We start from the raw sequence: 54,984 nt of genomic DNA, 5'->3' as shown, positions 1-54,984 counted from the left end.
GTCGAAATATTCCTCGCCCAGTCGGAAGGCTGCCCCGGCATCCTTGTTGATCTCGACCGCCCTCTTCCACTCGGCCAAAGCTTCCGGATAGAAACCACGGCTGTAGAGATCCTGTCCCGAAGCCTCGTTGGGTTGACCTTCGATCGCCGGGTCCGGCCTGGATGGCTCGGCGAGTACGTCTGATGCGTGAACTCTGGTGGTAAATGCAATCGCAGCGAGCAGAACCAGAAAACCAACGGCAACAGACAATATCTGTCGCCTGTCCTTCGCCGCAGTGGAATTGCTGACAGCCTGTCGACGCATTTTTCCCTCCCATGCGGGCATATCCGGAGCAGCCTTCTTGCTCCGGCCTCACGCACAATGATCCGGAGCGGGGTTCAAACACACAAGTTAAAGGTTGGTCACAAACGGCTCTCCGGCAAGTCTGCTGCGCGTCAAAGCGCGTGGACAGCCCCGAAGCCATTGAGAAAGCTGGTCAAATTGGCGCCCAGATCATCGCAGAGATAGCCGCCCTCTTGCACGAGCACCGTTGGCAGCCCCAGGCGTCCGACCGCTTCGCCGATCCGCCCAAATCCATCGGTCGTGATGGCAAATCCGCCCTGCGGGTCATCCTTGTAGGCATCCAGACCCAACGCAACCACCAGGGCACCCGGCGCGAACGCCTCGATGCGGCGCAGTGCTGCCCTTAATGCGGGCATGTATGCCGTATCATCGGTCCCCCGCGGCAGCGGCAGATTGTAGTTATAGCCGAGGCCCGCACCTGCGCCGCGCTCGTCGGCATGGCCCCAGAAGAACGGATAAAAGCGAACGGGGTCGGCATGGATCGAAACCGTGAGGATGTCGGACCGTCTGTAGAACATGCCCTGCGTGCCGTTGCCGTGATGCACATCGACATCAAGGATGGCAACGCGGTGATTCGCGCCACGAAGCACATGTGCCGCAATGCCCGAATTATTGAGATAGCAAAAGCCGCCCGCCATATCGGCAAAGGCATGGTGGCCGGGCGGTCGGCTCAACGCATAGCTCCAGGATTCGCCGTCCCGAACCAGGCGCGCAGCTTCTGTTGCCGTATCGGCACTGCGTTTGATCGCCGCCCAACTGTCCGCCGCGATCGGACAGGCGCCATCAGCCATGTGATAGCCCGCCTGCGCCACAGCTGAGAGGGGATAGGCACCGTCCCGACGGTTCGGATGAATGCCCGGCACGACTTCGTCCGAGCCCCCTTCTATTCGCATCCAGCGTTCGTGAATGCCTGAGAGAAAGGCAACATATTCGGGCGTGTGGACGGCCGAAATGGCATCGAGCCCATGAACCGGCGGCACAAGCTGCGCGAGTCCGGCCTCGCAGGCACCGGCCAGAAGGCGGTCAGCACGCTCGGGCACCTCGGGATTGGCTTCCACAACGCCATTTACCAGAAAATGGCGGGGATAATGACGTTTCTGCTCCGGGTCGAAGACAACCTTCATCGGCACGGCCTCAATGGATGAACAAATGCATGGCGATCCCGGCAGGACTCGAACCTGCAACCGACAGATTAGAAATCTGTTGCTCTATCCGGTTGAGCTACGGGATCGAGACACCGGGCAGGCCTAATGGGTCCAGAGTCCCTGTCGGCCATATTTGAAATTGTCGGCATAGGCCTTGATCGAACGGCGCGGCGCAGCGGGCTCGAAGACCTCATAGTCGAGTCCGAGCCTCTCGGCATAGGCAATTGCCTCATCCTTGCTGTCGAAACGAAGCGTCACCTGGGAATCCATGTCGCCCGAACTGGTCCAGCCCATGAGCGGCTCGACCTTGCGGGCGCTGGCAGGCTCGAATTCAAGCAGCCATTTTCTGGTCTTGGCTCGTCCCGATTGCATGGCCGTTTTTGCCGGTCTGTAGATGCGTGCGCGCGCCAATTTATGCCCCTGAGCCAGATTCCCTCGATCTTATGGGGAACGTCGCGAAACTTTATTCTTATCGCCCTAAAACAGCCGAATTTGCAAGTGATAACAACACCATCCCTCGGGGAGGGCGGCATGCCGCATCAGGGCCTTGAGGCATCCTCAAGATCGAAGGAGCGCCGGAGATGAATCAGTATTTCGATCGCGACACCGCCATCGCGTTTCTCGCCAGCCGCGGATTCAATCAGATGGACATCGAATGCATCCTCGATCTGACGGGATCGGTCTCGAAGAATGGCACAATGCTCTGGCCCGCCCATGCCATACGGAAGCTTGCCGGCCGGGCATGGTGGCTTGATGGTGCCGAAATCAGGGCATCTATGCCCTATGCGGCATAGCAATCGCAACGAGGTTTGGTCGGGGCGGCAAGATTCGAACTTGCGACCCTCTGCTCCCAAAGCAGATGCGCTACCAGGCTGCGCTACGCCCCGACATACGCCCCCACTGGTCGAGGGCCGTTCGGCCTGCAATACACCGCCGATGGGCCTCACGGCAACCGCAAGAAGCGGACTAGTTCTGGGACTTGTGGCGCGCCATGAGCTTGAACACACCGCTGGCCTTCAGAACCGGCCTTGGGCCGACATAGAGGCTGGCTTCGCAAAACGCGACCGACCGGGTTGCCCGCGTCACCTCTGCCGTTCCTTCAAGCCATTCGCCAGGCCGCGCCGCGGAAAGAAAATCGCTGTTCATCCGCACGGTCAACGCAATGGTTTGCGTCGCCCGCCAGACTGCCGTTCCCAGAAGCCCGTCGGCAAATGCCATCAGCATGCCGCCATGTGTGATCCCGCGCGAGTTGCAGTGGCGCTGCCTGACCCGAACGCCGTGCACGAACCCCTTTTCCGTCACCTTGTGGAAGAACGGTCCATTGTGGCTGGTGTAAGGCCCCCTGCCCGATGACAGCACAAAGCCGTCCGGCGGATTGTCGTCGTCGCAATCGGTCATGCTGAAATGGAAATCCGGTTGACGGAAGCGTTCTGCAGACGCCCCTCTTCAGAATAATCGGCGAGGGCCGGGGATCAGTCCCCTGACGGGGTATCGGGCGCGATTTCGGCAACCATGAGCCCCTTCGGCCCCTCACCAAACCGGACCTGCACCTGTTGACCCGGCAGCAAATCGCGAATGCCATGCCGACGCAGGGTCTCCATGTGAATGAAGATGTCCGGCGTTCCTTCGCCTCGCGTGACAAACCCGTACCCACGCGCGCGATTGAACCATTTGACCACCGCCGTCTCGAAGTCCCCTATCGGCACCACCCCCGACAGCGTTCCCCTGTTGGCCGCTCGTGGTGCAGCGCCGGCGGGTCTGATCGCCGTCGTTTCGTCGACATCGATAACACGAACCGCCTGGTTGCCCTTGGGTCGCCGCACAGCCTCGCAAGTCACCGTGGCGCCTTCCTCAAGTGCCTCGAGCCCCATCTGCTTCAGGCAGGACAAATGCACGAGCACATCGTCACGCCCGTCATCGGGAATGATGAAGCCGTATCCCTTGACCGCATCGAACCACTTGACCACGCCGGTGACCTCAAAGGACACACCGACAGAATCCGCCGAGATTTCGAACCGCTCTTCCATCCCCACCACGATCGACGTCCGGACGGTCAAACCTAAATGACCTCAAGTATTGGCCGATCCGGAATTTCTCACTGGTCCGTGGTTCCTCCCCAGGACCCCCCATTTTGAATTGTTGACTATAACAGTCTCGGTTAATCATTGAAAGCGGGGCGAGCCGCCCGATTTTTGGCCGCGCCAAACCGGTCTTTCTTGCCCTGGGCAGCCACCGCATTGCATATTGGCCGCCTCACGAAGGATTCTGGCCCGGCAGCGGATCGATATCCTCCCCATCCGCGTCAAGGAACCGGGCTCTCGATCAACCGGCTGGACGGCCGATGGGGTATCTTTGACCCCGCCTGGTCGGCGAGCAAGGGACAACATGGCAAAGGCGATCGGTTTGTCAGTCGCGTTACTCGCTCTGTGGCTGGCTTTGTCGGGTTTTTTCAAGCCCTTCCTGCTCGCCCTGGGCCTGCTCTCCTGCGCCCTGACGCTCTATCTGGCCTTTCGCATGAAACTGCTGGATGACGAAGCGGTCCCGATTCAGCTCCGGCTGACGCTGCTGCTCTATTGGGGCTGGCTCGGCGGAGAAATATTCAAATCGGCCGTTGCCGTCTCGAAGGTCATTCTGGCCCGCAACATGCCGCTACATCAGCAGTTGATCGCCGTTCCGGCCCCACAGAAAACCGACATGGGCCATGTCATATTTGCAAATTCGATCACCCTGACGCCCGGTACGGTTACGGTCGAGACACGGCCGGGCATCTTTCTCGTTCACGCATTGACCGAGGAAGCGTCCGGGCCGGAAGGTTTTGCCGAAATGGGTCGCCGAGTCGCCCGGATCGAGGCGCGCTGACATGGCCATGCTGCTCGCCGCCACCGCTGCGCTGTTCGTCGCCATGATGCTGGTCTTGATCCGTCTCTTCGCCGGTCCAACGCTCTATGACCGCGTCCTGGCGGTCAACACCTTCGGCACGCTGACCGTGTTGCTGCTCGGCCTGCTGGGGTTCATCACCGAGCGGCCGGATTTTCTCGACATCGCGATGCTGTACGCGCTGATCAATTTTGTCGCGACGATCGCAATTCTGAAATTCTTTCGCTATCGCGCGCTCGGGCGCCGCACGCTGCAAGACGAGGACTGACAATGGACCCGTGGCTCGAACTCGTCATCGATATTGCCAGCGGCATTTCATTTGCGGTTGGTAGTATCTTTCTGCTGATCGGCGCCCTCGGCATGATCCGGCTGCCGGACGTGTGGGCACGCATCCATGCCGCAGGCATCATCGACACGATCGGCGCCGAACTGATTGTCTTCGGAATGATCCTTCAGGCGGGTATGACGCAGGCATCACTCAAGTTGATCCTGATCGGCCTCTTCCTTTTTGTCACAAGCCCGACCGCGACCCACGCAGTCGCCAATGCAGCATACACGGCCGGACTACGCCCCATGGGCCTTCGCAAGAACCAGTCGTCCGAAGTCCTTGGCGAGGAGACCAGATCATGAGCGCCGGACTTGTCGGCATCGCCGTCATCGACATCCTGCTCTTCCTGTTTCTCGTACTGACGGCCGTCGCCATCACGCGGCTGCGTAACTTGTTCGCAGTGGCGATGCTTGCGGGAGTTTTCAGCCTTCTATCGGCCGGCCTCTTCGTCACGCTCGACGCCATGGATGTAGCATTCACCGAAGCAGCGGTCGGCGCCGGAATTTCAACAGTCCTGATGCTCGGCACGTTGGCGCTCACGGTACGTGATGAGAAGCCGGTGACACACTCTGCATTCCTGCCGCTGCTGGTCTGCGCGATCGCCGGCGCCGCCTTGATCTACGGCACGCTCGACATGCCCCCCTTCGGTGCCGCCGACAACCCCGTGCAAACGCATGTGGCGCCGGCCTATCTCGAACGCACACCGGTCGAGATCGGCATTCCCAATACTGTGGCGGCGATCCTGGCCAGCTATCGCGGCTTCGATACGTTGGGCGAAGTCGTCGTCGTCTTTACCGCCGCCATTGCCGTCCTGCTGCTGCTCGGCGGCGGTGGTGGCGCACGCAATCCGAACGCACCGTCGAAACAACGGCGGGAGGATTGACGAAATGGAACATCACTCGATTCTTCGCGTCGTTTCAAAGTTGCTGATCCCGCCAATACTGCTTTACGCGCTCTATGTTCAGTTTCATGGCGAATACGGCCCTGGTGGTGGTTTCCAGGCCGGCGTGATCTTTGCCGTCGCCTTTATCCTCTATGCACTTGTCTTCGGTGTCGAAGCCATGACCGAAATTCTACCGCCGCGCCTGCTTCTCGTTCTCTCCGCAATCGGCGTGCTGATTTTTGCTGGCACCGGCGTCGTGACCATGCTGCTGGGAGACGCCTATCTCGGCTACAACGCGCTCGCGTCCGATCCTGCACATGCTCAGGAGTGGGGTATCATCGTAGTTGAGCTCGGCGTCGGGTTGACAGTCGCCGCGGTCATGATGGCCATCTTCGTCGCTTTTGCCTCGCACAACCCGCAGATCAAGGACGAGGACTGGTAATGCAGGAAATCGTTCTCGATCTCGAGTTTGTCCTGACGCACTACAACTACTGGATGTTTGTCGTCCTGATGATGACGGGCCTCTACATCACGGTAAGCCGCGGCAATCTCGTCAAGAAGATCGTCGGACTGAACATATTCCAGACTGCGGTATTTCTCTTCTACATCTCGACGGGCAAGGTCATAGGCGGCACCGCCCCGATTCTCGTCGATGACCCCGATGCAATCTATTCGAATCCGCTACCGCATGTGCTGATCCTGACGGCCATCGTGGTCGGCATAGCGACAACGGCACTGGCACTTGCCCTTGTCGTTCGCATCCGTGAGACCTACGGCACCGTCGAGGAGGACGAGATCATCGCGGCCGAGCATCTACTGGACACTGAAGCGTCTGCACCGGCCATGAAAGGTCAGCACTGATGTGGTCGATGATCGAAGCGAATCTGCCCGCGTTGCAGGTCGTCTTGCCGATGCTGGCGGCTCCGCTTTGCGCCATCTTGAAAAAGGGACAAGGCGCCTGGGCGCTTGCCTTCGCCACAGTCATTCTGACCTTTGCCGTTTCCGTCAGCCTCTTCTTGATCACTCTTGATGGCGCCGTCATCTCCTACCGAATGGGTAACTGGGCGCCCCCTATCGGCATCGAGTATCGCGTTGATATTCTGAATGCCTTTGTACTGCTGATTGTTTCGGGGGCGGCGCTGTTCGTGTTGCCTTATGCGCGCGCAAGCATTGCCTTCGAGATTGCCGCGCCCCGTCAGCCATTGTTCTACTCCGCCTTCCTGCTCTGCATGACGGGATTGCTCGGCGTTACCATCACCGGCGATGCCTTCAACATTTTCGTTTTCCTCGAAATCTCATCGCTCGCAACCTACGCGTTGATCGCGACCGGTGCAGACCGCAACAAGCGTGCTCTGACGGCGGCATACAACTATCTGATCATGGGCACGATCGGTGCGACCTTCTTCGTGATCGGCATCGGTATGCTTTACATGATCACGGGTACATTGAACCTCGTCGATCTTGCACAGCGCATCGCCGAGCATGGCGACAGCCGTACATTGCGGATGGGGTTCGTATTCATACTGATCGGCATCGGCTTGAAACTGGCGATGTTCCCGCTGCATCTCTGGCTCCCCAACGCCTACAGCTTTGCGCCATCGGCCGTAACGGCCTTCATCGCGGCAACAGCCACCAAGGTGGCGATCTATGTCCTGCTGCGCTTCATGTTCACGGTGTTTGGCTTTGATTACGATTTTCAGGCGGCAACGCTCCGGCATGTCGTGTTGCCGCTGGCGGTCGTCGCCATGTTTGCAGCGTCCATTGTGGCCATATTCCAGGATGACCTGAAACGCATGCTGGCTTATTCAAGCATCGCACAGGTCGGCTACATGCTGCTTGGTTTGACGTTCCTTTCTCATACAGGTCTGATGTCGACCGTCATTCATCTCTTCAACCACGCCGTTACCAAAGGTGCCCTCTTCATGGTCGCCGGCTGCTATATCGTTGCGACCGGCACGAGTTCGATCTCAAGCCTGAGAGGTATCGGCCGCGACATGCCATGGACGACGGCCGCCTTTGTCGTGGCCGGCCTGAGCCTCATCGGCCTGCCGTTGACGGTTGGTTTCATCAGCAAGTGGTACCTGGTACTGGCGGCGCTTGAGATGAACTGGTGGCCCGTCGCCCTGTTGATCATGGCATCATCGCTGCTTGCCATCATTTATGTGTGGCGCGTGGTTGAGGCGGCTTATCTGCAACCGCCTCCCGAAGGCGTTTCGCGCAAGGAGGCTCCGCTCTGGATGTTGCTGCCAACCTGGGGCCTCGTCGCGTTGTCAGTGTTTTTCGGAACCTACGCTGCGCTGACGACAGCCGCGGCCAGCCGTGCGGCATCCGCGCTGATCAGCGCCTCAAACATGCTTTGGCAGTGAGGCGCACATGACGACGAACAGCACAATACTTCTGCTGGCGGTATTCATTCCGGCTGGCGCCACATTCCTGATTGCCGCGTTGGGCAATCGGCCAAACTTGCGCGATGGCATCAGCGTCGCCGCTGCGCTCGCAACCTTTGTTGCGGTGCTTGCGCTTCTCGGACCGGTCATGGAGGGTGCCCGACCCGAGGTGGCCTTGTTCGAGGTGATGCCCGGTTTGCTGCTGGCGTTCTCGATCGAGCCGCTCGGCATGTTGTTCGCCGTCGTGGCGTCCGGCCTCTGGATCGTCACTGCGATCTACTCGATCGGCTATATGCGCGGCGCCGACGAAAAGAAGCAGACGCGATTCTATATCTGCTTTGCCATTGCAATTTCGGGTGCCATTGGCATCGCCTTCTCCGCCAATCTGTTCACACTCTTCATCTTCTATGAAGTACTCACAATTTCGACCTATCCGCTGGTTGCCCACAAGGAGACGCCGGAGGCGCGGGCCGGTGCCCGCACCTACCTTGCCATCCTGATGACGACATCCATCGCATTCCTGCTGGTCGGCATCGTGTGGGTATGGAACATCGCGGGAACGCTGGAATTCCGCGCTGGCGGCATTCTCGACGGAAAGCTCGATCCGGCATTTGCACCATTCCTGCTGGCATTGTTCGCGTTCGGAATCGGCAAGGCGGCATTGATGCCATTCCACCGGTGGCTGCCCGCCGCCATGGTTGCCCCAACGCCGGTCAGCGCCCTCCTCCATGCCGTTGCGGTCGTGAAGGCAGGCGTGTTCACGATGCTGAAGGTTGGAACCTACATATTCGGCGTCGGATTTCTATCGAAGACGGGCGCCGCAGACTGGCTGATCTGGCTGGCGGCCGCCTCGATCCTGATCGCATCGATTGTTGCCCTTACCAAAGACGATCTGAAAGCGCGGCTCGCCTATTCGACCGTAAGCCAACTGTCCTACATCACGCTTGGTGTGGCGTTGGCGAACCAGATGGGCGTCATCGGCGGTTCGATGCATATCGCCACACATGCGGTCGGCAAGATCACGTTGTTCATGTGCGCCGGCGCCATTTATGTCGCCGCCCACAAGACCAAGATCAGCGAACTCGACGGCCTGGGCCGCAAGATGCCCTTCACCTTCATTGCCTTCACGATCGCGGCCCTCAGCATTATCGGCCTGCCGCCAATGGGGGGCGCATGGAGCAAGTGGTACCTGATGCTTGCAGGTGCCGATGCGGGCCAGCTCGCAATCATCGGGGTATTGATGCTGAGTTCGTTGTTGAACGTGGCCTATCTGCTTCCGATACCGGCCCGGGCCTTTTTCGGCACGACATCAAAGGTCACGGGAACACCATCGGCAGCCGATCGCATCGAGGAAGCACCACTCCTTTGCCTGATCCCCATTTGCGTGACGGCCATCGGGTGCATCGTCCTGTTCTTCATGATTGACGGGCTCTACGAGTTCCTGCTCCACATTCCGATATTGCCGGAGGTGGCACCATGAGCGCCCGAAACTGGATTTTGCTGCTCGCTGTTCTGTGCCTCGCACTGGGTATGGCCGACTTTGCCTATGACAAGCACGGTTATTTCGAATTCGAAAGCCTCATCGGATTTCATGGGCTTTTCGCAATGTTGATCGGCGCGGCCGCAGCATTTGTCGCTTTTTTGACGCACAAGCTGCTGACACGCGGTGCAGATTACTATGCGCCACGGTCCGTCGACGCCGAGTCCCATCCCGCCGCTGATCTTGAGCGGGAGCACACCGATGCCTGATCTGCTGACTCCCGCATTGATCTACATTGTTGCCGCCCTGGTGGTTCCACTTGTTCCACAGGGAAGCCCGCGCCAGATCGTCATGTTGCTGGTGCCGCTTGCCGCTGCCGCCGTCTTTTGGGGCCTGCCCCACGGCACCTACGGCAACATCAACCTGATGGGCATGCATGTTGGCTTGATGCGTGTCGATGCCTTGTCCACCATATTCGGCCTGGGCTTCACGTTGGCCGCAATAATGCTGGTGGTCTACGCTTGGCATGTTCGCGATACCGTTCAACAGATCGCGACACTTTTATATGCCGGGTCGGCCATCGGTGCAGTCTTTGCCGCCGACCTGATCACCCTTTTTGTCTTCTGGGAGGGCACGGCCATCGCCTCGGTCTTTCTGATCTGGGCTCGCCGTACCGAAGGTTCCTATGCTGCCGGCATGCGCTATCTGATCGTGCAGATTGGCTCCGGCGTTATCCTGTTGGCCGGTATCTTGCTGTACTATCGTGAAACCGGCTCGATTGCATTTCATGCAATGGATCTCGCGGGTCTCAGCACATGGGCGATCCTGCTGGCCTTCGGCATCAAAAGTGCCTTTCCCCTTCTGCACAACTGGCTGCACGACGCGTATCCGTCTGCAACCGTTACCGGCACCGTTGTTCTTTCGGCATTCACGACAAAGCTTGCCATTTATGCATTGGTACGCGGTTTTCCAGGTACCGAGATCCTGATTTATATTGGCGTCGCCATGGCGCTTTTCCCCATCGCCTATGCGCTCCTCGAAAACGATCTGCGCCGCATTCTGACCTATGCGTTGAACAGCCAGCTCGGTTTCATGGTCGTTGGCATCGGCATCGGCACACCGCTGGCCTTGAATGGCGCCATTGCACATGCATTGTGCAGCATTTTCTATCAGGCCCTGCTCTTCATGAGCGTCGGCGCCGTTCTCTTCCGCACCGGTTCGTCACGTGCAAGTGACCTCGGCGGCATTGCGCGATACATGCCATGGACCACTTTCTTCTGTGTGGTCGGCGGCCTGTCTATTGCCGCTCTGCCTGCGACTACAGGCTTCGTGTCCAAATCGCTGATCCTGAGCGCTGCGGGGTATGGCGGATTCTATCTGGTCTGGCTGGCTCTAATCGCCGCCAATATCGGCGCAGTGATGCATACTTCAGTCCGGCTTCCGCTTGCGGCATTCTTCGGTGCGGATCGCGGCCTCCGTCCGAAAGAAGCGCCGGCGCACATGCTGGTTGCCATGACGCTGGCTGCTGCAGTTTCGATCGGCATCGGCATCTATCCCGATATGCTCTATGCTTACCTGCCCCATGATGTGCCATACGAGCCCTACACGTTCACGCACATCGTGACCCAATTGCAGCTGATCGCCTTTGCCGCTCTCGCATTCGCCCTGATCGCAGGCGTCGGATTATGGCCCGCGTCCCGCGCCGTCATCATTCTCGATACTGACTGGGCCTACCGTCGGCTGGCGGCCGGTCTACTTGGCATGCTCTCGCTGTTCATCGGGACGGCCTGGCGCTGGATGAAGCTGGTGGCAGGCGAACGCCTCGAACGATTTCTCGACGGGATTTACCGCGCCCACGGTCCCCAGGGCATTCTGGCCCGGACATGGCCGACCGGCTCGATGGTCCTCTGGATTGCCATACTGCTTGGCACCACACTGGTACTGACCTACGTATAGAAGCTGCCCCGGCTCCCCCGCCGTGCCAGAAGGAGACGCCCCTATGGAAATGTCCGGCGAATATAAAATCCCCGCCTCGCGCGAGGACGTATGGGCGGCTCTCAACGATGCAGCCGTTCTGCAGCAGTCGATCCCCGGCGCAGAGTCGGTCGAGAAGACGGCCGACGACGAATTTGAGGCCGTTGCCAAAGCCAAAGTCGGCCCGGTCAGCGCCCGCTTCAAAGGCAAGGTGAAACTGACCGACATCGATCCGCCGAATGGCTACACGATCTCCGGCGAAGGCAATGGCGGTGCCGCAGGTTTTGCCAAGGGCTCCGCGAAAGTCACCCTGACGACCGCCGAGGATGGCGGCACCCTCCTGTCCTATTCGGTCAGCGCGCAGGTTGGCGGCAAGCTTGCCCAGATCGGTCAGCGTTTCATCGACTCTACGGCCGCCCGAATGGCCGAGGAATTTTTCGACAATTTCTCGACACTGGCCGGCGGCTCCAAAGTCGCAGCCGCCCCCTCCGACCTGCCGGAAGTGGTTGATGAAATGGCACATGGAATACCGGTCAAATCGCCGGACAGCGATGCCATCTCGCCCACCGGCGTGCCACTGGTGCCCGACGAAGAGGCCGGTATGAGCCTTTCGCCCTGGGTCTGGGGGCCGGCACTGATCCTCGTCATCGTGGTGCTGATCTGGATATTCGGCGCCTGATCCGCCTCGCGCGCGCTTGACCTCGCGCGGCCGAGGGTCGAGACTCCATCAAAAGGCCCCGCGCGGTGGATATCCCCGGCGTTCCGATGAAGAGGCTACACAAGTCACCAAGGGAGGTTGCGCATGCCCGTTGTCGCCATGACGGTCAACGGCAAGCCTGCAAGCGCCGATGTCGAGGCGCGCACGCTGCTTGTCCATTTCATTCGCGAGCAGTTGGGATTGACCGGCACCCATGTCGGCTGCGACACCAGTCAATGCGGTGCCTGTGTGGTGCATGTCGACGGTCGCGCGGTCAAATCCTGCGCGATGCTCGCTGTTCAGGCCGAAGGCTCAGAGATTGTGACCGTCGAAGGGCTCGCAAGGAACGGCGAACTGCATCCGGTACAGCAAGCCTTTCGCGAACATCACGGCCTGCAATGCGGGTTTTGCACGCCCGGCATGATCATGACAGCCGTCGACCTGATCCGCAGAAGGCCGGATCTCGATGAAAAGACCGTCCGCGAAGAACTCGAAGGAAATATCTGCCGCTGCACCGGCTATCACAACATCGTGAAAGCCATCCTCGCTGCATCGCAGGAGATGCGCTGAACGCACAGACGGGGAAACTCAGGGAGGAGTTCCATGTCGAACGCAGCCACGGGCGAAGGAATCGGTCAGCCGGTTCGTCGCAAGGAAGATTTCCGCTTCATCACCGGAAACGGCCACTACACCGACGACATTACAAGGCCTCGTCAGACCTGGGCATACTTCCTGCGCTCGCCGCACGCCCATGCGAAAATCCGGAAAATCGACACTCGGGCGGCTGAAGCCGCGCCCGGGGTCATCGCGATCTTCACCGGCAAGCATGTCGCCGAGGATCAACTCGGCGGGCTGATTTGCGGCTGGACCGTTTCATCGAAGGATGGAACGCCGATGAAAGTCGGCCCGCACCCGATCCTCGCGCTCGATACGGTGCGCTATGTCGGCGACCACGTTGCAATGATTGTCGCCGAAACGCTGGCTGAGGCCCGCTCCGCCGCCGAGATGATTGATGTCGATTATGAATCGCTTCCCGCCGCCGTCGCGCTGGCCTCCTGCCAATCGAAGGACGCACCGCAGGTTCATCCTGAAGCGCCGCATAATACCTGCTTCGAATGGGAACTCGGCAACAAGCCCGAAACGGAAGCCGCCTTCGCCAGGGCGGATAGAATCGTCAAGCTCGACCTGACCAACAACCGCCTGATCCCCAACGCGATGGAGCCCCGCGCCGCCATCGGCGAATATGACAAAGGAAGCGGCGTCTATACGCTCCACACGACCAGCCAGAATCCGCATGTCGCCCGCCTCGTGCTCTCGGCCTTTGTTGGCGTCGCCCCAGAACACAAGCTGCGCGTCATCGCACCGGATGTCGGTGGCGGCTTCGGCTCGAAGATCTTCATCTATGCGGAGGAAACCGCCTGTGTCTGGGCCGCAGCGAAAGTCGGCCGGCCGATCAAATGGACAGCGGATCGCTCCGAGGCCTTCCTTTCGGACGCCCACGGCCGCGACCATCTGAGCCACGCCGAACTGGCGCTCGACAAGAACGGAAAATTCCTCGCCCTGCGCGTCAAGACGATCGCCAATCTAGGCGCCTATCTCTCGACCTTCTCGGCCTCGGTGCCGACCTATCTCTATGGCACCCTGCTCTCGGGCCAGTACGACATCCCGGCAATCTACGTCGAGGTCGACGGTGTCTATACGCACACGGCACCGGTCGACGCCTATCGTGGCGCCGGGCGCCCCGAAGCGACATATCTCGTGGAACGCATCGTTGAAACGGCGGCGCGTGAGACCGGGATCGATCCCGCCGAAATCCGCCGCCGCAATTTCATTCGCACTTTCCCGCACCAGACGCCGGTCATCATGGCCTATGATGCCGGCGATTACGAAGCTTCGCTCGACGCCGCCATGAAGGCTGTCGACCATAAGGGCTTTCCGGCGCGCAAGGCCGAAGCGGCAAAGCGCGGCAAGCTGCGCGGCCTCGGCTTCTCCTCCTATATTGAGGCCTGCGGCATCGCACCGTCTGCCGCCGTTGGATCGCTCGGCGCCGGTGTCGGCCTTTGGGAAAGCGCCGAAGTACGGGTCAACCCGACCGGCAATGTCGAGGTGCTGACCGGCTCCCACAGCCACGGCCAGGGCCACGAAACCACCTTTGCGCAGCTCGTCGCCTCCCGCCTCGGCATTCCGATGGAACAGGTCGAGATCGTCCATGGCGACACCGACAAGGTGCAGTTTGGCATGGGCACCTACGGCTCGCGCTCCGGCGCCGTCGGCATGAGCGCCATCGTCAAGGCGCTCGACAAGGTCGAGACCAAGGCGAAAAAGATCGCCGCCCATCTGATGGAAGCCGCCGTCGAGGACATCGTCTTCGAGAACGGTACCTTCACGGTGCAGGGAACCGACAAGACGCTGCCCTGGGCGCAGCTGGCGCTTTCCGCCTACACTGCGCACGGCTTTCCCTCCGCCGAGATCGAGCCCGGCCTCAAGGAAGGCGCCTTCTACGATCCGACCAACTTCACCTTCCCGGCCGGCTGTCATATCTGCGAAGTCGAGATCGACCCCGACACGGGCGTCACCCGCATCGTCAATTTCGTCGCGGTCGACGATTTCGGTACCATCATCAATCCGATGATCGTCGAGGGTCAGGTGCATGGTGGCATCGCGCAGGGCGTCGGTCAGGCGTTACTGGAGCATGGCATCTACGACCCGGAATCCGGCCAGCTCGTCACCGGTTCCTATATGGATTATTGCATGCCCCGCGCCGACGATCTGCCGAGCTTCAACCTCGGTTTCACGAAAACCGTCTGTCCGTCCAACCCGCTTGGCATGAAAGGCTGCGGCGAAGCAGGCGCCATTGCCTCGCCGCCCGCCATCATCAACGCGATCACCGATGCGCTCGGGATCCGCGACATCGAAATGCCGGCGACGCCGACCCGCGTCTGGGCAGCAATCCAGTCCCGCCCGCGCGCCGCCGCCGAATAAGGAGAAGCCTCATGTACCAGTTCAACTATGCGCGCCCGAAGTCGCTGGCCGAGGCCGAAGCCCTTCTCGCCAAGGCCGATGATCCGAAACTGCTTGCCGGTGGTCAGACATTGATCCCGACGCTGAAGCAGCGCTTGGCCATGCCGAGCGATCTGATCGACATCGGCAGCCTGAAGGAGATCGACTTCATCCGTGCCGAAGGCGATGCCGTGATGATCGGCGCAGCAACCAGACACGCGACCGTCGCGCAATCGGCCGATGTCAAAAAGTACAATCCGGCGCTGGCTTCGCTCGCCGAGGGCATCGGCGACCCCGCCGTACGCCACATGGGCACCATTGGCGGCTCGATCGCCAACAACGATCCGGCGGCCGATTACCCGGCGGCCTGCCTGGCGCTCGACGCGAAGATCCACACCAACAAACGCCTGATCGAAGCCGATCAATTCTTCAAGGGAATGTTCGATACGGCCTTGCAGGATGGTGAAATCATCAAGGAAATCACCTTCCCGCACCCGGAAAAGGCCGCCTATGTGAAGTTTCCCAACCCGGCCTCGCGCTACGCCATGGTCGGGGTCTTTGTCGCCAAAGGACCCTGGGGTATCCGCGTCGCTGTGACCGGCGCCGGTCAGAACGGCGTCTTCCGCGTCAAGGAAATGGAGGAGGCGCTGGCAAGGAACTGGTCGCCCGAAGCCGTCGCCGGCATCAAGGTACCGGCAAAGGGGCTCAATGCCGATCTTCACGGCACGGCCGAATACCGCGCCCATCTGATCACCGTCATGGCAAAGCGCGCCGTCGCGGCGGCCGGTTGATTTTGCGGAACGGCCCGCTGAGGCATAGATTGCATCCATGACCCTGCCCACCACTATCGACGAAACCGTCGAACTTCTGGCGCGCGGCGCCTATGTCGCCGACCGCCCTCTGGCGACCGTGGTCTTCCTCGCGCTCAAGATGGGCCGCCCGCTGCTGCTTGAGGGCGAGGCCGGCGTCGGCAAGACCGAGATCGCCAAGGTGCTGGCGGAAGCACTTGGCCGCCGCCTGATCCGCCTGCAATGCTATGAGGGCCTCGATACGGCCGCCGCTGTCTATGAGTGGAACTATCAGGCCCAGATGATCGAGATTCGTCTGGCCGAGGCCGAAGGCGTCGAGGATCGCACGGAACTCGGTAAGGATGTCTTCTCGGAACGTTTTCTGATCCGCCGCCCCATCCTGCAGGCACTGGAACCTGCCGTCGAAGGGCCACCGGTGCTGCTGATCGACGAACTCGACCGCACCGACGAACCATTCGAGGCCTATCTCCTTGAAGTTCTTTCGGATTTCCAGGTAACAGTGCCCGAAATCGGCACCATCAAGGCCGCCAAACCACCCATCGTCATCGTGACGTCGAACCGTACCCGCGAGATTCATGATGCACTGAAGCGACGCTGCCTGTTCCACTGGGTCGATTACCCGGATGCCGAGCGCGAACTGGCGATCCTGAAGCTGAAAGCACCGAAAACGCCTGAAAACCTTTCGCGCGACATCGTCGCATTCGTGCAGAGACTGCGCAGCCTTGATCTTTACAAGAGCCCCGGCATTGCTGAAACGATCGACTGGGCCGAGGCCCTGACGGCGCTCGATGCGGTCGCCCTCGACAAGCAACTGGTCAACGACACGCTGGGGGCGCTGCTGAAATACCAGGACGACATCGCCCGCGTGGCTGGCAGCGAAGCGGCGCGGCTGCTCGAGGAAATCAGGATGGCGGCGCAGGCCGCCGACTGACATGAGCCACCTTGCCGAAAATATCGTCCACTTCGCCCGCGTGTTGCGCCGCGCGGGGTTACCGGTCGGCCCGCGCCAGGTCCTCGATGCGGTCGAGGCGGTCGAGGCCGCGGGCATCGGCGCCCGGTCCGACTTCTACTGGACCCTCCATGCGACTCTGGTGAAACGCCGTGAGCAGCATCACCTCTTCGATCAGGCCTTCCACGTCTTCTGGCGCGATCCCAAGCTGCTCGACCGGATGATGGCGCTGATGTTGCCTGAACTCGAAGCGCCGCCGGACGCACCGCGGGAAGAGCAAAGCCGGCGGCTGGCGGAAGCCCTGTTCGGCGAAGGCAGGCCGCGCGAAGCCGCCGAACCCGAACTCGAAATCGACCGCAGCGAAACCTTCTCGGCCGAAGAACTGTTGCACGACAAGGACTTCGAGCAGATGTCGGTCGCCGAACTGGCCGAGGCAAAAAACGCCATCGCCCGGCTGCACCTCGTCCATGACGACACCCGCATCCGCCGCACAAGGCCTGCCGCGCATGGACCAATGATCGACATGCGCGCCACCCTGCGGGCGAGCCTGCGCGCCGGCGGCGTCATTCCGCTGAAACGCCGCACCTTCCGCCGCCGTCGCACACCACTGGTGGTGCTCTGCGACATCTCCGGGTCGATGTCGGCTTATAGCCGCGTTTTCCTTCACTTTTTGCATGCGCTGACCAATGATCGCGACCGTGTGCATGTCTTCCTGTTCGGCACGCGCCTGACCAACGTGACGCGCGAGCTGCGCCACCGCGATGTCGACGAGGCGCTGGCCCGCGTCGCTGCGAAGGTCGAGGACTGGGACGGTGGCACCCGCATTGGCGAAACGCTGCGCCGCTTCAACATCGACTGGGCGCGGCGGGTGTTGGGCCAGGGCGCGACGGTTCTGCTGGTGACCGACGGGCTCGACCGGGACGCCGGCGAAGGCGTCGGCCCCGAAATCGCGCGGTTGCATCGGCGCGCGCGGCGACTCATTTGGCTGAACCCCCTCTTGCGCTATCAGCGCTTCGAACCGAAATCATTGGGGATCAAGGCGCTGCTGCCGCATGTCGATGAGTTCCGCCCGGTCCATAACATCGCCTCGCTGACGGCTCTGATCGAGGCGCTGTCCGACACACCGGCCCGCATGCCCGAAAGGAAAGCCGCGTGAACGGCAAAAACATCAGCGATGACAATGTGTTGGAGGAGGCCGCTCAGTGGCGGGCACAAGGCCGTAAGGTCGCAATCGCAACCGTCATCGAAACCTGGGGATCGGCGCCGCGCCCCACCGGCAGCCAGCTGGCGATCCGCGAGGATGGCAGCTTTGTGGGTTCCGTGTCAGGTGGCTGCATCGAAGGCGATGTAGTAACGCGCGCGCTTGAGACGCTGAACACTGGCAAGCCCGAAATCCTCGAATATGGCGTCTCGGACGCCATGGCCTGGGAGGTTGGACTTGCCTGCGGCGGCCGCATCCGCGTCATGGTCGAACCGGTGACGGGCTGAGATGGACGCCGATATCCTCGCGCAACTGGTGAAGGACCGCGCCGCCAAGCGGCCTGTGGTGCTGGCGACAAGGTTGACAGATGGATTCGGGAAACTCGTCTATCCAACTGAAAAACAAGAAGAAAACTGGTTAATTAAAGCATCGTATGAAGTGCTGGCGAGCGACCGCGCGGCCATCGTCGCCGGTCCCGATGGCGACTGGTTCCTCAACCCCTTCAATCCGCCGCTGCGCCTCATCATCGTCGGCGCCGTGCACATCGCACAGCCGCTGGCGCGCATGGCCGCGCTTGCCGGCTACGACGTGACGGTGATCGATCCGCGCACCGCCTTCGCCTCCGAAAACCGCTTTCCGGACATAGACTTGCGTCACGACTGGCCCGACGAGGCGATGGCCGCGCTTGCCCCCGACACGCGCACGGCGGTGGTCACGCTGACCCACGACCCGAAGCTCGACGACCCGGCGCTGCAGGCGGCATTGAAGAGCCCCGCCTTCTATATCGGCGCGCTCGGCTCGCAGAAGACGCATGCCGCCCGCGTCGCACGGCTGAAGGAAGCGGCCTTCGAAGATGTTGATATTGCTCGCATTCACGGGCCCGTCGGCCTCGCGATCGGCGCGAAAAGCCCGACCGAGATCGCCATCTCGATCATGGCCGAGATAACGGGGAGCTTGCGCCAATGATCTTCGGCGAGATGACACCGGATGAAGCCGAAGGCGCGATCCTTGCGCATTCGCGGAAAGTGGGAAGCGAAACCTTCAAGAAAGGCCGGCACTTGAGCGCCGCCGATGTCGCGGCTCTGAAAGCGGCGGGCGTCGCCACCGTCATTGCCGCGCGCCTCGAAGCGGACGACGTGGCGGAGGACGAAGCGGCCGAAGCGCTCGCCAAGGCCTTGGCAGGCAACAGCATTCGCGCCGCCGCCCCCTTCACGGGCCGGGCCAACCTGCATGCCGAAGCGGGCGGCATCGTCGAGATCGACGCCGCGCGCATCGCCGCGATCAACGCCATCGGCGAGGCGATCACGGTGGCGACACTGGCGCCATATGAAAGCGTGACCGCGCGGCAAATGCTTGCCACCATCAAGATAATTCCATTCGCCGCACCGCGCGCCGAACTCGACCGCGCGCTTGAGATCGCACGCGAGGGCGCAAGCGCAATGACGCTGCATGCCTTCAAGCCGCATCGCGCCGGCCTCGTCGCGACGCAACTGCCGGACACCAAGACGAGCGTGATGGACAAGAGCCGCAGCATTCTCGACGCACGCCTTGCCGCGATGGGAAGCACGATCGCGCGCGAAATCCGCTGCGAGCACAATGAGTTGGCGGTGGCCGGCGCTGTGCGCGAACTTCTCGCCGAGGGCCTGTCGCCGGTGCTGATCTTCGGTGCGTCCGCAACCGTCGACCGCCGCGACGTCGTGCCCGCAGGCATCGCGCAGGCAGGCGGCGAGGTCCTGCATTTCGGTATGCCGGTCGACCCCGGAAACCTTATGTTGTTGGCCCGTCACGACAAAACGCCGGTGATCGGCCTGCCCGGCTGCGCCCGCTCGCCGAAACTCAACGGCTTCGACTGGGTGCTGGCACGGCTGCTGGCCGGCCTCGATGTGACGCCGGCCGATGTCGCCGCCATGGGCGTCGGCGGGCTTCTGAAGGAGATCCCCTCGCGCCCGCAGCCGCGCGAAGGCACCCGCCCGTCGCCCGCAAGTCCCCGTGTCGCCGCGATAATTCTGGCCGCCGGCCAGTCGCGCCGCATGGGCGGACCGAACAAGCTGACCATGCCGGTCGACGGCAAACCGATGCTCCGCCATGTTGCCGAAGCCGCATTGGCCTCGTCGGCACAGCCGGTCATCGTCGTTACCGGCGACCGTGCGACAGAGGTGGAGAAGGTACTCGCCCCCCTCTCTGTCACGGTACTGTCAAATAACTGTCACAAACAGGGTCTGAGCACCTCGTTGAGGGTGGGGATAAGCGGCCTGCCGGACGATATCGATGCGGCCCTGATCTGCCTCGGCGACATGCCGGACATCAGAGCCGAACACCTCGACCGCCTGATCGCCGCCTTCGACCCGGAAGAGGGTCGCACCATCTGCGTCCCGACGGTCAACGGCAAGCGTGGCAACCCGGTTCTCTGGGGCCGCGAATGGTTCGCGGCCATCAAGGAGACCAAGGGCGACACCGGAGCGAAGCATCTGATCGGCGAACATGCGGATGCGGTTTGCGAGGTACCGATGCCGGATGATGCGGCGCTCAAGGACATTGACACGATGGAAGAGATGGAACGGCGGCGCGGGAAGTGAACGGATCTCCCCTCAAAACCGGACCCTGTATGTGATCTCGGGTTCATCGAGACGCCAGTAGAGCGTGTCGGAGATATTGAGGATCAGGTCGCCCTTCCGGAATTCGAGGCGGCGGCCGGTGCTGTCGCTGACCCGCTCGACCGCGGAGCGCAACGATGTCGCGAGCGTACCCTTGGAATGAGTGCCGCCGCGCGGCGGTGCCACCTCGGCGCGCGGCGAGAGCGTGATGCCGAGCGCGCGGTGCAGCCGCAGATCGATGGCGTTCTCGTCCGGCAGGCTTGCCGGCGTGCTGAACCAGAAGGTCTCCGGCGCGAGCGGTGACGACGGCGCGGCAAAGGAAAGCGGATTGAAGGCCGGCGCCAGGTCGGAATCGGTATCGGCCGATGCCGGCAGGGCCGACAGCGCGGCGCAGACCGCGACCAGCAGGAAGAGAAGAGAAATCCGGATCCGCTGTCGAAGCGACATCCGGGAAACCGGGGAGTGCTTCATGTCCTCCGGCCCGCGGGTTGGACGCGGGCCCCTCATTCAGGTTGCCCAATCCCCCCGTACAGTCACCAGAATCTGGACCCCGATTCCGGCGGGATAAAGGCCGTATTGAGGCGTTTGATTTTAATCTTAATACGGAGGAAATAGAGGACTGCATTCTGCGTCAGCGTTTGCAGACCACCCGCCTCTTGAGGGAGGGTCGAAAGTTGCGAGCGCCAGCGAGCAAGTTTCGGGGGTTCGGGGTGCTTCGCAAAGCGAACAAAAAGGTCCGCTGGACCTTTTTGAACCACGAACGAAAGCTTGTGGCATTGCCCTGCGCTTCGCTTCGGGCGTTCGAGGCTCGCAAAGGCCCACTGGGCCTTTGCGTTTGCTAACGCAAACCGCCTCTCACCCCCGAAAAATTCTTCGAATTTTATCGACCCGCCCCCCGGGGGCGGGTGGGAACAAGAAGTATCGGTCTACATCTCGAAAATCGTCGCGGCCCTTGCCCCCAGCTTCAGCGTTGCGCCGTCGCGCGCCGCGTCTCCAATCTTGAACACCGCCTCGCCCACCGCCTCCGGCAGCGCAAATTGCGCCGGCTCCGGCTTCTTGCCGAGATTGAAGACGCAGAGGAGTTTTTCGCCCTCGCCTTCGCGCTCGAAAGCCAGCACGGGCTCCTCGGCATCGAGAAAACGGATCGCGCCGCGCGCCAGAGCCGGATGCGCCTTGCGGAGCGCGACGACGGCGCGGGCATGGGCCAGAACCGAATTTTTATCCGCCTGCTGAACATCGACGGCGCGTTCGCGATGATAGTCGGGGATCGGCAGCCATGGCGTGGCGGCCGTGAAGCCGGCCTCATGGGCAGGGCGCTCCCAGGGCATCGGCGTGCGGCAGCCGTCGCGCCCCTTCGACCACGGAAAATAGAGATCGCCGACCGGGTCCTTGATGTGATGGCGTTCGAGATCGACTTCGGGAAGCCCAAGTTCCTCGCCTTCGAACATCAGCACCGTGCCCTTGAGTGCCAGAAGCAGCGTCAGCCCGAGCTTCGCCAGCGCCTCGTCGCCCCTGCCCCCGCCCCAACGCGTCACAGGCCGCACGATATCGTGATTGGAAAAGGTGACGCAGGGAAACAGATCGGGCATCGGCGCCAGCAATTCCTCGTAATAGCGGCGGAAGACCGACGGCGCGAAACTCCAGTCTTCCAGAAAATCGAAGGTGTAGCCGGTATGCAGCCGCTCCGCCCCGCCTGCATAAAGGCCAAACATTTCCGGCCGTTCCGAAAATTCGCCGAAGGCCAGCCGCGCCTCATATTCGTTCATCGTCGCCCGCACGCGCTTCATCGCCCATTCGTTCTCGGGCATGTTGGCGTCGTGGATGTGGCGCTGCAGGCGCGGCGCATGCGCCCAGTCAAGAAATGTGCGCTGGTCGCGCGGCAGCGGCGGGTTGTCGGTCAGCGCCGCGTCGTGCAGATAGGAATTGGCGACATCGAGCCGGAATCCGTCGACGCCCCTGTCGAGCCAGAAGCGCAAAATGTCCATGCAGGCCGCGACGACTTCGGGGTTGTGGAAGTTGAGCTTGGGCTGGCTCTTCAGAAACTTGTGGTGGTAATACTGCCGCCGGACCGGGTTCCACGACCAGGCCGGCCCGCCAAAAGCCGACAGCCAGTTGTTGGGCACCGTGCCGTCTTCCCTGGCGTCGGCCCAGACATACCAGTCCGATTTCGGATTGTCGGTTGAGAGCTGGCTTTCGGCGAACCATTGATGCTGGTCCGACGAATGCGCCAGCACCTGGTCGAGAATGAGCTTCATGCCGCGCTTGTGAACGGCGGCCAGCAGCCGGTCGAAATCCGCCATTGTCCCCATCTCGGGTGCGATGGCGCAATAGTCCGAGACGTCATAGCCGAAATCGCGATTGGGCGAGGGATAGATCGGCGAGAGCCAGATCGCGTCGGCGCCCAGCGAAGCGACATGATCGAGCTTCTCCTCGATGCCGCGAAGATCGCCGATTCCGTCGCCATTCGCATCGCGGAAGCTGCGCGGATAGATCTGATAGACGACCGCGCCCTTCCACCACTCGCCCTTTGTCTGCGTCACGGATCGCGTTTCCCTCTTGTCATGTCATACGTCCGGCCGCCACAGTGTCATGGCCGCACAAGCGCTGACAATCGCGATTTCACGCCGACCGGGGGAGCCTCATGGCACGCAGCATTCTGATCACCGACATCGCTCATTTCGTCGGCGGGCCTTCGGCGCGGGCTCTCCTTGCGGAAGGCGCGGCCGTCTACGGCGTCGATGCCAGCTTCACCGACGCTTCGGCGCGAAGCGATTTCGAGACCAGGCTCCCGGGCGTCAAGGCGCTGGCCGAGCAGGACCCGCATGCCGCCATTGCCGCCGTGCTGAAGGCCGAGAACCGTCTCGACGTCCTCATCAACAACGATGCCTGGCCGGCCGTGCGCGGCGCCGTCGACGAAGCGACCGACGAGGACTTGCACGAGACTTTCGAGGCGCTGGTCTTCAAGTCCTTCGCCATGACCCGGGCCGCCGTGCCGCAGATGAAGAAGCAGAAGGCCGGCAAGGTGCTGTTTCTCTCTTCCGCCGCGCCGCTGAACGGCATTCCGAACTACAGCATCTATGCGGCTGCCCGCGGTGCCGCCAATGCGCTGGCGCTGACGCTGGCCAAGGAGCTTGCCGGCTTCAATATCCAGGTCAACGCGCTGGCCTTCAACTTCATCGAGAGCCCCGATTACTTCCCGGCATCGCTGCTGGAAGACCCCAAATCGCGCGACAAGATCCTGTCGAATATCCCGCTGCGGCGCCTCGGCAAGCCGGAGGAAGCGGCCGCCATTGTCGCCTTTCTCGCCGGCCCGACATCGGATTTCATCACCGGACAGCTGATCCCGGTCGCAGGCGGCTGGGCAACGGCGCGCTGACCCGGCGCCGCTCGATATCTCGGTATTCTGCCACGCGCCCCGAACCGTCAGACGCCGGCCGAAGTGCGACGAATCACGACTACGTGACAGCAAATGTTAACGTTTCCTGACCATCCTCCATCGGGGACCAACAGGAATCGCGTGGCATTCCGCCGTCGAGGGAATGGTGAAGCAGCTTGTCGTTTCGATCGCTCTCCTTCTGACAACCGCCATCCTGAGCGTTGGCGGGGTGTGGGAGGACATTGACCTCTGGACCCTCGACCGGCGCATGGATCTTGTCGACATCGAGCCGACCGGGACCCTTGCGGTCGTGGCCATCGATGTCCGGACATTGCGCGCACTCGACCAGTGGCCGATATCGCGGCGGACACATGCGCGGGTCGTCGACATCCTGATCGAGAACGGCGCCGACCAGATTGCACTCGACATCGACCTCAGCGGCGAGAGCTATCCCGAAGACAGCGCCATTCTGGCAGAAGCCTTCGCCCGGGCATCGGGCCGCATTATCCTGCCGATCTTCTTTCAGCGCGACGGCGACAGAAACACGACCAGCGAAATCGTCGTCACGCGCCCGATGGCGCTGTTCGAACAGCATGCATGGCTCGGCAATGTCAATGTGTCGCCCGAGCGGGACGGCCGCGTGCGGCGCGGGTCCTACGGTGTCGAGATCGATGGACAGTTCTATTTTTCTCTTCCTGCTCTCCTCGCGGGACGCGCCGACAGGGAGAAGCCGTTCTTTCATACCAATTACAGCATCAACACGCATGAGATCCCGAGGATCTCCTATATCGATCTGCTGAACGGCGAAGTCGGCCGGGATCAGATCGAAGGCCGGAAGTTCATCATCGGCGCAACGGCTGTCGAACTCGGCGATCAATTCGCCGTGCCGAAGCATGGCGTGATGTCGGGTCCCGCCATTCAGGCCATGGCCTATGAGACACTTGCCACGGGGACGGTCATTCGGCAGACGGACACGCCTGCCGTGATCGCCGGCCTTGTCGTCATCGTATTTGCCGGTTTCTTCCTGCAAAGGCGGATGTCCTGGCTCCAGCTGCAACTGATCGGCATCGTCGCGCTGGTCACGCTGCAGGCCATCGGGTTTCTCCTGTTCCGGGATCACGCCATCGACCTGAACACGGCCGCATGGTCGGTCGCCATCCTGCTTGTCTGTGCGAACTCCATACTTTCGGAGATTGCCCGGCAGCGCCGGCACATCCGGCGGCAGCGGCTGGAGAATGAATATCGCCGCCTGCTGACCACCAGCGTGGTCAATGACAGTCCCGACGCGATCATCATTGCCGATACCGAGGGGCAGATCGAAATGATCAACCCGGTCGCCAGACAACTGTTCGCCATCGACGGCGAGCGTCACGCGCTGGAAATGCGGCTTTCGGAAGTGCTTCCGGCAACGCTGCTGCAGGCGACCGAGGCCGAGGGGGCGTTTCCACGGGAATATCTGCTCGAAAACTCCTCCGATCCAGAAAAGACCCGCTGCCTGCGCTACACGCTGAGCCATTCGCGCGTCCCGCGAACGCTGTCGGACGATGAAACCACGATGCGCGAACTCGTGACCTATACCTTCCACGACGTGACCGAACGGCACGCGGCGGAGGAAGCGATCCGGACGGCGCATCGTCAGGAGCAGGAAGCCAGCCGGGCCAAGACCGAATTCATTGCCAATATGGGCCATGAGCTCCGGACGCCGTTGAACGCGATCATCGGATTCTCCGAGCTGATGACGACCGAAATTTTCGGTCCGCTGGGTGACGGAAGATACCGCCAATACGCAACGGATATCGCCGACAGCGGCAGACACCTGCTGATGACCGTCAACGACATTCTGGATCTCTCGCGCATCGACTCGCACAAGGTCGAGCTGGTCGACGAGAACATCGATGTCGCCGAAGTCACGGATTCCTGCATCGGTATCGCCCGATCCTGGAAGGAAGCACCGGACAAGTCATTCGTGGCCGATTACGGCCACGGTTCCGCAGCGCTCAACGCGGATGCCAGTCTGTTCAAGCAGATGCTGACCAATCTCCTCTCCAATGCCGCGAAATTCAGCAAGCCGAGCGGGCGCATCACGATCCGCACCGCAATCGCAGCGGATGGCGGGCTCTCCCTCGCCGTCGCCGATACCGGCATCGGCATTGCCGCGGAAGACATCGCGCGTGTCACCGAACCGTTCTACCAGGCCGACGGATCGCTCTCCCGCAGCCATGAAGGCACGGGTCTGGGCCTTGCTCTCGTCAATGCCTATATGAATCTTCATGGCGGCCGGCTGCGGATCGAAAGCGTTCCCCACGAGGGAACAACCGTCACGCTGCTGTTTCCGCCAGACCGTCTGCGTCCCACCGAGGATCGCGCCGCCTCGGCCCTCGCCGGCGCCTGAAGCCTTTGCCAGATGCCGGATGCCGGATGCCGGATGCCGGCCGCGCCGCAATACGATTCTAGAAATTGACGGCAAGCGAAAAGAAGAACCGCGGATCGCGCCCGTTTCCTTCATCGGCATCCCTGGTCAGGGGCTTGGCGATTTCCAGCCCGACATGGGCGCTCTCGCCCAGCCTGAAGCGCAAGCCGGCACCCGCGGAGGCGAGAGACGTTCGGCCCGGCGGAAGACCGTCGCCGTTCCATACTGCGCCGATATCATAGAACAGGTAGCCGGTCGGCGACGAAACCGGACCGGCGGTCATTGTGGGCGAATAGCCGAGTTCGAGCGAGCCGGCCAGACCGTCATCTCCGGTCAGTTCGCCATACTGATAGGCCCGCCCGAAACGTGCGCCGCCAAGACCGAATTCCTCCGCCGACAGCAGCGGCACCGACGACATCTGACCGGCCAGCCGGGCCGAAAGCGAAAGTCCGGCGATGAAAAGCTCCTGCTGCCGGTGGATTTCGCCGCTCAGCTTGGTGAAGGATCCGCCGCCATCGGCCCGCGACAAGGCGGGATCGCCACGTTCAGAAGCACCGGCAACTGTCAGGCCATGGCTGACTTCGATCGCAACGAAATTCCGCCCCCCGTAGTCATCCGTCGACGAATAGTCGACGCTGCCGCGCAACACGACAAGCCGGTCATCGAACACGGTGCCGAAATCATTTTCCTCGCGCGCATCCCGGAAGTCGGCCTTCGCCCCGATCCATATTGACATGCTGCGGCTGCGCCTGAGCGGATAGCGCAAGGCCAGGCTGGTGCTGAAGGCGCTGCTTTCCGTTCCGACGCTGGAAAGGCTGCCGCCGGCATCGACCTGGCTGTAAGTTGATGAAATCCGCATCGTGAGACCGGACGATCCGACCGGCAGCAGATAGCTGCCCTGAAAATACTGAAGTTCCTCCGGTGTTTCCGGCGTGGTGAAATAGGTCAGGCCCAGTTGATCGTTGAGTCCGGCCGGATTGTTGTAGGCGGCCGAAAGCCCGAGCTGCAGGGGACCTGCCGCGCGCGTGCCGCGATTGTCGGCATAGATAGAAAATTCGAGCGGCTTCTCGATCAGGGTGAGCGCGAGTTCGTAGACGCCCTGTCCTTCCTCATCCTCCTGCAGCGCGATGTCCGAAACCGACACGCCGGCGCTGTCGTGCAGGAGCAGGATCGCACGTTCCAGCAGATCCTGCGTCGTCACCGGTGTCTCCAGAAGCGTCCGGAACATCGGGCGGTAGCGTTCAGGGGTCTCGGTGCCGGTCATGGTCAACGTACCGACACGGCCGGCCACGATGTCGATCGTCAGGATGCCGGCCACGATATGCTGCGGCGGAATTCGCGCATAGGAAAGCGGGTATCCGGCATCCTTGAGACGATTGGTGATCCGTTCGACGATCTTCATGATCGTCTGCTCGTCGACTTCCGTCGCCACATGGGATTCGTAGGCGGATACAAGATCGTCCGCCGGAAGCAGATCGGCGCCGCTGAGCTGGACGCCGGCAAGCAGAAACGTGCCGGTGTCCTGCATCGCCGCACCCTCGGCCCTTGTCTCGATCGCCGGACCTTCGCCACGCGGCGCCGCCGGCACGAAGCGCCGTTCGCTGTCCTGCAGTCCCCTTTCGACCTGGGTCGGGTCCAGTGGAGCGGCACGGAGCGTCGCCGGCGTCGTCGCAGGGACAAGCGCGATGGCCGCCGCAAGTCCGATCGCTTGCGCCGGTTTTCCCTTTTTGCCGTGCATGTTCAATTTCATCCGATCGAGCCCCCTGCCGCCCGAATGTCCATTTCGTCGTCGCTGGACAAAACGGCCTCCCGAAAGATCGTCAGGCGTTAACGCCCCCTTAACCACTGACAGCACCTCGCTGCCAGTAGAGCCCGTCCGGCATTAAGAGCGACTTAACCAGCGGAAGAAGAAGCCAAAAATCCGGCAATTGGCCGTGGTATGAATATGGTCAGTCAACGAGGCCAGGAGGCCACGCATATGCTCCGTACACATCGCAAGTGGACCAGTGGAAGAATTCTCGCTGCAGCCACCCTGATGCTCGCCGCATCATCCGCGCATGCAGGAAGCCCCGCCACATGGCATGTCGAAATGATGTCGGGCGAAGCCTACATCCAGACCGACGGTGCGATGCCGGTGTCCCTGACGCCGAACGGCACGGTCGCGCCGGGCGCGGTGATCGAGACCGGCACGACGGGACGCGTGGTTCTTTCGCGCGGCACCGAATCCATCATGGTCTCCCCCAACAGCTCGATTGCGGTCTCGCCCGACAGCGATAGCGGCGGCATGACGCGCATCCTCCAGCGTGTCGGCACCATTCTCCTGCAGGTCGACAAGCAGGACCGTCAGCATTTCGAGGTCGAAACCCCTTATCTTGCCGCCGTCGTCAAGGGCACGAAATTCACCGTCTCGGTCGATGCCGAAGGCGCCGCCGTTCATGTCATGGAAGGGGCGGTCGAAACGATCGACCTCGACACCGGCGATGTGGGCATGATCCGGCCCGGTCAGACGGCCCATACGCTGGCCGGCAAGGGCAACGGGCTCAAGGTCAGCGGACCCGGCGCGGAACCGGTTCAGCGCGGCAAGGATGCGGCACGCGCGCAGGACACGCCCCGCGTGGCCCCCAAGGTCGAAGACCGGACACGCAACGCCGGCAAGGCGATGGAAATCCATACCGAACGGCGCGCGGCGGTGGACATCGCCAAATCGACCAACGGTCTCGCCCGCGGTCTCGACATCAACCGTGGCAACGGCAACGCCGCCCGGGCTGAGGATACCGACAGCGAACCCGCGGTTCGCGCAACCGGAAACGGCGGCCCGCAGGTCGCGGCCATCGCCGCTCCGGGCCAGTCGGGCAGCGCCCCCGGCCAGTCGGGTTCAACCCCGGGACTTTCGGGCTCAGCGCCCGGACAGTCGGGCGCCGCGCCGGGGCTCTCGGGCAGCGCACCCGGACAGTCGGGCGCCGCGCCGGGTCTCTCGGGCAGCGCGCCCGGACAGTCGGGTACAGCCCCGGGTCTTTCAGGCGCCGCACCCGGCCAGTCGGGCCCGGCCCCGGGCCTTTCGGGCTCCACGCCTGGACAGTCGGGTACCGCGCCGGGTCTTGCCGGCTCCACGCCCGGTCAAACGGGCACCGCCCCGGGCCTTGCCGGATCCACAGCCGGACAGTCGGGCTCGGCCCCGGGCAACTCGGGCGCCGCGCCGGGAAAGAACAAAGGCTAGACGCAAACAGCCGGTCGCGGGCTAATTCAGCATCGCGACCGGCGCCAGCGTCGCTCCGATCTCGTCATGAATTACAAGATCGGCGATCTCGTCGAGCGGCGTCGGCTCGCGGTTGAGAATGGCCAGCGTCGCGCCGTTGCGCCGGGCAAGAATCGGAAAGCCGGCTGCCGGATAGACCTGCAGCGACGACCCGATGGCCAGGAACAGATCGCAGCCCAGTGTCGCCTCCTCGGCCCGGCGCATTTCTTCTTCCGGCATCGCCTGGCCGAAGGAAATCGTCGCCGACTTGACGATGCCGCGGCATGAGCGGCAGACCGGCGCGGCCGGCGATGCGTCATAGATCGCCTTCACCTCATGCAACTCGTGCCGCTCGCCGCAATCGAGGCATTTCGCATAGGTGCCGTTGCCATGCAGCTCGATGATCCGCTCGGGCGGCACGCCGGAATTCTGATGCAGATTGTCGATGTTCTGCGTGATGACATGGCTGACCTTGCCCATGTCCACCAGCTTGGCGATGGCCATGTGGCCCTTGTTGGGTTCGGCCGTCACGATGGTCTTGTCGATCTCGAATTTCCGCCGCCACGCTTCCCGCCGCAGCTCCTCGGAGCGGATGAAATCGGCGAAGTCGATCGGCGCCATTTTCGTCCACAACCCGCCGGGGCTGCGGAAGTCGGGAATGCCCGATTCCGTGCTGATCCCGGCACCGGTGAACACCACCACGCGATACGCGTCTTCGATAGCCCGTTTCAGTTGCTGCGTCATGCCGCGTCCGTTTTGACCTTCTTCCGCCGATATCGGATGATGGCCGAAACCCCCTCACCCGGCAAAGGCGTGACATGAAATATCTGCACACGATGGTCCGTGTCAGCGATCTCGACAAGTCGCTCGACTTCTATTGCAACAAGCTCGGTCTCGAAAATCTCGGCCGCTTCGACATCGAGGCCGGCCGCTTCAGCCTGGTCTTCCTGGCGGCGCCCGGCCAGAAGGACGCCCAGGTCGAACTGACCTGGAACTGGGATCCGGAAGAACTGGACGAGGGCCGCAATTTCGGCCATCTGGCCTATCAGGTCGAGAATATCTATACGACCTGCGACCGGCTGATGAAGGCCGGCGTCACCATCAACCGCCCGCCCCGCGACGGCCGCATGGCCTTTGTGCGCTCGCCGGACAATATCTCGATCGAGTTGCTGCAGCAGGGAAAACCGCTCGATCCGGCCGAACCCTGGGCCTCGATGGAGAATATCGGGCATTGGTAGGCCCGATCGTGCTAGGCTTTCGGCCATGACACGCTGGAGCCGCATGACCGCCCTGTCGGCGCTGTTGCTGTTCGGCCTGGCGGCCGCCCCGCTGGCGGCCGACCCCTACCTCCATGACGACCCCAATCTGCCCTTCCATCAAGGACTGGACGACAGCATGGGGCCCGGGCTTTCCGCCTTGCCGCGCTATGTTTCGCCCGAATGCTGCCAGCCCGGCCGTGGCTCGATCGACTCGATGGAATACAAGCGCCTCGAAGCGGCCCGGCTCGAAGCCGAGCGCCGCGCCGCCTATGGCAGCGACAGCGCCCGCGAGCGGCCGGACAATTGCCGCATGGTGATGATGGATGCGCCCGACTCATTCGGCCGCATGACCCAGTGGCGCGTCGACGAATGTCTGGACGAAGCCGGCCAGCCTTATATCCGGCCCGGCAGCCAGTATAATTACGGCCGCTACTGAGCCCCGGCCGGACGGGCCGGCGCGGGCATGCGCGAAATCGATGACAGGGGAAATGGTACGCCCTAGGGGAGTCGAACCCCTCTTTCCAGAATGAAAATCTGGCGTCCTAACCGATAGACGAAGGGCGCACGGGAGGCCGGCGCGGGACGGCCCGGAGGCCGACCATGAGCGCGCCTTATAAGGGGCCGAGGCGCGGCTGGCAACCCCCCGAAACCGCACCGCACGGCCGCCGGCGGCCGATCAGGCGCGGCGTGCGCCCGGTTCCGGAATCATGCGGGAAACTCGGGATTTTGAACTAGGTTAGTCACGAAACGACAGACTGTAGACTGCGTGCCATGATCGATTCGCATGACCTGCCTGTGGGCGTACTGCTGGCCCCCATCCGCCGGATTGCCGACACGCGCGGCGATCTGATGGAGATCTTTCGCGCCTCCTGGGCGACCAATGTCGAACCGGTGCAGTGGAACGTGGTTCACAGCAACACCGGTACGCTGCGCGGCGTCCATGTGCATGTCCGGCATGCCGATTATCTGGTCGTGATCTCGGGCCGCATGCTGCTCGGTCTCAAGGACATCCGTTCCGATTCGCCGACCCGGGGCCGCGCGACCTTCGTGGAACTGACGCCGGCAACCCGGTCGGCGTCACGATTCCGACCGGCGTCTGCCACGGCTTCTATTTCCCCGAACCCTCCATACTTGTCTATTCGGTCACCAGCTACTGGTCGCCCGACGACGAACTCGGTTGCGCCTGGAACGCGCCGGAACTGGGCCTCGACTGGCCCGTCCGGAATCCGGTCCTGTCGCCGCGCGACCGGACAGCCGGCAGCTACCAGCAAATGCTCGATGAATATCTGGCCGCCAGTGCGTTGCTGGCGGATGCCCATCCGGCATGACCGGTGGCGCAATGCATCTCGGGCTTGTCGGCGTCGGCGACTGGGGCCGGCACATCCTGCGCGACCTGAAGGCGCTGGGTGCGGAGGTCCATGCGGTCGCACGTTCGGACGCCTCGATCGCCCGCGCCCGGGCCGGCGGCGCCGCCGCCATTGTCGCAACGGCCGACGCCCTGCCCGACTGCAGCGGCTATATCGTCGCCTCCGACACGACAGCGCATCTCGATGCCGTGGAGCAGTTGCTGCCACGCGGCCGGCCGATCTATGTCGAAAAGCCGCTGGCGTCCGACCTCGAACGAATCCGCCGCCTCCCCGACGCCGCGCGCGACCTCGTCTTCACGATGCACAAATGGCGCTACCACCCCGGCATCGTCGAACTGGCGCGGATCGCCGCCACGCAGGAATTCGGCCCGGTGATCGGCCTGCGCAGTTTCCGCATGGGCTGGGAGAACCATCACCGCGATGTCGATGCCGTCTGGGTGCTGCTGCCGCACGACATGTCGATCGCGCTGCATCTGCTGGGCGAAGTTCCGGCCGCCATTGCCGCCTGGAAGGATCCGACCGTCGCCGGGCAGGACGGTCTGATCGCCCATTGCCGGACGGCCGGCGGCGTTCCGGTCGTGATCGAGGTGTCGGCCGGCAAGCCCAACAAGCATCGCGCGGTCGTGCTGGCCTGCCGCGACGCGGTCTGCGAACTCGACGACACGCAATATGACCGCATCGTCATTCGCCGCCGCAACACGCTGCAGGCCGACCCGTTCGAGGAACGCCAGGTGGCCGCCGACATGCCGCTCAAGGCCGAGATCGCGGCCTTCCTCCATCATCTGCGTGGCGGACCCGCACCTTTCACGGCACTGGGCGACGAAACGGCGATCGTCGCCGCGATTTCGCAACTCCGCCAGCTCGCCTTCGGTGCGTCATGCGCTTTACCGTCCTGATTCCGACATACAGCAACGGACCGATGATCCGTTGCGCGATCCGCAGCGTGCTGCGCCAGACCGAGCGGGATCTCGAACTCTTCGTGGTCTCCGACGGCGCACCCGAAGCCACGCACAGGATCGTCGAACGCTTTTCTGCCCGCGATCCCCGCATTCGTCTTTTCAAGTTCGAAAAGGGCGCGCGCCACGGCGAAGCCTGGCGCCATGACGCGCTCATGGAAGCAACCGGCGACGCCGTCTGCTATCTCAGCGACGACGATTTCTGGTTTCCCGACCACCTGGCAACAATGGGCCGGACGCTGCGCCATGCCGACTTCGCGCATACGCGTCATGCAGTCATTTCGCAATCCGGCCGCGTCACCGCCTATCCGGGCGACCTGGCCGATGCTGAATTGCGGCGGCGCATGATCGAGACGCCTTACAACATATTCGGCCTCTCCTTTGCCGGTCATCGCCTCGATGCCTATCGGCGATTGCCTGTCGGCTGGGCACCGGCGCCGGACGGCGTCTGGACCGACCTGCATATGTGGCGCAAATGGCTGACCGCCTATGGCATGCGCCTGGCCTCCTGTCCGGTCGTCACCGGCCTCAACCTGCCGGCGGTCCACCGACCGGGCATGTCGGCGGCGGACCGGCTGGCCGAACAGCAGAACTGGTTCGAGATCTTTTCCGATCCCTGCATGCCTGAAGCGCTGCGCAAGGTGATACCCGGCGACGGCGAAGCCGTGACGATCGCCAGGGCGGTCGTGGTGGCGCGCGAAATGCGGCGATACAGGAACGCGCCGATGCGCCTTGTCGAACAGATGTTCGAACGGCTGAAACGCCTTTTCAGGGCATAGCGTCGCGCGTCGGTACCGCATCCTCCAGCGTCAACTGCACGTCGCGTTTGCCCTGCCAGTCATCGGCGGTCAGTCGCCCGGCGACATGCAGCAAGCCGCTGCCCCGGTCCATCAGCGTCTGACCGAGCGGGGTTTCGGCGGCACGGAAGGCGATCGCCTTCAGCCGCCCGCCATCCTCGCCGCTGAGAATGCAGCGCACATGCGCCTTGCCGACGATATCGGCCCGGACCACACGCACCGCCGGCACGGCAAAACGCGGCTCGGCATTGCCGGCGCCATAGGGCCCGGCCTGCTGGATCAGCTCGTAGAGATCGCGCGTCGCGCCACGCGCCGACAAGGCGCCGTCGAGCCGGAGCGCGCGGGTTTCGGAGGCCGCGGCAACGCTGTCGGCAAGACGCTGCACAAGGAAAGCCTCGAACGCGGCGAGCTTGCCTTCATCGAGCGTCACGCCGGCTGCCATCGCATGGCCGCCGCCATTGATCAGCAACCCGGCTTCGAGCGCCGCCGTCACGGCGCGGCCGAGATCGACGCCCTGGATCGACCGGCCCGAGCCTTTGCCCTCGCCCTTGGCATCGAAGGCGACGACCATGCTCGGCCGGTCGTACTTGTCCTTGAGACGGCTGGCGACGATGCCGATGACGCCGGGATGCCAGCCGCGTGCATGCGCCAGAATGAGCGGCGGCGGCGTGTTGGCCCGCGAGGCCGACAGCCGTGTCTCGACCTGTGCCAGCGCCTCTTCGAGCACCTGCGCCTCGATCGACTGGCGTTCGGCATTCATCACATTGAGTTCTTCGGCAAGAACACGTGCCTCTTCTTCGTCCTCAGTGACCAGCAGCCGCGCGCCGAGATCGGCGCGGCCGACACGCCCGCCCGCATTGACGCGCGGACCGAGCAGAAAACCCAGATGATAGGTCGAGGGCGCGCCGTTCATCCGCGCCACATCGGCCAGCGCCGCAAGCCCGGCATTGCGCCGCCGGCCCATCACGCGCAGCCCTTGCGCCACGAAGGCGCGATTGAGCCCGGTCAGCGGCACGACATCGCAGACCGTCCCCAGCGCCACCAGATCGAGCCATTGCATCAGGTCGGGTTCGTCGCGGCCCGAATAGAAACCGGCCTCGCGCAATGTCCGGTTGATCGCGACGACAAAGAGAAAGGCAACGCCCACGGCCGCCAGCTGGCCGAGTCCGCTCTCGTCGTCGAGACGATTGGGATTGACCAGCGCAAAGGCCGGCGGCAAGGCCGGCTCGGCCTGGTGGTGGTCGATCACGACCGAGGGCAGTCCCGCATCGGCGGCAAGCCCCAGCGCCTTGTGCGCCATGGTGCCGCAATCGACCGTGATGACGAGATCGATGCCTTCCTGCTTGAGCCGCAGCAGCGCCGGCGCATTGGGCCCGTAGCCCTCGCGGATGCGATCGGGAATATAGACGCGCAGCTCGCTGCCGACGGCGCGGAAGAAGCGGTAGAGCAACGCCGAAGAGGTGGCACCGTCGACATCGTAATCGCCGAAGACCGCGACCTTCTCGCCCTCCATGATGGCCTTTGCAACCCGCGCGGCCGCCTTCTCCATATCGGTCACGACGCGCGGATCGGGCATCAGGTTCTTCAGCGACGGCGCCAGATAGGCCGCGCAATCCTCAGGCAGAACGCCGCGCCCCGCCAGCACACGCGCAACGATCTCGGGCAGGCCTTCGCGCTGCGCAATGGCCAGCGCCAGCCGGTCGTCGGCCAGACGGCTGACCCAGGCCCGGCCGGTGGCCGAACGGTCGACGCCGAGAAAGTTGCGGGCTACAGACATGCGGTCCTTGTCCCGTCATGACGATGCGGACGCATTGCAGCGACCGCCGCCGGGCGGCGGATTGCGATGAACCGGTCGCGCCGCACCGGCCCTAGCTGAACTTCTCGATATTCGAATGGAACGAATTGAGACGCCGCACCGTGCCGGTGGCCGAGCGCATCACGATCGTGTGGGTCGTGACGCCGCCATTCACGTGATGCACGCCATCGAGCAGCCAGCCATCGGTGACGCCGGTCGCCGCGAAGATGACATCGCCCGACGCCATCTCGTTCATCGTGAACTTCTTGTTGAAATCCTTGACGCCCATCTTGGCCGCGCGGACCTTCTGTTCCTCGACGGAGGTCACGAGACGGCCCTGCATCTGGCCGCCGATGCAGCGCAGCGCCGCCGCCGCCAGCACACCTTCGGGCGCACCGCCGACACCCATATAGATGTCGACACCGGTCGCCGGATCGGTGGTGGCGATGACGCCGGCAATGTCGCCATCGGTGATCAGCGTCACCCGGGCGCCGGTCTCGCGCACGGCGCGGATCAGCTCGGCATGGCGCGGCCGGTCGAGAATGCAGGCGGTGATGGCCGAAACCTCGATCTTCTTGGCCTTGGCCAGTGCCTTGATATTTTCGGCCGGCGTCGCATCGAGGTCGACCAGACCGTCCGGGAATCCGCCGCCGATCGCGATCTTGTCCATATAGGTGTCAGGCGCATTGAGCAGCGTGCCGCCTTCGGCCGCAGCCAGCACGGCCATCGCATTGGGCATCGCCTTGGCGGTCAGCGTGGTGCCTTCCAGCGGGTCGAGCGCAATGTCGACCTTCGGTCCCTTGCCGGTGCCGACCTTCTCGCCGATATAGAGCATCGGCGCCTCGTCGCGCTCGCCTTCGCCGATCACCACGACACCGTCGATATCGAGCACATTGAGTTCCTTGCGCATCGCGTCGACGGCGGCCTGGTCGGCCGACTTCTCGTCGCCGCGGCCGACCCAGAGCGACGACCGCACCGCCGCACGCTCGGTGACGCGCCCCATCTCCAGCGCCAGCATGCGGTTCAGGTTGGTAATCTTGGTCGCCATCGAAATCCCCTTTCGTGCCCGGCGGTCCGGGCCTCACACAAATGTCGCAAGGCAATCCTCCGCGCGCTCAGCGAAGTTCACCGTCCTCGATCCTCAAGACCAGCGGCGTGCCCGCCACGTCCTCATGTTCTGCCAGATGTGCCCGCGCGCGGGCCATTGTGCCTTCGTCGGTTTCATGCGTCACGAAAACGACGGGCAGACGGCCGCTGCCATCCTTCCGGTCGCCGCGCTGTACGATCCGCTCGATCGAAACCGAGGCCTGTGCCAGCGCCTGCGTGATCGCCGCCATGCTGCCCGCGCGGTCAACCGCACGCACCCGGATATAGAACGACTTTTTATGTGTATCGACAGGCGGTTGCACGAGTTTCTTCAAGCAATCCGCCGGCACGATGAAGGGCGGCAGGATGAGGCCGCGGGCAATGTCGACAATGTCGGAAAGCACCGCCGATGCGGTCGGGCCTTCGCCGGCGCCACGCCCTTCGAGCACCATATGGCCGACCCGGTCGGCATCCACCGCCACCGCATTGTAGACACCCGACACCGCGGCAAGCGGCGTTCCTTCCGGCACCAGCGCCGGATGCACGCGCTGCACGATGCCGCTTTCGAGCTTCTCGGCGATGGCCAGCAGCCGGATCTTGTAGCCGAACTCGCGCGCAAAGGAGATGTCGGTCGCGCTGATCTTCTCGATGCCCTCGATCTGCACCGCGCCGAAATCGACTTCCGTACCGAAGGCAAGACTGGTCAGGATCGCCAGCTTGTGCGCGGCGTCGACCCCGCCGACATCGAAGGAGGGATCGGCCTCGGCATAGCCGAGCGCCTGCGCGTCCTTCAGCACGTCGCCGAAATCGCGCCCCGTCGTCTCCATCTCGGTCAGGATGTAGTTGCAGGTGCCATTGAGAATGCCGTGGATGCTGCGGACCTCGTTGGCCGCCAGCGCCTCGCGCATTGTCTTGACGATCGGAATGCCGCCCGCCACCGCCGCCTCGTAGTTGAGCGCGACGCCTTTCGCTTCGGCCAGCCGCGCGAGGCTCCCGCCATGATGGGCGACCAGCGCCTTGTTGGCGGTGACGACATGCTTGCCCGCGCCAAGCGCCGCCTCGACGAGATCGCGCGCCACGCCCTCCGAACCGCCGATCAGCTCGACAACGACATCGACGTCATCGGCCCGGGCCAGCGCCAGCGGATCGTCTTCCCAGCGGATGCCGGACAGATCGATGCCGCGATCCTTCTTGCGGTCACGCGCCGATACGGCGCTGATCGCGATGGACCGGCCGGTCGCCGCCGACAGATGCGCGCCGCGCGCGGTCAGAATCTTGACCACACCCGCCCCCACCGTGCCGAGGCCGGCAATCCCGAGCCGCAGAACCTCGCTCACGTCCGCCCTGCCCGCGTTGAATTGGGATGCGCCACGACGCTCGACTTGATGCCGACCCGTTCCTCGTATTCGGCGATGATCTGGTCGGCATGGCTCATCATGCGCTTGACGTTGCGCGCCGCCTGCCGGATGCGCTGCTCGTTTTCGACCAGGCCGATGCGCACATGCCCGTCGCCATATTCGCCGAAGCCGATGCCCGGCGCGACCGCGACATCGGCCTGTTCGAGCAGCAGCGTCGCGAAACCGAGCGAGCCGATGTGGCGGAATTTCTCGGGGATCGGCGACCAGGCAAACATGCTGGCCGGCGGCGAGGGAATGTCCCAGCCGGCACGGCCCATGCTGTCGACCAGCACGTCGCGGCGATGCTGATAGGTGGCGCGGATCTCGGCGACGCAGTCCTGCGGTCCGTTGAGCGCGGCCGTCGCCGCCACCTGGATCGGCGTGAAGGCGCCGTAATCGAGATAGGATTTGACGCGGCCCAGCGCATTGATCAGCCGTTCGTTGCCGACCGCAAAGCCCATGCGCCAGCCGGGCATCGCATAGGTCTTCGACAGCGAGGTGAATTCGACCGTGCGCTCGCGTGCCCCCGGCACCTGCAGGATCGAGGGCGGCGGATTGCCGTCGAAATAGATTTCCGAATAGGCGAGATCCGAAATCACGAAAAGATCGTGCTTGGCCGCAAAGGCGATCACCTCGCGATAGAAATCGAGATCGGCGACCTGCGCCGTCGGGTTGGACGGATAGGACACGACCAGCGCCACGGGCTTGGGCACGCTGTGGCGCACGCCGCGCTCCAGCATGTCGAAAAACCCGTCCGCACTCTCGAACGGCACCGAGCGGATGACGGCGCCCGAAATGATGAAGCCGAAGGCATGGATCGGATAGCTGGGATTGGGACAGAGGATCACGTCGCCCGGCGCGGTGATCGCCTGGGCGAGATTGGCCAGCCCCTCCTTCGAACCGAGCGTCGCGATGACCTCGGTCTCGGGATTGAGCGTCACCCCGAAGCGGCGCTGGTAATAGGCCGCCTGCGCCTTGCGCAGGCCCGGAATGCCGCGCGAGGATGAATAGCGATGCGTCTTCGGGTCGCGCACCGCCTCGATCAGCTTCTCGACGATATGCGGCGGCGTCGGCATGTCGGGATTGCCCATGCCGAAATCGATGATGTCCTTGCCCTCGGCGCGCGCCTTGGCCTTGAGCTTGTTGACGCTCTCGAAGACATAGGGCGGCAGACGCTTTATGCGATGAAACTCTTCGCTCATGGCAGCTTCCTGGAGACGCGGACGGGCCCGCAAGGCCGGACACAGGGCGCCCTTATAACGCCAAAGCCGGCCCCGCCAAAGCCCTGCGCGCCGTCGGATAGAGGGAAAATCCGGCCGGAACGTGGCCGGGCGGGCTCAGGGCTGGCTGGCCTGCGTGGCCTGGCCGATCACCGGCTTCACGGTCACCCGCTTGGTCGGTGCCGGCACCACCTCGGGGCCGCCATCGGCCCCGGCGGTCGGCGCGGCCGCAGGCGCCCCGTCCTCGGTCACCACGGCGGCCTCGGCCGGCGTCGCCTCGCGGGCCGCCGTTTCGAGCTTGAACACGGCCGCCATGTCGCGATGCCCGCCCCGCGCCGGCATCGGAATCACCGGCGCATCCTGATAGAGCGATTGCCGGTCGCTTTCGAGCCCGGCCGGAATGTCGTCCAGCGCTGGCAGCGGCGGCGGCAGCGGCCCGGCGCGGCCGGACGAACCGGCGGCAGGCGCGGCCGTGCCGGCCCTGAGCAGCTGGTCGGCATAACGCGCCTGCGCGCGGTCGGCGGTCAGGTCGCCGGCGATCTGTTGCTGGGCCTCGGGCGATGTCGTCTGCGGCGCCGTCTGCGGCACGCTGCGCAGGTCCGGGAAGGTCGCGTCGGGGGCCGCCGCAGCCGGCGTGCCGCCGTAAAGCGCCTGGTCGGTCAGTCCCGAACAGCCCGCCGTCAGCAATCCCGCCAGCAGGACCGTTGCAATCGCCGGTCCCATCTTCGCCTGAGCGGACATCTCTCGAACTCCCTGAATTTGATGGCGCCGCCCGCCTGTCATCCGGCGGACATGCGCAAGCCTATAGTATAGGCTGGGCCAGCGAAAGATTTTGTCGCCCCGGGGCCTGTGACCAAGCGCCCCGCGACCCATATCGATTGCTGGCCCGATCGCTGGACAAAGACCCGAAAAGCCCCCAAGGACCGCAGATGAGCGCCCCAAAAAGCCGCCGCAAGAAGACCGCCCCCCGCGCCGAAACCGCCCCCGCCGAAACCGCAACCGTCAAATCCGCCCCCGAAAAGACGCCCCGGGGCTTCGTGATGCCCGATCCGGGCGCGCTTGCCGTCAACCTGCTGCGCGCCGCGACCCTCGGCCAGAAGGCCGCCCGCCTGCTGGCCCGGCCGGATGATTCGCCCGGCAGCGGCGACCGCCACCTGCACGAGTTCCAGCGCGTCGCCCGCACCCTGATGGCGGTTGCCGGCAGCTACCTGGCCAATCCCGCCCGCCTGGTCGAGGCGCAGCTGTCGCTCTGGCAGGGCTATCTCGATCTCGCCGGTTCGATGACCCGCCGCTTCCTGCTGGGCGAGGATGTCGCCCCGGTCGCCGAGCCGAGCCGCAGCGACAAGCGCTTCCGCGATCCCGACTGGCAGGAGAACATCGTCTTCGACCTGATGAAGCAATCCTATCTCCTGACCGGCAAATGGCTGACCGACCGCATCCGCGCCGCCGAGGGCATCGACCCGCATACGCGCGAACAGGCCGATTTCTATGTCCGCCAGATCGCCAATGCGGTCTCGCCCTCCAACTTCGTCTTCACCAATCCGGAAATCCTGCGCACCACGCTGGCCTCCAACGGCGAGAACCTGGTCGCCGGCATGGAACGCCTGCTCGACGACATCGAGCGCGGCCACGGCCATATCGACATCCAGCAGACCGACATGTCGGCCTTCAGGCTCGGCGAGAACATCGCGACGACACCCGGCAAGGTCGTCTTCCAGAACGAGCTGATGCAGCTCATTCAATACGAGCCCTCGACCGCAAAGGTCCACAAGCGCCCGCTGGTGATCTTCCCGCCCTGGATCAACAAATATTACATCCTCGACCTGACGCCCGAAAAATCCTTCATCAAACATGCGCTCGACAAGGGCTACACGGTCTTCATCGCCAGCTGGGTCAACCCGGACGCGAAGCTCGCCCTGAAGACCTTCGAGGACTACATGATCGAAGGCGTCTATGCGGCACTCGACGCGGTGGAACTTGCGACCGGCGAAAAGGAAGTCAACGCGGTCGGCTATTGCATCGGCGGCACGCTGCTGGCCTGCGCGCTGGCCCACATGGCGGCGCGCGGCGACACCCGCATCACGTCGGCGACCTTCCTGGTCGCCCAGATGGACTTCACCGAGGCCGGCGAACTCAAGGTCTTCATCGACGAGGAACAGATCGCCGACATCGAACGCCAGATGCATCAGGAAGGCGGCTACCTGAAGGGCTCGACCATGGCCTCGACCTTCAACATGCTGCGCTCCAACGACCTGATCTGGAACTATGTCGTCAACAACTACCTGCTCGGCCGCGAGCCGATGCCCTTCGACATCCTGTTCTGGAACGCCGATGCGACGCGCCTGCCGTCCGCCATGCATGTCTTCTATCTGCGCGAATGCTATCTCGAGAACAAGCTCGCCGAAGGCCGCATGAAGCTCGGCGGCGAAACGCTCGACCTCCACAAGGTCAAGGTGCCGGTCTATCTGCAGTCGAGCCGCGAGGACCACATCTCGCCCTACAACTCGGTCTACAAGGCAACGAAACTCTTCGGCGGCCCGGTGCGCTTCATCTGCGCCGGCTCCGGCCACATCGCCGGCGTCATCAACCCGCCCGCGCTGAACAAGTACAACCACTGGCTGAACGACGACCTGCCGGCCACCGCCGCCGAATGGCTCGAAGGCGCGACCGACCACAAGGGCTCATGGTGGCCCGACTGGGAACAATGGCTCTCGGAAAAATCAGGCGAAATGGTCGCGGCGCGCAAACCGGGCGACGGCAAGCTGAAGGTGCTGGAAGACGCACCGGGGTCTTATGTGCTGGTGAAGAGCGAGGATTGAGGGATACGATATCTCCCGGGTTATCCGTTCTTGGCGCGGTGCCGCACAGCGACGCTCCATTTGTTGCATGACGAATTCGCCCTGGAAACTCGAAGGGAATTGGCCGTGAAAAATTTTGGAGTGATCTGTCTGGCGGCCTTGGTGGCTGCGTGCACAACCGTCAATGTCACGTTGGTCGAACAGGAAACAGGGCTGATTGGAAGAGGCACCGCGGATGCAGGCGAAAATTCGGGGACGATGAAAGTTGCGTTCGCTGACAGGACTTTTGAAGGACCGTGGACTGTCATGCGAACAGCCGGCGGCGAGACATACTATCTCAGCGAACAAGGACACGTCGGTGTAACGGCAATTGGCAGCAGTGGGCGCCTGACGTCCGATTCAGCATCCGGAATGGGTGTGGCAAATCTCAGTGCCGGCGACGGAACGACTATGCGATGTGAATTCAAGTACTCGATGGTCGGCCTGCGTGTCTCGGGACTGGGTGTGTGTCGAGATCGAGAGGGAAAACTCTACGATCTTCAGATTTCCAGCTAGCTGCAACTTCAGGATTAAGCTCAAGACGCCCGTCGCAAACGAAACAGAAATTAGAAAGCGGCAACTTCGGAATTTGCGGCTTTCTGGATTGCTTCGTCGCTATCGCTCCTCGCAATGACGAATACCGGGTGAACCCGAAACCAACCTTCCACCTCCCCCTTGCGGGGAGGTCGAGAAATTCGCGGTACGCGGATTTCTCGGGTGGGGGTCGCGGCCGCGCGGCATACACAGCACCCACCATTCGTCGCCGAGCCCCCCACCCGAAGGGCTTCGCCCTTCGACCTCCCCGCGAGGGGGAGGTGAAGTGGTTCAGCGCAAACCCCTTCGCCTAAATCCCCTCTCGGCAGACTCAGCGCCACAGGCTAGCCTCCCCGGGTGCCGCCATCCCGCGGTCCCGCCGAAAGCGCTCGCCTTGACCCTGACCGTCACCCTCGCCGTCCTCGCCTCCGCCCTGCTGCACGCCACCTGGAACGCGCTGGTCAAGACCGGCGCCGACCGGCTGATGATGATGGGCTGGATTGCGGCGGCGACGGGCCTCGTCGCGCTGCCCTTCCTGCCCTTCATTCCCCTGCCCGGCTGGGACGTCGCGCAGATCCTCGCCCTCTCCTTCCTGCTCCATGCCGGCTACAAGCTCTTCCTGGTCAAATGCTACGAACACGGAGATTTCGGCCAGGTCTATCCGCTGTCGCGCGGGTTGGCGCCGGCGATCGTCACCATCATCGGCGCGGTCTGGCTCGGCGAAATCCTGCCCACGCCGGCTTTCGTCGGCATCGCGCTGGTCGCCATCGGCATTGTCAGCCTCGCCTTCCGCCGCACCAATGGCGCGGGCCTGCCCAACGACCCGCGCGCGCTCGCCTATGCGCTCGGCACCTCGCTCTTCATCGCCGCCTACACGCTGAATGACGGCCTTGGCGGCCGCGTCGCCGAAAGCCCGCATATCTATGTGATCTGGCTCTTCGCCGGCGACGGGCTGATCTTCTTCCTGCTGGTGCTCGCCCGCCGCGGCCGCAGGTTCCTCGTGCCGCAGCGCGCCATGGCCATCGGCTTTGCCGGCGGCGTGATGTCGGTGATCGCCTACTGGCTGGTGATCTGGGCGATGACGCTGGCGCCGCTCGGCCCCGTCGCCGCCTTGCGCGAAACCAGCGTCGTCTTCGCCGCGCTCATCTCCGGCCTGCTGCTGAAGGAAGGCCTCGGCTGGCGCGCCGTCGCCGCCGCCACCATCGTCGCCGCCGGCGTCATCCTGCTCAGAATGTAGGAAGGAATTGGCACGCGGAGACGCGGAGTCGCGGAGAAGAAAAGAAGGGTTTGCACGCGAAGCCGCGAAGACGCGAAGAAGAAGTAAGGGAAGGTATCACGCAGAGGCGCAGAGACGCAGAGAGGAATGCATGTTTGGCAAGCGGCCGTTTCCTGTCGCCTGACTTTCTTTGCCGGGCAAAGCCCGGCAAAAAGAAAAAGGGCGCATGCTGGATTTGCTGCCCTCGCCCCGCTTGATGGCACCTCTGCGTCTCTGCGCCTCTGCGTGAACAATTCTTTCTTCTTCATGCAGGAAGAGTCTTCGCGCCGAAGGCGCAATAATTTTTCTTCTCTTCTCCGCGACTCCGCGTCTCCGCGTGAAAACCCTTCTTCTTCCTTTCTTCTTCGCGTCTTCGCGGCTTCGCGTGCAAACCTCTTCCATCAAAGATTGACGCCGAGCCCCTCATCGGCGCCGATCATGATGTTGAGGCACTGCACCGCCTGTCCCGACGCGCCCTTGCCGAGATTGTCGAGCAGCGCCACCAGCCGCGCCTGCTTCGTCTTCTCGTTGCCGAAGACGAACAGCTTCATCTCGTTCGAGCCGTTCAACCCTTCCGGGTCGAGCTTGGTCATCGCCGCACTCTCTGCAAGCGGCGCAACCGACACGAACCGCTGCCCGTCGTAAGCCGCCGCCAGCACCTCATGCACTTGCGCCAGCGACGGCGTGCCCGGCAGCGCCCAGAGCTGCAGTGGCACCTCGACGATCATGCCCTGCGCATAGCGCCCGACATTCGGTGTGAAGAGCGGCGGATGGTCGAGCCCCATATTCTGCTGCATCTCCGGCACATGCTTGTGCGCGAGGCCCAGCGCATAGGCGCGGAAGGCTTCGAGCGTGTAGTTCGACGACGCCTGATCCTCGAACTCGGCGATCATCTGCTTGCCGCCGCCCGAATAGCCCGACACCGCATTGACGGTGAGCGGCCAGTCCGCCGGCAACAGCCCCGCCTCCACAAGTGGCCGCGTCAGCGCGATGGCGCCGGTCGGATAGCAGCCGGGATTGGTGACGCGCGAAGCACCCGACACGAGCTGCCGTTGCGCCGCCGTCATTTCGGGAAAGCCGTAGACCCAGCCCGGCGCCACGCGATGCGCCGTCGAGGCATCGATGACGCGCGTCGTCTTGTTCCCGATCAGCGACACGGCTTCCTTCGCCGCATCGTCCGGCAGGCACAGCACCACGATGTCGGCGGCGTTGAGTGCCTCTTTCCGCGCACCGGCATCCTTGCGCCTGTCCTCGCCCAGCGAAATCAGTTCCAGATCGTCGCGCCCGTCGAGCCGCGCCCGGATCTGCAATCCCGTCGTCCCCACTTCGCCATCGATGAAAACCTTCGTGGTCATCTCTTCATGCTCCGCTACTTGTGTCCCACCTCCCCCTCGCGGGGAGGTCGATCCGCGTCAGCGGATCGGGTGGGGGGAAGCCACAAACAAAAAAGGCGCCTCGTTTCCACGAAGCGCCTTTCCGTGAACCCCGGAGGGGATCAGCGCTTCGAGAACTGGAAGCTGCGGCGGGCCTTCGCCTTGCCGTATTTCTTGCGCTCGACAACGCGGCTGTCGCGCGTCAGGAAGCCTTCCTTCTTCAGCGCCGGACGCAGGCCCGGTTCGAAATAGGTCAGCGCCCGCGAAATGCCGTGGCGGATGGCGCCCGCCTGGCCCGACAAGCCGCCGCCCACCACCGTGCAGGTGATGTCGTACTGCTTTTCGCGCTGCGCGGTCACCAGCGGCTGGTTGAGGATCATCCTGAGCACCGGGCGCGCGAAATAGACTTCGAGCGTGCGTCCGTTGATGCTGATGCGTCCCGAGCCCGGCTTGATCCAGACGCGGGCAACGGCGTTCTTGCGCTTGCCGGTCGCATAGGCGCGGCCGAACTTGTCGAGCTTGGGCTCCGCAGGCGCGGCTTCCGCCGCCGGTGCGATCGCTTCTTTCAGGCCTTCAAGCGTGGTTGTTTCGGACATGGTCATGCGATCCTGACGTTCTTGCGGTTGCGCGCCGCGAAGTCGATCTTCTGCGGCTGCTGCGCCTCATGCGGATGCTCGGGCCCGCCATAGATGTGCAGGTTGCCGAGCTGCTTGCGGCCGAGCGGCCCGCGCGGGATCATCCGCTTGACCGCCAGTTCCAGCACGCGCTCCGGGAAGCGCCCTTCGAGAATGCGCTTCGGGCTGGTTTCCTTGATGCCGCCGGGATGGCCCGTATGGCGGTAGTAGCGCTTGTCGTCGTATTTGGCGCCGGTGAGAGCCACCTTGGCCGCATTGACGATGATCACGTTGTCGCCGCAGTCGAGATGAGGCGTGTAGGTCACCTTGGTCTTGCCGCGCAGAACATTGGCGACATAGGACGCAAGACGGCCGAGCACGATGCCTTCGGCATCGATCACGATCCACTTCTTCTCGATCTCCGAGGCTTTCGCGGAATAGGTCTTCATTGCGAAACATCCTGCAAATCAAAGAGGGGCGGCAAAGCGCCACCCCGGTTCGGCGCTGCTTCTAGGCGATCCCCGGGGACCTGTCAACAACATCCGGCCGCTCCGGGGCCCGAAAAACGCTGAAATGACAGGCTTTTGCCGATGGGGTATTATAATACCCCACATCCACTGCCCCATCTTCCCACCCGCCCCTGGGGGCCGGGTGGGAAGAAAGACTTACGGCTGCCTTTGCCGCCAGCCCCCCTCACTTCGGCGGAATCGAATAGGTCGAAACCGCATGGGCGACCGGGTCGCCCTCCGCCCCCTCCTGCCACATCGCGATCTCGCCGACCGCCAGCGCCCGTCCGAGCTTCAGGAGCCGCGCCTCGCCCAGAATGTCGGCCGGGGCCGGCTTCCTGAGGAAATTGATCGACAGGTTGGTGGTCACCGCCAGCGCCACCGGCCCGATATGCGCCAGCACCGCCGCATACATCGCATAATCGGCCAGCGCCATCATCGCCGGGCCCGAAATCGTGCCCCCGGGCCTGAGATTGCGCTCGTCAAAGGCGAGCCTGAGCCGCGCGAAACCCGGCCCCACTTCCTCGATCCGCGTCAGCGCGCCGCCCTCGCGCATCTGCGGGAACTCGCGCGCCATGAAATCCTCCAGCGCCTCGACGCTCATCACCGGCTTGAAATCGGCCACCTTGCCCTCCCCTTGGCTGCCGCCGCTTTTACCCGAAGCCGCGCTGCGGTTAAACTCCGCACCCCGCCGAGGAGAAAGCCATGCCCCCCGCCACGCTGACGACCGAACGCCTGATCCTGCGGCCATGGGTTGAGGCCGACTCCGCGCCCTTCGCCGCCATGTCGGCCGACCCGAAAGTGATGGAGCATTTCCCGGGAACGCTCAGCCGCGCCGAAAGCGACAATGTCGCGCAGATCCTGAAATCCGACATCGAGATCATGGGCTATGGCTTCTGGGCCCTCGAAGTGCCGGGCATCGCCCCCTTCATCGGCTTCACCGGCATCCGCCCGGTCACCTTCGAGGCGCATTTCACGCCTGCAGTCGAGATCGGCTGGCGCCTCGCACCGGCCCATTGGGGCAAAGGCTACGCCTCGGAAGCCGCCCGCGCCGCGCTGGCCCACGGCTTCGCCGCCGGCCTCCCCGAAATCGTCTCCTTCACCGTCACCGCCAACACCCGCTCCCAGGCCGTCATGCGGCGCCTCGGCATGACCCACGACCCGAAGGACGATTTCGACCACCCGAACCTGCCCCTCGGCCACAAGCTGCGGCGCCATGTGCTTTACCGGATGAAGCGAACTTAGATTTAGCTTGCCACCAGATCGACCTTGAGCCGCGCGCCCACAGCCTCGGCATACGCCGCCAGCGTTTTCAGGCCGGGATCGACCTTGCCGCTTTCGAGTCGCGCAATCGCCGATTGTGTCGTCTTCATCCGCTTTGCCACTTCGGCTTGCGTCAGTCCTGTCTTGTGTCGGAATTCGGCCAGCCTGAAGGCAAGCTCCATCACCGGGCCAAGCCGTTCATACTCTGCCCGAAACGCGGGATCCTTTTTCCACTCGGCCGAAAGACGCCCGAACGGAATGGTCTTGGTCGTCTTGGTCTTGTTACTCATCGCACATCCTTCGCTCGCTCTTCCGCCAGGTCGACAAGCCGCGCTGGCGTCTTCTGCGTCTTTTTGGTGAAGGCAAGCACGATAACGACGCGCTTGCCTTTGGCGGTCACGTAAAGCGCCCGGCCGATGCCCTCGCCGCCGCTCGCGCGGATTTCCCATATCTTGCCGCGCAGGTGTTTGACATGCGGTTCGCGCATCCGCTCCAGACCGACAAGCGCGATGCGTTCGACAATGCGCGTCAGCGACGCCCGAACCTGCAGCGGCAAGGCATCGATCTCGGCCGCGACCGTCTCATTGAGAACTTCGACCTTCCATGTCATCTGGTTTGTTATATAGCATATACGCTATGTATGTGCAACAGGCGCCGCCCCCGCTATGCTCCCCCGCAAGAAACACAGGGAGACGCCACCATGAGCCAGCCCGCCGCAAAGGCCGCCGAGCCCCTCCTCCTCCGCGAGGACGCAGGCGGCATCGCCCGCCTGACGATGAACCGCCCGGCGCAGCGCAACGCCCTGTCGCGCGACCTGATGGACGCGCTGCAGGCCGAATTCGCGCATATCGCCGAAGACCGTGCCGTGCGCGCCGTGGTGCTGACAGGCGCCGGTCCCGGCTTCTGCGCCGGCCACGACCTGAAGGAACTGACGGCCGCCCGCGCCGAAGCCGATCGCGGCCGCGCCTTCTACGAAGCGACGATGCGCCAGTGCAGCGCCTTGATGCAGGCGATCGTCCATTGCCCGAAACCGGTCATCGCCCGTGTCCACGGCATCGCCACGGCCGCCGGCTGTCAGCTTGTCGCCAGCTGCGACCTCGCCGTCGCCGCGGACGAGGCGAAATTCGCAACGCCCGGCGTCAATATCGGTCTCTTCTGTTCGACGCCGATGGTCGCGCTCTCGCGCAACGTCGCGCGCAAGCAGGCGATGGAAATGCTGCTGACCGGCGAAATGATTTCGGCCGCCCGCGCCGTCGAGATCGGCCTCGTCAACCGCGCCGTGCCGGCCGCCGAACTCGATGCCGCCGTCGCCCGTTTCGCCGAAACCATCGCCTCGAAATCGGCGCATACCGTCTCGATCGGCAAGCGCGCCTTCTACGAGCAGCTCGAAAAGCCGCTGGCCGAAGCCTACGACTATGCCAGCGAAGTGATGGTGAAAAACATGCTCGCCCGCGACGCCGAGGAAGGTATCGGCGCCTTCATCGAAAAACGCGAGCCGAAATGGGAAGACCGCTGATGCCCGCATCGGAAGCGACAGCCGCCGACATCGAGGAAATCCTGCGCGAGACGAAGCTGATCGCCCTTGTCGGCGCCAGCGCCAATCCGCGCCGCGACTCCTACGGCGTGATGCAGTTCCTGCAAGGAAAAGGCTATCGCGTGATCCCGGTCAATCCGGGTCTGGCCGGCCAGACCCTCAACGGCGAAAAGGTCTATGCGACGCTCGCCGACATTCCCGAAAGGATCGACATGGTCGACGTCTTCCGCAATTCCGAAGCCGCCGGCCCCGTCGCCGGCGAAGCGGTCGAGATCGGCGCGAAATACATCTGGATGCAACTCGGCGTCGTCAACGAGGAAGCCGCCACCCGCGCCCGCGCCGCCGGCCTGAAAGTCGTGATGAACCGCTGCCCGAAGATCGAGATACCGAGATTGGGGCGTTGAAGACCCCCTCACCCTTCCGCGGGCTGACGCCCGCTCCCTCCCTCTCCCCTGCGGGGAGAGGGATTGAAATGCGCGCTCCAATTTCCCTCTCCCCATCGGGGAGAGGGAGGGAGACGCCGCAGGCGTCGGAAGGGTGAGGGGGGCGGCGCCCACGAACAGCGCCACTTGAACCGAAAGAAAACCAACGAGGCAAACATGACCGACCGCAAATTCGACACCCTCGCGATCCATGCCGGCGCGAAGCCCGACCCCACGACCGGCGCCCGCGCCACGCCGATCTACCAGACGACCTCCTTCGTCTTCGACGATGTCGATCACGCGGCCTCGCTGTTCGGCCTCCAGGCCTTCGGCAACATCTACACCCGCATCACCAACCCGACGACCGCCGTGCTGGAAGAGCGCGTCGCCGCGCTCGAAGGCGGCACGGCGGCGCTGGCCGTCGCGTCCGGCCATGCGGCGCAGATGCTGGCCTTCCACACCCTGCTCGAACCCGGCGACCGCTTCGTCGCCGTCAAGCAGCTCTATGGCGGCTCGATCAATCAGTTCGGCCACTCCTTCAAGAAGTTCGGCTGGGAAGTCGATTGGGCCGACGGCACCGATCCGGCCTCGATCAAGTCGGCCATCGGCCCGAAGACAAAGGCCGTCTTCATCGAAAGCCTGGCCAATCCGGGCGGCATCGTGATGGACATCGCGGCGATTGCGAAACTCGCGCATGACGCCGGCGTACCGCTGATCGTCGACAACACGCTGGCCTCGCCCTATCTCTGCCGGCCGATCGAACACGGCGCCGACATCGTCGTCCATTCGGCGACGAAGTTCCTTGGCGGCCACGGCAATTCGATGGGCGGCATCATCGTCGACAGCGGCAAGTTCGACTGGGTGAAGTCCGGCAGATATCCGACGATGACCGAGCCCTGCGCCTCCTATCACGGGTTGAAGATCGCCGAGACCTTCGGCCCCATCGCCTTTGCGATTGCCTGCCGCGTGCTGGGCCTGCGCGATCTCGGCCCCGCCATCTCGCCCTTCAACGCCTTCATGATCCTGACCGGCATCGAAACCCTGCCGCTGCGCATGCAGCGCCATTCGGACTCGGCGCTGAAGGTGGCGAAGTTCCTGAAGGACCATCCGAAGGTCGCCTGGGTCTCCTATGCCGGCCTCGACAGCGACCCCTTCAACAAGCTGATGAAGAAATATTCGCCGAAAGGCGCCGGCGCCGTCTTCACCTTCGGCCTGAAAGGCGGCTATGAGGCGGGCATCGCCCTTGTCAGCAAGGTCGAACTGCTGAGCCATCTCGCCAATGTCGGCGACACGCGCAGCCTGATCATCCATCCCTCATCGACGACACATCGTCAGTTGACGGAGGAACAGCAGACCGCCGCCGGCGCCGGCCCCGACGTCGTCCGCCTCTCGGTCGGCCTCGAAGACCCCGCCGACATCATCGCCGACCTTGACCAGGCGCTGGGAACGTAAGAAGAAGCGACCCCCCTTTCCCTCTCCCCTCCGGGGAGAGGGAGGGAGCCATCGTCAGATGGCGGAAGGGTGAGGGGAGCGTAGGCCCCCGCACGAAATCAAAACCAAAGGTGTCATCCCGGGGCTCGTCCCCGGGACCCACTCGCAGTGCCTCTTGCCGCAGGCACAGATGGATTCCGATTTTCGTCGAGACAACAAGCTCCTTTTCCTTGTTCCTGCTTTTGCAAGAAAACTCAGACAAAATATAAAATGCTGCTCCGAGCGAAAGCCGCAGATCGAAATCCCATCCAAAAATCACGAACAAATATCTAAGAAAGAGTCTTTAGAGCAGAGCCGATATCTTCCGAGGCATTCTTTGACATTGTAAGGGCTGCTTTTGCCACTCCGCGATATACTTGAGCTAGCGCTATTCGAACTTCTGCGTCCTGCTCTAAATACCACTTGCTAGCAATCGCTCTAAAACCTCCGATTTGATAATAGAACTTAACAATGCGATCCACTCTCACATCATGATGCTCCACTGCGGCTGAAAAAATTTGATCGTTGTGTTTACGAAAGGCATTGTCAGTAATTGCAACTAGAAGCTGTTCAAGCACGTCGTCATTGGTAATCATGGGACTGGGAGGAATCGGATTATCAAATGCATTTATTATTCGTTCGGCTACCAACCCAACTTGCTGAACTTCAAATAGTACCGCGCTAAAAGCCGCTCGGACGTCTCGATTGTGCAGCCGGTCGTCACGCCTACGGTTAAGTTCGGCATTTGTCATTGCGCCAACAAGAAGCGCCGCGAAACCGACGAGGGCGCCGAAATAAGAAGCTGCGTCCTTGAAGCCGACCGTGGCGAGTGGCAGAAAAACAAACAGTCCCACCGAGCCGAAAAACAAAGCAACGGCCGCAACTGGTTGCGTCAGAAGTTTTGCAATCACTTCCCCCTCCCGTGAATCAGCATCACGTATCGACGCATCGCTAGAGCGTCACAACGGAATCGATGGCACTATCTGGACAGCAATACGCGTTTGTGATCCCCCTACCGCATAATCCGGCGCCCATGCCACAGCGCCACCGTCAGCACGATCAGGCGCAGACCTGATACTTCCGTGTCCTCACGGAAAACCACTTTTTGACACCTACAAATCGTCTGGCTGGGGCACACTAGTATCTCTAAGAAGAGTTTCGATTTGGTCGGCTATTCCGCTCAATACATCATATGCCAGCAATCGACTGCCGTCTTTCATCACAATCTTTGCGCGATAGGAAGAACTGACTCGCGCTAGCTCAAGCTTGGAATTCGACGTTCTAGAACGCTCCTCTCCGGCATTTTCCTGTCGCTCAATAGTCCCATCTCCTCGTCCAATCTCAATAGAAAACGCCTCGCCAAATCCCAACGTTTCTTGCATTGACACCGAATGTGTAGCGCTCACGCTAGCTTCAAGAGATACATCATCAGGTCTCGTGCGCACTTGGAGGTGTTTGCCTTCGTTTGCCATAGACTGACAAATCGCGAAATGCGGATATCCCTCTTTCAGAATTTCCTTGGTGGTGCCGGGAGGCGAATACTCGGAGCCCACGAAACGGTCTACAGCACTCCAGCCTGCAATCGCAGCAGCTTGGGCCGCATCGATAATTGCATTCTTGTTTTCGGTACCGTCAGCGGCCTTGAGTTGCACAAGATCGCGCCTCATCTTGGCGAGACTGTGCCACGATGAACTGCGTCCAAACCTGTGGTCAGGCATGATGATCCCTCCATAGCCGAAAGTCCGCTATTCATTGAGCGTAAAGGACAGAACAAAGAAAATCACACTCTCATTCTACTCTGCGATTTCCCTACCGCATCACCCGGTGCGCATGCGCCAGCGCCACAGTCAGCACGATCAGCGCACCGGCCTGATGCGCCGCGCCGAGCGGGATCGGCACCGCCCAGAGCACCGTCCAGATGCCGAGCGACGCCTGCGCCACGATGGCGAGCAACAGCAGCCCTGCGCCCTGCGCGGCTTGCGTCCGCCGCGCCGCGAACCAGTGCCAGGCCGCGGCGAGGATCAGCAGATAGGCCGCGATCCGGTGTTGGAACTGCACGGTCAGATGGTTCTCGAAGAAATTGTGCCAGAGCGGCGCGAGCCGCATCATCCCCTCGGGCACCCACGCCCCGTCCATCAGCGGCCAGGTATTGTAGACGGCGCCGGCACGCAGGCCCGCCACGAAGGCACCGAGGATCGTCTGCAGAAAGACGAAGGCGACAAGCGCCAGCGCCGCTTTGGCGATGCCATCGAGCGCCCGCGATGCCTTGCCGCGCATCAGATCGAGCACCGTCCAGACCAGCGCCATATAGATCAGTGTCGCCAGCCCCAGATGCGCCGCCAGCCGGTACTGGCTGACTTCGGTTCGCTCGGTCAGACCGCTCATCACCATCCACCAGCCGAGCACGCCCTGCATGCCGCCCAGCACGAACAGCCCGATGAGCCGCGGCAGCAGCGCCCGCTCGACGCGCCTGGTGACGAGGAACCAGACAAAGGGCACGAAGAAGGCCAGTCCGATCAGCCGCCCGAGAAAGCGGTGGCTCCATTCCCACCAGTAGATCGTCTTGAACTCGGCCAGCGACATGCCCTTGTTGATCAGCTGGTATTGCGGGATCTGGCGGTAGAGATCGAACTCCTTCTGCCAGTGCGCCTCGCTCATCGGCGGCAGCGCGCCGGTCACGGGCTTCCATTCGGTGATCGACAGCCCGCTCTCGGTCAGTCGCGTCAACCCGCCCACCACCACCATGATGAAGACCAGCGCGGCGACGCAGGCCAGCCAGATCGCGATGGCGCGATGGTTGGCCTGATAGCGTTCGGCGGCATTGATGCGGGACAGAAGGCTCATGGCATCTAGAAATAGACTGCGCGGCGCCTCTCGCCTAGTCCGCATCGCCCGCGACAGCTCGCCGCGCGGCTCTGGAGCGTTTTCAGGAAAAATGGAATCCGGTTTTCCGTCCGGAAACGCGACGAAACCGGAAACCTGGAGTCGTTCGTCGGTTCCGTGAAACGATGAACGACTCTAGGCAGAGCCGGCCGAATGCTCTAATTCGGATTGTCTGGTCATCCCGCGCAGCGCCATCCGGAGTTCTCCATGCGTCTCGGCATCCGCACACGAAAACTGATCGGCACGATCGTCCTGTTGATCGGCCTGACGCTCTATGCATTCCTGGTGATGACCATCGCGGTCAGCGGGCACCTGCCGGAGGGCGGCTTCGTGCAGTTCGTCTACTATCTGACGGCGGGTGTCGTCTGGGCCTTCCCGGCGAAATATCTGATCGTCTGGATGGTCCGTCCCGACCCGGCCTGAAACCGGGGATAAGTATTTTTATCCCCGCCCCACGCCGCGTCCCGTCGCGGCACCGCGATGCCCGCAAGGGCCGTTTGTGACAGTTTCGTGACAGTTGCGTGACAGAGGGGGCTATCAGCCGAAACGGCCTGTCACAGCCTTGTTGAGCACGAAGATCACGACGATGAAGAGAACAATCGGAAGAACGGCGTCGATCATCGGCTAACTCCTTGCAGCATGGCAATAAATGGTCGGAGCGGCCGGATTCGAACCGACGACCCCTTGTCCCCCAGACAAGTGCGCTACCGGGCTGCGCTACGCTCCGAC

The 54,984-nt window shown here is 63.0% G+C and carries 59 protein-coding genes and 4 tRNA genes (1 of these 63 only partly in view); 36 read left to right on the top strand and 27 right to left on the bottom strand.

Annotated elements, in window-relative coordinates; all coding sequences use genetic code 11:
• The 4 genes from AAC071_RS13115 to AAC071_RS13100 all read right to left on the bottom strand — a co-directional run.
• Window positions 1-303: the 5' portion of a tetratricopeptide repeat protein gene (locus tag AAC071_RS13115; RefSeq protein WP_339833146.1), read on the bottom strand. 444 nt of this gene lie to the left of the window's left edge; only the first 303 of its 747 coding nucleotides appear in the window; it begins with the start codon at window positions 301-303; the stop codon falls past the left edge of the window.
• 131 nt (window positions 304-434) lie between these two features.
• Entirely contained in the window at window positions 435-1,466 is a 1,032-nt protein-coding gene (locus AAC071_RS13110; RefSeq protein WP_339833145.1) for a histone deacetylase family protein, read from the bottom strand.
• A gap of 30 nt (window positions 1,467-1,496) precedes the next feature.
• A tRNA-Arg gene (locus AAC071_RS13105) sits at window positions 1,497-1,573 on the bottom strand.
• A 16-nt stretch (window positions 1,574-1,589) separates the two neighbouring features.
• Window positions 1,590-1,898, bottom strand: a complete 309-nt coding sequence (locus AAC071_RS13100; protein WP_339833144.1) for an ETC complex I subunit — start codon at window positions 1,896-1,898, stop codon at window positions 1,590-1,592.
• A 170-nt stretch (window positions 1,899-2,068) separates the two neighbouring features.
• On the opposite strand from AAC071_RS13100, the gene AAC071_RS13095 reads away from it, so the two are divergent.
• Window positions 2,069-2,281: a hypothetical protein gene (locus AAC071_RS13095; RefSeq protein ID WP_339833143.1), complete on the top strand. Its 213-nt coding sequence runs from the start codon at window positions 2,069-2,071 to the stop codon at window positions 2,279-2,281.
• A 16-nt stretch (window positions 2,282-2,297) separates the two neighbouring features.
• On the opposite strand, the gene AAC071_RS13090 is transcribed toward AAC071_RS13095, so the two are convergent.
• The 3 genes from AAC071_RS13090 to AAC071_RS13080 form a co-directional block, all read right to left on the bottom strand.
• Window positions 2,298-2,374, bottom strand: a tRNA-Pro gene (locus tag AAC071_RS13090).
• Window positions 2,375-2,453: 79 nt separating this feature from the next.
• A complete protein-coding gene (locus AAC071_RS13085; protein WP_339833142.1) occupies window positions 2,454-2,885 on the bottom strand; it encodes a PaaI family thioesterase in 432 nt (143 codons plus the stop codon).
• A 74-nt stretch (window positions 2,886-2,959) separates the two neighbouring features.
• Complete coding sequence (locus tag AAC071_RS13080; protein WP_339833140.1) at window positions 2,960-3,544, bottom strand: cold shock domain-containing protein; 585 nt, start codon at window positions 3,542-3,544, stop codon at window positions 2,960-2,962.
• A 328-nt stretch (window positions 3,545-3,872) separates the two neighbouring features.
• Between AAC071_RS13080 and AAC071_RS13075 the strand changes: the two genes are divergently transcribed.
• The 19 genes from AAC071_RS13075 (at window position 3,873) to AAC071_RS12985 (ending at window position 20,648) form a co-directional block, all read left to right on the top strand.
• Window positions 3,873-4,346, top strand: a complete 474-nt coding sequence (locus AAC071_RS13075; protein ID WP_339833138.1) for a Na+/H+ antiporter subunit E — start codon at window positions 3,873-3,875, stop codon at window positions 4,344-4,346.
• Between the two features lie 7 nt (window positions 4,347-4,353).
• Complete coding sequence (locus tag AAC071_RS13070) at window positions 4,354-4,632, top strand: monovalent cation/H+ antiporter complex subunit F (protein WP_339833136.1); 279 nt, start codon at window positions 4,354-4,356, stop codon at window positions 4,630-4,632.
• A gap of 2 nt (window positions 4,633-4,634) precedes the next feature.
• Window positions 4,635-4,994 carry a monovalent cation/H(+) antiporter subunit G gene (gene mnhG, locus AAC071_RS13065; RefSeq protein WP_339833135.1) on the top strand — a complete coding sequence of 120 codons (360 nt, stop codon included), beginning with the start codon at window positions 4,635-4,637 and terminating at the stop codon, window positions 4,992-4,994.
• A complete protein-coding gene (locus tag AAC071_RS13060; RefSeq protein WP_339833134.1) occupies window positions 4,991-5,575 on the top strand; it encodes a DUF4040 domain-containing protein in 585 nt (194 codons plus the stop codon). The genes mnhG and AAC071_RS13060 overlap by 4 nt, the downstream gene beginning before the upstream one ends.
• 4 nt (window positions 5,576-5,579) lie before the next feature.
• Window positions 5,580-6,017, top strand: coding sequence for a Na(+)/H(+) antiporter subunit B (locus AAC071_RS13055; protein ID WP_339833133.1), 438 nt, complete (start codon window positions 5,580-5,582; stop codon window positions 6,015-6,017).
• Window positions 6,017-6,436 (top strand): cation:proton antiporter subunit C, encoded by a 420-nt coding sequence (locus AAC071_RS13050; RefSeq protein ID WP_339833132.1) that lies wholly within the window; start codon window positions 6,017-6,019, stop codon window positions 6,434-6,436. Before AAC071_RS13055 ends, AAC071_RS13050 begins: the two co-directional genes overlap by 1 nt.
• A gap of 8 nt (window positions 6,437-6,444) precedes the next feature.
• Complete coding sequence (locus AAC071_RS13045) at window positions 6,445-7,941, top strand: monovalent cation/H+ antiporter subunit D family protein (protein ID WP_339833131.1); 1,497 nt, start codon at window positions 6,445-6,447, stop codon at window positions 7,939-7,941.
• Between the two features lie 7 nt (window positions 7,942-7,948).
• On the top strand, window positions 7,949-9,442 hold the full coding sequence (locus AAC071_RS13040) for a monovalent cation/H+ antiporter subunit D family protein (RefSeq protein ID WP_339833130.1): 1,494 nt from the start codon (window positions 7,949-7,951) through the stop codon (window positions 9,440-9,442).
• Window positions 9,439-9,711 (top strand): hypothetical protein, encoded by a 273-nt coding sequence (locus AAC071_RS13035; protein WP_339833129.1) that lies wholly within the window; start codon window positions 9,439-9,441, stop codon window positions 9,709-9,711. The genes AAC071_RS13040 and AAC071_RS13035 overlap by 4 nt, the downstream gene beginning before the upstream one ends.
• Window positions 9,704-11,398, top strand: a complete 1,695-nt coding sequence (locus AAC071_RS13030; protein WP_339833128.1) for a Na(+)/H(+) antiporter subunit D — start codon at window positions 9,704-9,706, stop codon at window positions 11,396-11,398. Before AAC071_RS13035 ends, AAC071_RS13030 begins: the two co-directional genes overlap by 8 nt.
• A gap of 43 nt (window positions 11,399-11,441) precedes the next feature.
• Entirely contained in the window at window positions 11,442-12,095 is a 654-nt protein-coding gene (locus AAC071_RS13025) for a carbon monoxide dehydrogenase subunit G (RefSeq protein WP_339833127.1), read from the top strand.
• A gap of 123 nt (window positions 12,096-12,218) precedes the next feature.
• Window positions 12,219-12,683, top strand: a complete 465-nt coding sequence (locus AAC071_RS13020) for a (2Fe-2S)-binding protein (RefSeq protein WP_339833126.1) — start codon at window positions 12,219-12,221, stop codon at window positions 12,681-12,683.
• A 33-nt stretch (window positions 12,684-12,716) separates the two neighbouring features.
• On the top strand, window positions 12,717-15,095 hold the full coding sequence (locus AAC071_RS13015; protein WP_339833124.1) for a xanthine dehydrogenase family protein molybdopterin-binding subunit: 2,379 nt from the start codon (window positions 12,717-12,719) through the stop codon (window positions 15,093-15,095).
• Window positions 15,096-15,106: 11 nt separating this feature from the next.
• Window positions 15,107-15,904, top strand: a complete 798-nt coding sequence (locus tag AAC071_RS13010) for a xanthine dehydrogenase family protein subunit M (protein ID WP_339833123.1) — start codon at window positions 15,107-15,109, stop codon at window positions 15,902-15,904.
• Window positions 15,905-15,941: 37 nt separating this feature from the next.
• A complete protein-coding gene (locus tag AAC071_RS13005) occupies window positions 15,942-16,853 on the top strand; it encodes a MoxR family ATPase (RefSeq protein WP_339833122.1) in 912 nt (303 codons plus the stop codon).
• A gap of 1 nt (window position 16,854) precedes the next feature.
• Complete coding sequence (locus AAC071_RS13000) at window positions 16,855-18,027, top strand: VWA domain-containing protein (protein WP_339833121.1); 1,173 nt, start codon at window positions 16,855-16,857, stop codon at window positions 18,025-18,027.
• Window positions 18,024-18,359, top strand: coding sequence for an XdhC family protein (locus AAC071_RS12995; protein ID WP_339833119.1), 336 nt, complete (start codon window positions 18,024-18,026; stop codon window positions 18,357-18,359). The genes AAC071_RS13000 and AAC071_RS12995 overlap by 4 nt, the downstream gene beginning before the upstream one ends.
• Window position 18,360: 1 nt before the next feature.
• Window positions 18,361-19,038 carry an XdhC family protein gene (locus tag AAC071_RS12990; RefSeq protein ID WP_339833118.1) on the top strand — a complete coding sequence of 226 codons (678 nt, stop codon included), beginning with the start codon at window positions 18,361-18,363 and terminating at the stop codon, window positions 19,036-19,038.
• Window positions 19,035-20,648, top strand: coding sequence for a molybdopterin-binding/glycosyltransferase family 2 protein (locus AAC071_RS12985; protein WP_339833117.1), 1,614 nt, complete (start codon window positions 19,035-19,037; stop codon window positions 20,646-20,648). The genes AAC071_RS12990 and AAC071_RS12985 overlap by 4 nt, the downstream gene beginning before the upstream one ends.
• A 12-nt stretch (window positions 20,649-20,660) precedes the next feature.
• Here AAC071_RS12985 and AAC071_RS12980 read toward each other — a convergent pair whose 3' ends face one another.
• Both AAC071_RS12980 and AAC071_RS12975 read right to left on the bottom strand, forming a co-directional pair.
• Window positions 20,661-21,113, bottom strand: coding sequence for a hypothetical protein (locus AAC071_RS12980; RefSeq protein ID WP_339833116.1), 453 nt, complete (start codon window positions 21,111-21,113; stop codon window positions 20,661-20,663).
• 479 nt (window positions 21,114-21,592) lie between these two features.
• A complete protein-coding gene (locus tag AAC071_RS12975) occupies window positions 21,593-23,206 on the bottom strand; it encodes an alpha-glucosidase family protein (RefSeq protein WP_339833114.1) in 1,614 nt (537 codons plus the stop codon).
• A 101-nt stretch (window positions 23,207-23,307) separates the two neighbouring features.
• On the opposite strand from AAC071_RS12975, the gene AAC071_RS12970 reads away from it, so the two are divergent.
• Both AAC071_RS12970 and AAC071_RS12965 read left to right on the top strand, forming a co-directional pair.
• Window positions 23,308-24,042, top strand: coding sequence for an SDR family oxidoreductase (locus tag AAC071_RS12970; RefSeq protein WP_339833112.1), 735 nt, complete (start codon window positions 23,308-23,310; stop codon window positions 24,040-24,042).
• Between the two features lie 166 nt (window positions 24,043-24,208).
• Entirely contained in the window at window positions 24,209-26,434 is a 2,226-nt protein-coding gene (locus AAC071_RS12965; protein WP_339833110.1) for a CHASE2 domain-containing protein, read from the top strand.
• 58 nt (window positions 26,435-26,492) lie between these two features.
• On the opposite strand, the gene AAC071_RS12960 is transcribed toward AAC071_RS12965, so the two are convergent.
• The gene (locus AAC071_RS12960) at window positions 26,493-28,190 is read right to left on the bottom strand and encodes a ShlB/FhaC/HecB family hemolysin secretion/activation protein (RefSeq protein ID WP_339833109.1); all 1,698 of its coding nucleotides are present in this window, start codon (window positions 28,188-28,190) and stop codon (window positions 26,493-26,495) included.
• Between the two features lie 240 nt (window positions 28,191-28,430).
• Here AAC071_RS12960 and AAC071_RS12955 point away from each other — a divergent pair, with 240 nt between their 5' ends.
• On the top strand, window positions 28,431-29,669 hold the full coding sequence (locus AAC071_RS12955) for a FecR domain-containing protein (RefSeq protein WP_339833107.1): 1,239 nt from the start codon (window positions 28,431-28,433) through the stop codon (window positions 29,667-29,669).
• A 21-nt stretch (window positions 29,670-29,690) separates the two neighbouring features.
• Here AAC071_RS12955 and AAC071_RS12950 read toward each other — a convergent pair whose 3' ends face one another.
• Complete coding sequence (locus AAC071_RS12950) at window positions 29,691-30,431, bottom strand: Sir2 family NAD-dependent protein deacetylase (protein ID WP_339833105.1); 741 nt, start codon at window positions 30,429-30,431, stop codon at window positions 29,691-29,693.
• A gap of 74 nt (window positions 30,432-30,505) precedes the next feature.
• On the opposite strand from AAC071_RS12950, the gene AAC071_RS12945 reads away from it, so the two are divergent.
• The gene (locus AAC071_RS12945; protein ID WP_339833104.1) at window positions 30,506-30,925 is read left to right on the top strand and encodes a VOC family protein; all 420 of its coding nucleotides are present in this window, start codon (window positions 30,506-30,508) and stop codon (window positions 30,923-30,925) included.
• A gap of 25 nt (window positions 30,926-30,950) precedes the next feature.
• Window positions 30,951-31,382, top strand: coding sequence for a hypothetical protein (locus AAC071_RS12940; RefSeq protein ID WP_339833103.1), 432 nt, complete (start codon window positions 30,951-30,953; stop codon window positions 31,380-31,382).
• 53 nt (window positions 31,383-31,435) lie between these two features.
• Here the strand turns inward: AAC071_RS12940 and AAC071_RS12935 are convergent.
• Window positions 31,436-31,510 (bottom strand) — tRNA-Glu (locus AAC071_RS12935).
• Between the two features lie 332 nt (window positions 31,511-31,842).
• Between AAC071_RS12935 and AAC071_RS12930 the strand changes: the two genes are divergently transcribed.
• Genes AAC071_RS12930 through AAC071_RS12920 form a run of 3 tightly spaced genes read left to right on the top strand, consistent with a single transcriptional unit; the run spans window position 31,843 to window position 34,048 of the window.
• Window positions 31,843-32,274, top strand: coding sequence for a dTDP-4-dehydrorhamnose 3,5-epimerase family protein (locus tag AAC071_RS12930; RefSeq protein ID WP_339833101.1), 432 nt, complete (start codon window positions 31,843-31,845; stop codon window positions 32,272-32,274).
• Window positions 32,271-33,209, top strand: coding sequence for a Gfo/Idh/MocA family oxidoreductase (locus tag AAC071_RS12925; protein ID WP_339833100.1), 939 nt, complete (start codon window positions 32,271-32,273; stop codon window positions 33,207-33,209). Before AAC071_RS12930 ends, AAC071_RS12925 begins: the two co-directional genes overlap by 4 nt.
• Window positions 33,191-34,048: a glycosyltransferase family A protein gene (locus AAC071_RS12920; RefSeq protein ID WP_339833099.1), complete on the top strand. Its 858-nt coding sequence runs from the start codon at window positions 33,191-33,193 to the stop codon at window positions 34,046-34,048. The genes AAC071_RS12925 and AAC071_RS12920 overlap by 19 nt, the downstream gene beginning before the upstream one ends.
• Here the strand turns inward: AAC071_RS12920 and recJ are convergent.
• The 5 genes from recJ to AAC071_RS12895 form a co-directional block, all read right to left on the bottom strand.
• Window positions 34,038-35,843: a single-stranded-DNA-specific exonuclease RecJ gene (recJ, locus tag AAC071_RS12915; protein WP_339833098.1), complete on the bottom strand. Its 1,806-nt coding sequence runs from the start codon at window positions 35,841-35,843 to the stop codon at window positions 34,038-34,040. The two genes, AAC071_RS12920 and recJ, sit on opposite strands and share 11 nt — an antisense overlap.
• Before the next feature lie 91 nt (window positions 35,844-35,934).
• On the bottom strand, window positions 35,935-36,909 hold the full coding sequence (gene glpX / locus AAC071_RS12910; protein ID WP_339833097.1) for a class II fructose-bisphosphatase: 975 nt from the start codon (window positions 36,907-36,909) through the stop codon (window positions 35,935-35,937).
• Between the two features lie 67 nt (window positions 36,910-36,976).
• Window positions 36,977-38,284 (bottom strand): homoserine dehydrogenase, encoded by a 1,308-nt coding sequence (locus AAC071_RS12905; RefSeq protein ID WP_339833095.1) that lies wholly within the window; start codon window positions 38,282-38,284, stop codon window positions 36,977-36,979.
• Window positions 38,281-39,546 (bottom strand): LL-diaminopimelate aminotransferase, encoded by a 1,266-nt coding sequence (locus AAC071_RS12900; protein ID WP_339833093.1) that lies wholly within the window; start codon window positions 39,544-39,546, stop codon window positions 38,281-38,283. The genes AAC071_RS12905 and AAC071_RS12900 overlap by 4 nt, the downstream gene beginning before the upstream one ends.
• A gap of 135 nt (window positions 39,547-39,681) precedes the next feature.
• Window positions 39,682-40,305, bottom strand: a complete 624-nt coding sequence (locus AAC071_RS12895; RefSeq protein WP_339833092.1) for a hypothetical protein — start codon at window positions 40,303-40,305, stop codon at window positions 39,682-39,684.
• 188 nt (window positions 40,306-40,493) lie between these two features.
• On the opposite strand from AAC071_RS12895, the gene phaC reads away from it, so the two are divergent.
• From phaC to AAC071_RS12880, 3 genes are all read left to right on the top strand, one after another.
• Window positions 40,494-42,383 carry a class I poly(R)-hydroxyalkanoic acid synthase gene (gene phaC / locus AAC071_RS12890; RefSeq protein WP_339833091.1) on the top strand — a complete coding sequence of 630 codons (1,890 nt, stop codon included), beginning with the start codon at window positions 40,494-40,496 and terminating at the stop codon, window positions 42,381-42,383.
• Between the two features lie 105 nt (window positions 42,384-42,488).
• On the top strand, window positions 42,489-42,917 hold the full coding sequence (locus AAC071_RS12885; RefSeq protein ID WP_339833090.1) for a hypothetical protein: 429 nt from the start codon (window positions 42,489-42,491) through the stop codon (window positions 42,915-42,917).
• Window positions 42,918-43,329: 412 nt separating this feature from the next.
• Window positions 43,330-44,172: an EamA family transporter gene (locus AAC071_RS12880; RefSeq protein WP_339833089.1), complete on the top strand. Its 843-nt coding sequence runs from the start codon at window positions 43,330-43,332 to the stop codon at window positions 44,170-44,172.
• Between the two features lie 419 nt (window positions 44,173-44,591).
• On the opposite strand, the gene argC is transcribed toward AAC071_RS12880, so the two are convergent.
• The 4 genes from argC to AAC071_RS12860 form a co-directional block, all read right to left on the bottom strand.
• Window positions 44,592-45,545 carry an N-acetyl-gamma-glutamyl-phosphate reductase gene (gene argC / locus AAC071_RS12875; RefSeq protein WP_339833088.1) on the bottom strand — a complete coding sequence of 318 codons (954 nt, stop codon included), beginning with the start codon at window positions 45,543-45,545 and terminating at the stop codon, window positions 44,592-44,594.
• A 140-nt stretch (window positions 45,546-45,685) separates the two neighbouring features.
• Window positions 45,686-46,159 (bottom strand): 30S ribosomal protein S9, encoded by a 474-nt coding sequence (gene rpsI / locus AAC071_RS12870; protein WP_339833086.1) that lies wholly within the window; start codon window positions 46,157-46,159, stop codon window positions 45,686-45,688.
• A 2-nt stretch (window positions 46,160-46,161) separates the two neighbouring features.
• Window positions 46,162-46,626 carry a 50S ribosomal protein L13 gene (gene rplM, locus AAC071_RS12865; RefSeq protein WP_339833085.1) on the bottom strand — a complete coding sequence of 155 codons (465 nt, stop codon included), beginning with the start codon at window positions 46,624-46,626 and terminating at the stop codon, window positions 46,162-46,164.
• Window positions 46,627-46,870: 244 nt separating this feature from the next.
• On the bottom strand, window positions 46,871-47,287 hold the full coding sequence (locus tag AAC071_RS12860) for a PaaI family thioesterase (RefSeq protein ID WP_339833203.1): 417 nt from the start codon (window positions 47,285-47,287) through the stop codon (window positions 46,871-46,873).
• Between the two features lie 101 nt (window positions 47,288-47,388).
• On the opposite strand from AAC071_RS12860, the gene AAC071_RS12855 reads away from it, so the two are divergent.
• Window positions 47,389-47,928 carry a GNAT family N-acetyltransferase gene (locus AAC071_RS12855; RefSeq protein ID WP_339833084.1) on the top strand — a complete coding sequence of 180 codons (540 nt, stop codon included), beginning with the start codon at window positions 47,389-47,391 and terminating at the stop codon, window positions 47,926-47,928.
• 2 nt (window positions 47,929-47,930) lie between these two features.
• Here AAC071_RS12855 and AAC071_RS12850 read toward each other — a convergent pair whose 3' ends face one another.
• Complete coding sequence (locus tag AAC071_RS12850) at window positions 47,931-48,236, bottom strand: helix-turn-helix transcriptional regulator (protein WP_339833083.1); 306 nt, start codon at window positions 48,234-48,236, stop codon at window positions 47,931-47,933.
• Window positions 48,233-48,556 carry a type II toxin-antitoxin system RelE/ParE family toxin gene (locus tag AAC071_RS12845; protein ID WP_339833081.1) on the bottom strand — a complete coding sequence of 108 codons (324 nt, stop codon included), beginning with the start codon at window positions 48,554-48,556 and terminating at the stop codon, window positions 48,233-48,235. Before AAC071_RS12845 ends, AAC071_RS12850 begins: the two co-directional genes overlap by 4 nt.
• A gap of 90 nt (window positions 48,557-48,646) precedes the next feature.
• Here AAC071_RS12845 and AAC071_RS12840 point away from each other — a divergent pair, with 90 nt between their 5' ends.
• From AAC071_RS12840 to AAC071_RS12830, 3 genes are all read left to right on the top strand, one after another.
• Entirely contained in the window at window positions 48,647-49,462 is an 816-nt protein-coding gene (locus AAC071_RS12840; protein ID WP_339833079.1) for an enoyl-CoA hydratase, read from the top strand.
• The gene (locus tag AAC071_RS12835) at window positions 49,462-49,884 is read left to right on the top strand and encodes a CoA-binding protein (RefSeq protein ID WP_339833077.1); all 423 of its coding nucleotides are present in this window, start codon (window positions 49,462-49,464) and stop codon (window positions 49,882-49,884) included. Before AAC071_RS12840 ends, AAC071_RS12835 begins: the two co-directional genes overlap by 1 nt.
• A 195-nt stretch (window positions 49,885-50,079) precedes the next feature.
• Complete coding sequence (locus AAC071_RS12830; RefSeq protein ID WP_339833075.1) at window positions 50,080-51,354, top strand: O-acetylhomoserine aminocarboxypropyltransferase; 1,275 nt, start codon at window positions 50,080-50,082, stop codon at window positions 51,352-51,354.
• A 308-nt stretch (window positions 51,355-51,662) separates the two neighbouring features.
• Here AAC071_RS12830 and AAC071_RS12825 read toward each other — a convergent pair whose 3' ends face one another.
• The 3 genes from AAC071_RS12825 to AAC071_RS12815 all read right to left on the bottom strand — a co-directional run bounded on the left by AAC071_RS12825 (window position 51,663) and on the right by AAC071_RS12815 (window position 54,216).
• Window positions 51,663-52,283, bottom strand: a complete 621-nt coding sequence (locus AAC071_RS12825) for a hypothetical protein (protein ID WP_339833074.1) — start codon at window positions 52,281-52,283, stop codon at window positions 51,663-51,665.
• Between the two features lie 201 nt (window positions 52,284-52,484).
• Window positions 52,485-53,090 (bottom strand): hypothetical protein, encoded by a 606-nt coding sequence (locus AAC071_RS12820; protein WP_339833073.1) that lies wholly within the window; start codon window positions 53,088-53,090, stop codon window positions 52,485-52,487.
• Between the two features lie 91 nt (window positions 53,091-53,181).
• On the bottom strand, window positions 53,182-54,216 hold the full coding sequence (locus tag AAC071_RS12815) for a COX15/CtaA family protein (protein ID WP_339833072.1): 1,035 nt from the start codon (window positions 54,214-54,216) through the stop codon (window positions 53,182-53,184).
• A gap of 246 nt (window positions 54,217-54,462) precedes the next feature.
• Between AAC071_RS12815 and AAC071_RS12810 the strand changes: the two genes are divergently transcribed.
• Window positions 54,463-54,678 carry a DUF2842 domain-containing protein gene (locus AAC071_RS12810; protein ID WP_339833071.1) on the top strand — a complete coding sequence of 72 codons (216 nt, stop codon included), beginning with the start codon at window positions 54,463-54,465 and terminating at the stop codon, window positions 54,676-54,678.
• A gap of 227 nt (window positions 54,679-54,905) precedes the next feature.
• On the opposite strand, the gene AAC071_RS12805 is transcribed toward AAC071_RS12810, so the two are convergent.
• Window positions 54,906-54,982 (bottom strand) — tRNA-Pro (locus AAC071_RS12805).
• Window positions 54,983-54,984 lie beyond the last annotated feature (2 nt).

This window comes from uncultured Parvibaculum sp., from assembly GCF_963975745.1.
Lineage (GTDB): Bacteria > Pseudomonadota > Alphaproteobacteria > Parvibaculales > Parvibaculaceae > Parvibaculum.
This window is presented reverse-complemented; position numbering and strand designations above follow the sequence as displayed.

Bases quoted from the DNA above. Each gene is read 5' to 3' on its own strand.
- AAC071_RS13055 (WP_339833133.1), top strand. From the start codon at position 5,580: ATGGAACATCACTCGATTCTTCGCGTCGTTTCAAAGTTGCTGATCCCG.
- AAC071_RS13010 (WP_339833123.1), top strand. From the start codon at position 15,107: ATGTACCAGTTCAACTATGCGCGCCCGAAGTCGCTGGCCGAGGCCGAA.
- recJ (WP_339833098.1), bottom strand. From the start codon at position 35,843: ATGTCTGTAGCCCGCAACTTTCTCGGCGTCGACCGTTCGGCCACCGGC.
- AAC071_RS13005 (WP_339833122.1), top strand. From the start codon at position 15,942: ATGACCCTGCCCACCACTATCGACGAAACCGTCGAACTTCTGGCGCGC.
- AAC071_RS12960 (WP_339833109.1), bottom strand. From the start codon at position 28,190: ATGCACGGCAAAAAGGGAAAACCGGCGCAAGCGATCGGACTTGCGGCG.
- AAC071_RS13110 (WP_339833145.1), bottom strand. From the start codon at position 1,466: ATGAAGGTTGTCTTCGACCCGGAGCAGAAACGTCATTATCCCCGCCAT.
- AAC071_RS13095 (WP_339833143.1), top strand. From the start codon at position 2,069: ATGAATCAGTATTTCGATCGCGACACCGCCATCGCGTTTCTCGCCAGC.
- AAC071_RS12985 (WP_339833117.1), top strand. From the start codon at position 19,035: ATGATCTTCGGCGAGATGACACCGGATGAAGCCGAAGGCGCGATCCTT.
- AAC071_RS12895 (WP_339833092.1), bottom strand. From the start codon at position 40,305: ATGTCCGCTCAGGCGAAGATGGGACCGGCGATTGCAACGGTCCTGCTG.
- phaC (WP_339833091.1), top strand. From the start codon at position 40,494: ATGAGCGCCCCAAAAAGCCGCCGCAAGAAGACCGCCCCCCGCGCCGAA.
- glpX (WP_339833097.1), bottom strand. From the start codon at position 36,909: ATGGCGACCAAGATTACCAACCTGAACCGCATGCTGGCGCTGGAGATG.
- AAC071_RS12945 (WP_339833104.1), top strand. From the start codon at position 30,506: ATGAAATATCTGCACACGATGGTCCGTGTCAGCGATCTCGACAAGTCG.
- AAC071_RS13085 (WP_339833142.1), bottom strand. From the start codon at position 2,885: ATGACCGATTGCGACGACGACAATCCGCCGGACGGCTTTGTGCTGTCA.
- AAC071_RS12835 (WP_339833077.1), top strand. From the start codon at position 49,462: ATGCCCGCATCGGAAGCGACAGCCGCCGACATCGAGGAAATCCTGCGC.
- AAC071_RS13045 (WP_339833131.1), top strand. From the start codon at position 6,445: ATGATCGAAGCGAATCTGCCCGCGTTGCAGGTCGTCTTGCCGATGCTG.
- AAC071_RS13060 (WP_339833134.1), top strand. From the start codon at position 4,991: ATGAGCGCCGGACTTGTCGGCATCGCCGTCATCGACATCCTGCTCTTC.
- argC (WP_339833088.1), bottom strand. From the start codon at position 45,545: ATGACCACGAAGGTTTTCATCGATGGCGAAGTGGGGACGACGGGATTG.
- AAC071_RS13070 (WP_339833136.1), top strand. From the start codon at position 4,354: ATGCTGCTCGCCGCCACCGCTGCGCTGTTCGTCGCCATGATGCTGGTC.
- AAC071_RS12820 (WP_339833073.1), bottom strand. From the start codon at position 53,090: ATGCCTGACCACAGGTTTGGACGCAGTTCATCGTGGCACAGTCTCGCC.
- AAC071_RS12845 (WP_339833081.1), bottom strand. From the start codon at position 48,556: ATGACATGGAAGGTCGAAGTTCTCAATGAGACGGTCGCGGCCGAGATC.
- AAC071_RS12815 (WP_339833072.1), bottom strand. From the start codon at position 54,216: ATGAGCCTTCTGTCCCGCATCAATGCCGCCGAACGCTATCAGGCCAAC.
- AAC071_RS12970 (WP_339833112.1), top strand. From the start codon at position 23,308: ATGGCACGCAGCATTCTGATCACCGACATCGCTCATTTCGTCGGCGGG.
- AAC071_RS13000 (WP_339833121.1), top strand. From the start codon at position 16,855: ATGAGCCACCTTGCCGAAAATATCGTCCACTTCGCCCGCGTGTTGCGC.
- AAC071_RS13020 (WP_339833126.1), top strand. From the start codon at position 12,219: ATGCCCGTTGTCGCCATGACGGTCAACGGCAAGCCTGCAAGCGCCGAT.
- AAC071_RS12840 (WP_339833079.1), top strand. From the start codon at position 48,647: ATGAGCCAGCCCGCCGCAAAGGCCGCCGAGCCCCTCCTCCTCCGCGAG.
- AAC071_RS13040 (WP_339833130.1), top strand. From the start codon at position 7,949: ATGACGACGAACAGCACAATACTTCTGCTGGCGGTATTCATTCCGGCT.
- AAC071_RS12980 (WP_339833116.1), bottom strand. From the start codon at position 21,113: ATGTCGCTTCGACAGCGGATCCGGATTTCTCTTCTCTTCCTGCTGGTC.
- AAC071_RS12990 (WP_339833118.1), top strand. From the start codon at position 18,361: ATGGACGCCGATATCCTCGCGCAACTGGTGAAGGACCGCGCCGCCAAG.
- AAC071_RS13075 (WP_339833138.1), top strand. From the start codon at position 3,873: ATGGCAAAGGCGATCGGTTTGTCAGTCGCGTTACTCGCTCTGTGGCTG.
- rpsI (WP_339833086.1), bottom strand. From the start codon at position 46,159: ATGTCCGAAACAACCACGCTTGAAGGCCTGAAAGAAGCGATCGCACCG.
- AAC071_RS13030 (WP_339833128.1), top strand. From the start codon at position 9,704: ATGCCTGATCTGCTGACTCCCGCATTGATCTACATTGTTGCCGCCCTG.
- AAC071_RS12955 (WP_339833107.1), top strand. From the start codon at position 28,431: ATGCTCCGTACACATCGCAAGTGGACCAGTGGAAGAATTCTCGCTGCA.
- AAC071_RS13025 (WP_339833127.1), top strand. From the start codon at position 11,442: ATGGAAATGTCCGGCGAATATAAAATCCCCGCCTCGCGCGAGGACGTA.
- rplM (WP_339833085.1), bottom strand. From the start codon at position 46,626: ATGAAGACCTATTCCGCGAAAGCCTCGGAGATCGAGAAGAAGTGGATC.
- AAC071_RS12920 (WP_339833099.1), top strand. From the start codon at position 33,191: ATGCGCTTTACCGTCCTGATTCCGACATACAGCAACGGACCGATGATC.
- mnhG (WP_339833135.1), top strand. From the start codon at position 4,635: ATGGACCCGTGGCTCGAACTCGTCATCGATATTGCCAGCGGCATTTCA.
- AAC071_RS12950 (WP_339833105.1), bottom strand. From the start codon at position 30,431: ATGACGCAGCAACTGAAACGGGCTATCGAAGACGCGTATCGCGTGGTG.
- AAC071_RS12940 (WP_339833103.1), top strand. From the start codon at position 30,951: ATGACACGCTGGAGCCGCATGACCGCCCTGTCGGCGCTGTTGCTGTTC.
- AAC071_RS12830 (WP_339833075.1), top strand. From the start codon at position 50,080: ATGACCGACCGCAAATTCGACACCCTCGCGATCCATGCCGGCGCGAAG.
- AAC071_RS12855 (WP_339833084.1), top strand. From the start codon at position 47,389: ATGCCCCCCGCCACGCTGACGACCGAACGCCTGATCCTGCGGCCATGG.
- AAC071_RS13015 (WP_339833124.1), top strand. From the start codon at position 12,717: ATGTCGAACGCAGCCACGGGCGAAGGAATCGGTCAGCCGGTTCGTCGC.
- AAC071_RS12925 (WP_339833100.1), top strand. From the start codon at position 32,271: ATGACCGGTGGCGCAATGCATCTCGGGCTTGTCGGCGTCGGCGACTGG.
- AAC071_RS13050 (WP_339833132.1), top strand. From the start codon at position 6,017: ATGCAGGAAATCGTTCTCGATCTCGAGTTTGTCCTGACGCACTACAAC.
- AAC071_RS12810 (WP_339833071.1), top strand. From the start codon at position 54,463: ATGCGTCTCGGCATCCGCACACGAAAACTGATCGGCACGATCGTCCTG.
- AAC071_RS12860 (WP_339833203.1), bottom strand. From the start codon at position 47,287: ATGAGCGTCGAGGCGCTGGAGGATTTCATGGCGCGCGAGTTCCCGCAG.
- AAC071_RS13035 (WP_339833129.1), top strand. From the start codon at position 9,439: ATGAGCGCCCGAAACTGGATTTTGCTGCTCGCTGTTCTGTGCCTCGCA.
- AAC071_RS12900 (WP_339833093.1), bottom strand. From the start codon at position 39,546: ATGAGCGAAGAGTTTCATCGCATAAAGCGTCTGCCGCCCTATGTCTTC.
- AAC071_RS12850 (WP_339833083.1), bottom strand. From the start codon at position 48,236: ATGAGTAACAAGACCAAGACGACCAAGACCATTCCGTTCGGGCGTCTT.